The organism is Meridianimaribacter flavus (assembly GCF_004366715.1).
In the GTDB taxonomy this organism is placed as follows: domain Bacteria; phylum Bacteroidota; class Bacteroidia; order Flavobacteriales; family Flavobacteriaceae; genus Gaetbulibacter_B; species Gaetbulibacter_B jejuensis.
In genome coordinates, this window is record NZ_SOQZ01000001.1 from 576,713 (window position 1) to 634,383 (window position 57,671).

General features: G+C 32.9%; 53 protein-coding genes and 1 tRNA gene (2 of these 54 running past the window's edge). 41 read left to right on the forward strand and 13 right to left on the reverse strand.

The annotated features are described in order from the left end of the window. Nucleotides 1–808: the 3' end of a GAF domain-containing protein gene (locus A8975_RS02570; RefSeq protein ID WP_134198574.1), read on the forward strand. Its footprint begins 1,568 nt before the window's first position; only the last 808 of its 2,376 coding nucleotides appear in the window; its start codon lies off the left edge, out of view; the stop codon is at nucleotides 806–808. Here A8975_RS02570 and A8975_RS02575 read toward each other — a convergent pair. Beyond that, complete coding sequence (locus A8975_RS02575; RefSeq protein ID WP_134198575.1) at nucleotides 798–2,081, reverse strand: Pycsar system effector family protein; 1,284 nt, start codon at nucleotides 2,079–2,081, stop codon at nucleotides 798–800. The two genes, A8975_RS02570 and A8975_RS02575, sit on opposite strands and share 11 nt — an antisense overlap. A gap of 153 nt (nucleotides 2,082–2,234) precedes the next feature. Between A8975_RS02575 and msrB the strand changes: the two genes are divergently transcribed. From msrB to A8975_RS02595, 4 genes are read left to right on the forward strand one after another with little or no spacing between them, the layout of a single operon-like run. Next, nucleotides 2,235–2,684 (forward strand): peptide-methionine (R)-S-oxide reductase MsrB, encoded by a 450-nt coding sequence (gene msrB / locus A8975_RS02580; protein WP_134198576.1) that lies wholly within the window; start codon nucleotides 2,235–2,237, stop codon nucleotides 2,682–2,684. 5 nt (nucleotides 2,685–2,689) lie between these two features. Then, nucleotides 2,690–3,226 (forward strand): peptide-methionine (S)-S-oxide reductase MsrA, encoded by a 537-nt coding sequence (gene msrA / locus A8975_RS02585; RefSeq protein WP_134198577.1) that lies wholly within the window; start codon nucleotides 2,690–2,692, stop codon nucleotides 3,224–3,226. Further along, entirely contained in the window at nucleotides 3,226–4,782 is a 1,557-nt protein-coding gene (locus tag A8975_RS02590; RefSeq protein WP_134198861.1) for a protein adenylyltransferase SelO, read from the forward strand. Before msrA ends, A8975_RS02590 begins: the two co-directional genes overlap by 1 nt. Before the next feature lie 28 nt (nucleotides 4,783–4,810). Beyond that, nucleotides 4,811–8,518 carry a metallophosphoesterase gene (locus A8975_RS02595; RefSeq protein WP_166667435.1) on the forward strand — a complete coding sequence of 1,236 codons (3,708 nt, stop codon included), beginning with the start codon at nucleotides 4,811–4,813 and terminating at the stop codon, nucleotides 8,516–8,518. Here the strand turns inward: A8975_RS02595 and A8975_RS02600 are convergent. Further along, entirely contained in the window at nucleotides 8,515–9,333 is an 819-nt protein-coding gene (locus A8975_RS02600; RefSeq protein ID WP_243832936.1) for a hypothetical protein, read from the reverse strand. The two genes, A8975_RS02595 and A8975_RS02600, sit on opposite strands and share 4 nt — an antisense overlap. A 119-nt stretch (nucleotides 9,334–9,452) precedes the next feature. On the opposite strand from A8975_RS02600, the gene A8975_RS02605 reads away from it, so the two are divergent. From A8975_RS02605 to A8975_RS02670, 14 genes are all read left to right on the forward strand, one after another. After that, a complete protein-coding gene (locus A8975_RS02605; RefSeq protein ID WP_134198578.1) occupies nucleotides 9,453–10,319 on the forward strand; it encodes an acyl-CoA thioesterase in 867 nt (288 codons plus the stop codon). Beyond that, nucleotides 10,319–11,548: an NAD(P)/FAD-dependent oxidoreductase gene (locus A8975_RS02610; protein WP_134198579.1), complete on the forward strand. Its 1,230-nt coding sequence runs from the start codon at nucleotides 10,319–10,321 to the stop codon at nucleotides 11,546–11,548. The genes A8975_RS02605 and A8975_RS02610 overlap by 1 nt, the downstream gene beginning before the upstream one ends. Nucleotides 11,549–11,589: 41 nt before the next feature. Beyond that, nucleotides 11,590–11,985 (forward strand): endonuclease domain-containing protein, encoded by a 396-nt coding sequence (locus A8975_RS02615; RefSeq protein WP_129759365.1) that lies wholly within the window; start codon nucleotides 11,590–11,592, stop codon nucleotides 11,983–11,985. Nucleotides 11,986–11,999: 14 nt separating this feature from the next. Beyond that, a complete protein-coding gene (locus tag A8975_RS02620) occupies nucleotides 12,000–12,524 on the forward strand; it encodes a DUF1697 domain-containing protein (RefSeq protein WP_134198580.1) in 525 nt (174 codons plus the stop codon). A 9-nt stretch (nucleotides 12,525–12,533) separates the two neighbouring features. Further along, a complete protein-coding gene (locus A8975_RS02625; RefSeq protein WP_134198581.1) occupies nucleotides 12,534–13,616 on the forward strand; it encodes a diphosphomevalonate/mevalonate 3,5-bisphosphate decarboxylase family protein in 1,083 nt (360 codons plus the stop codon). Between the two features lie 38 nt (nucleotides 13,617–13,654). Further along, nucleotides 13,655–14,584, forward strand: a complete 930-nt coding sequence (locus A8975_RS02630) for a mevalonate kinase (RefSeq protein ID WP_134198582.1) — start codon at nucleotides 13,655–13,657, stop codon at nucleotides 14,582–14,584. Between the two features lie 51 nt (nucleotides 14,585–14,635). Next, the gene (locus A8975_RS02635; RefSeq protein WP_131506072.1) at nucleotides 14,636–15,550 is read left to right on the forward strand and encodes a geranylgeranylglycerol-phosphate geranylgeranyltransferase; all 915 of its coding nucleotides are present in this window, start codon (nucleotides 14,636–14,638) and stop codon (nucleotides 15,548–15,550) included. A 75-nt stretch (nucleotides 15,551–15,625) separates the two neighbouring features. Then, nucleotides 15,626–16,495, forward strand: coding sequence for a pseudouridine synthase (locus tag A8975_RS02640; protein WP_131506071.1), 870 nt, complete (start codon nucleotides 15,626–15,628; stop codon nucleotides 16,493–16,495). A gap of 397 nt (nucleotides 16,496–16,892) precedes the next feature. Then, nucleotides 16,893–18,293: an arginine decarboxylase gene (locus A8975_RS02645; RefSeq protein ID WP_129759359.1), complete on the forward strand. Its 1,401-nt coding sequence runs from the start codon at nucleotides 16,893–16,895 to the stop codon at nucleotides 18,291–18,293. After that, a complete protein-coding gene (speB, locus tag A8975_RS02650; protein ID WP_129759358.1) occupies nucleotides 18,283–19,224 on the forward strand; it encodes an agmatinase in 942 nt (313 codons plus the stop codon). The genes A8975_RS02645 and speB overlap by 11 nt, the downstream gene beginning before the upstream one ends. After that, nucleotides 19,214–20,188: a deoxyhypusine synthase family protein gene (locus tag A8975_RS02655; protein ID WP_129759357.1), complete on the forward strand. Its 975-nt coding sequence runs from the start codon at nucleotides 19,214–19,216 to the stop codon at nucleotides 20,186–20,188. The genes speB and A8975_RS02655 overlap by 11 nt, the downstream gene beginning before the upstream one ends. A gap of 2 nt (nucleotides 20,189–20,190) precedes the next feature. Continuing rightward, on the forward strand, nucleotides 20,191–20,511 hold the full coding sequence (locus A8975_RS02660) for a hypothetical protein (RefSeq protein ID WP_129759356.1): 321 nt from the start codon (nucleotides 20,191–20,193) through the stop codon (nucleotides 20,509–20,511). A 194-nt stretch (nucleotides 20,512–20,705) separates the two neighbouring features. Further along, nucleotides 20,706–21,119 carry a VOC family protein gene (locus A8975_RS02665; RefSeq protein ID WP_131506069.1) on the forward strand — a complete coding sequence of 138 codons (414 nt, stop codon included), beginning with the start codon at nucleotides 20,706–20,708 and terminating at the stop codon, nucleotides 21,117–21,119. Next, on the forward strand, nucleotides 21,119–21,898 hold the full coding sequence (locus tag A8975_RS02670; protein WP_129759354.1) for an RMD1 family protein: 780 nt from the start codon (nucleotides 21,119–21,121) through the stop codon (nucleotides 21,896–21,898). Before A8975_RS02665 ends, A8975_RS02670 begins: the two co-directional genes overlap by 1 nt. Nucleotides 21,899–21,901: 3 nt before the next feature. Here A8975_RS02670 and A8975_RS02675 read toward each other — a convergent pair whose 3' ends face one another. Then, nucleotides 21,902–22,714: a purine-nucleoside phosphorylase gene (locus A8975_RS02675; RefSeq protein WP_134198583.1), complete on the reverse strand. Its 813-nt coding sequence runs from the start codon at nucleotides 22,712–22,714 to the stop codon at nucleotides 21,902–21,904. A gap of 193 nt (nucleotides 22,715–22,907) precedes the next feature. On the opposite strand from A8975_RS02675, the gene A8975_RS02680 reads away from it, so the two are divergent. Next, on the forward strand, nucleotides 22,908–23,510 hold the full coding sequence (locus tag A8975_RS02680) for a peroxiredoxin-like family protein (RefSeq protein ID WP_131506068.1): 603 nt from the start codon (nucleotides 22,908–22,910) through the stop codon (nucleotides 23,508–23,510). Nucleotides 23,511–23,568: 58 nt separating this feature from the next. Here the strand turns inward: A8975_RS02680 and A8975_RS02685 are convergent. Then, nucleotides 23,569–23,644, reverse strand: a tRNA-Phe gene (locus A8975_RS02685). A gap of 101 nt (nucleotides 23,645–23,745) precedes the next feature. Here A8975_RS02685 and A8975_RS02690 point away from each other — a divergent pair. The 7 genes from A8975_RS02690 (at nucleotide 23,746) to A8975_RS02720 (ending at nucleotide 31,488) form a co-directional block, all read left to right on the forward strand. Further along, nucleotides 23,746–24,474 (forward strand): type III pantothenate kinase, encoded by a 729-nt coding sequence (locus A8975_RS02690; protein ID WP_131506037.1) that lies wholly within the window; start codon nucleotides 23,746–23,748, stop codon nucleotides 24,472–24,474. Beyond that, nucleotides 24,474–25,748, forward strand: a complete 1,275-nt coding sequence (locus A8975_RS02695; RefSeq protein WP_134198584.1) for a hypothetical protein — start codon at nucleotides 24,474–24,476, stop codon at nucleotides 25,746–25,748. Before A8975_RS02690 ends, A8975_RS02695 begins: the two co-directional genes overlap by 1 nt. Nucleotides 25,749–25,766: 18 nt before the next feature. Continuing rightward, nucleotides 25,767–27,149, forward strand: a complete 1,383-nt coding sequence (locus A8975_RS02700) for a tetratricopeptide repeat protein (RefSeq protein ID WP_134198585.1) — start codon at nucleotides 25,767–25,769, stop codon at nucleotides 27,147–27,149. Then, on the forward strand, nucleotides 27,149–27,715 hold the full coding sequence (gene lptC, locus A8975_RS02705) for an LPS export ABC transporter periplasmic protein LptC (RefSeq protein ID WP_134198586.1): 567 nt from the start codon (nucleotides 27,149–27,151) through the stop codon (nucleotides 27,713–27,715). Before A8975_RS02700 ends, lptC begins: the two co-directional genes overlap by 1 nt. 35 nt (nucleotides 27,716–27,750) lie before the next feature. Continuing rightward, nucleotides 27,751–27,942 (forward strand): hypothetical protein, encoded by a 192-nt coding sequence (locus A8975_RS02710; protein WP_134198587.1) that lies wholly within the window; start codon nucleotides 27,751–27,753, stop codon nucleotides 27,940–27,942. A 3-nt stretch (nucleotides 27,943–27,945) separates the two neighbouring features. Beyond that, a complete protein-coding gene (locus A8975_RS02715) occupies nucleotides 27,946–29,235 on the forward strand; it encodes a hemolysin family protein (protein ID WP_129759346.1) in 1,290 nt (429 codons plus the stop codon). Nucleotides 29,236–29,331: 96 nt separating this feature from the next. Beyond that, entirely contained in the window at nucleotides 29,332–31,488 is a 2,157-nt protein-coding gene (locus tag A8975_RS02720) for a SurA N-terminal domain-containing protein (RefSeq protein ID WP_134198588.1), read from the forward strand. Nucleotides 31,489–31,547: 59 nt separating this feature from the next. On the opposite strand, the gene A8975_RS02725 is transcribed toward A8975_RS02720, so the two are convergent. Further along, a complete protein-coding gene (locus A8975_RS02725; RefSeq protein WP_134198589.1) occupies nucleotides 31,548–32,453 on the reverse strand; it encodes a GYDIA family GHMP kinase in 906 nt (301 codons plus the stop codon). Then, nucleotides 32,453–33,754, reverse strand: a complete 1,302-nt coding sequence (locus A8975_RS02730) for a hydroxymethylglutaryl-CoA reductase, degradative (RefSeq protein ID WP_131506032.1) — start codon at nucleotides 33,752–33,754, stop codon at nucleotides 32,453–32,455. Before A8975_RS02730 ends, A8975_RS02725 begins: the two co-directional genes overlap by 1 nt. A gap of 218 nt (nucleotides 33,755–33,972) precedes the next feature. Between A8975_RS02730 and A8975_RS02735 the strand changes: the two genes are divergently transcribed. The 3 genes from A8975_RS02735 to A8975_RS02745 all read left to right on the forward strand — a co-directional run bounded on the left by A8975_RS02735 (nucleotide 33,973) and on the right by A8975_RS02745 (nucleotide 38,040). Continuing rightward, nucleotides 33,973–35,541: a peptide MFS transporter gene (locus A8975_RS02735; RefSeq protein WP_131506031.1), complete on the forward strand. Its 1,569-nt coding sequence runs from the start codon at nucleotides 33,973–33,975 to the stop codon at nucleotides 35,539–35,541. A gap of 74 nt (nucleotides 35,542–35,615) precedes the next feature. Beyond that, the gene (locus A8975_RS02740; RefSeq protein ID WP_134198590.1) at nucleotides 35,616–37,403 is read left to right on the forward strand and encodes a peptide MFS transporter; all 1,788 of its coding nucleotides are present in this window, start codon (nucleotides 35,616–35,618) and stop codon (nucleotides 37,401–37,403) included. 88 nt (nucleotides 37,404–37,491) lie between these two features. Next, complete coding sequence (locus tag A8975_RS02745; RefSeq protein ID WP_187347835.1) at nucleotides 37,492–38,040, forward strand: thioredoxin family protein; 549 nt, start codon at nucleotides 37,492–37,494, stop codon at nucleotides 38,038–38,040. A gap of 5 nt (nucleotides 38,041–38,045) precedes the next feature. On the opposite strand, the gene A8975_RS02750 is transcribed toward A8975_RS02745, so the two are convergent. From A8975_RS02750 to surE, 5 genes are all read right to left on the reverse strand, one after another. Continuing rightward, nucleotides 38,046–40,082, reverse strand: coding sequence for a ComEC/Rec2 family competence protein (locus A8975_RS02750; RefSeq protein ID WP_134198591.1), 2,037 nt, complete (start codon nucleotides 40,080–40,082; stop codon nucleotides 38,046–38,048). 26 nt (nucleotides 40,083–40,108) lie between these two features. Next, on the reverse strand, nucleotides 40,109–40,621 hold the full coding sequence (locus A8975_RS02755) for a C40 family peptidase (protein WP_134198592.1): 513 nt from the start codon (nucleotides 40,619–40,621) through the stop codon (nucleotides 40,109–40,111). 109 nt (nucleotides 40,622–40,730) lie between these two features. Beyond that, complete coding sequence (gene lpxB / locus A8975_RS02760) at nucleotides 40,731–41,846, reverse strand: lipid-A-disaccharide synthase (protein ID WP_134198593.1); 1,116 nt, start codon at nucleotides 41,844–41,846, stop codon at nucleotides 40,731–40,733. Further along, nucleotides 41,847–42,131, reverse strand: a complete 285-nt coding sequence (locus tag A8975_RS02765; RefSeq protein WP_131506026.1) for a hypothetical protein — start codon at nucleotides 42,129–42,131, stop codon at nucleotides 41,847–41,849. After that, the gene (gene surE / locus A8975_RS02770) at nucleotides 42,124–42,900 is read right to left on the reverse strand and encodes a 5'/3'-nucleotidase SurE (RefSeq protein ID WP_129759336.1); all 777 of its coding nucleotides are present in this window, start codon (nucleotides 42,898–42,900) and stop codon (nucleotides 42,124–42,126) included. Before surE ends, A8975_RS02765 begins: the two co-directional genes overlap by 8 nt. A gap of 184 nt (nucleotides 42,901–43,084) precedes the next feature. Here surE and A8975_RS02775 point away from each other — a divergent pair, with 184 nt between their 5' ends. Further along, on the forward strand, nucleotides 43,085–45,250 hold the full coding sequence (locus A8975_RS02775; protein WP_134198594.1) for a carboxy terminal-processing peptidase: 2,166 nt from the start codon (nucleotides 43,085–43,087) through the stop codon (nucleotides 45,248–45,250). A 5-nt stretch (nucleotides 45,251–45,255) separates the two neighbouring features. Then, nucleotides 45,256–46,350, forward strand: a complete 1,095-nt coding sequence (locus tag A8975_RS02780; protein WP_134198595.1) for an ABC transporter permease — start codon at nucleotides 45,256–45,258, stop codon at nucleotides 46,348–46,350. Between the two features lie 5 nt (nucleotides 46,351–46,355). On the opposite strand, the gene yihA is transcribed toward A8975_RS02780, so the two are convergent. Both yihA and A8975_RS02790 read right to left on the reverse strand, forming a co-directional pair. Then, nucleotides 46,356–46,967, reverse strand: a complete 612-nt coding sequence (yihA, locus tag A8975_RS02785) for a ribosome biogenesis GTP-binding protein YihA/YsxC (RefSeq protein ID WP_134198596.1) — start codon at nucleotides 46,965–46,967, stop codon at nucleotides 46,356–46,358. Between the two features lie 3 nt (nucleotides 46,968–46,970). After that, nucleotides 46,971–47,735 (reverse strand): alpha/beta fold hydrolase, encoded by a 765-nt coding sequence (locus A8975_RS02790; protein WP_129759332.1) that lies wholly within the window; start codon nucleotides 47,733–47,735, stop codon nucleotides 46,971–46,973. A 286-nt stretch (nucleotides 47,736–48,021) separates the two neighbouring features. On the opposite strand from A8975_RS02790, the gene mraZ reads away from it, so the two are divergent. The 9 genes in view from mraZ to murG are tightly spaced (at most 57 nt apart) and all read left to right on the forward strand, a layout consistent with a single transcriptional unit that may run on beyond the window. After that, entirely contained in the window at nucleotides 48,022–48,492 is a 471-nt protein-coding gene (gene mraZ, locus A8975_RS02795; RefSeq protein WP_131506023.1) for a division/cell wall cluster transcriptional repressor MraZ, read from the forward strand. After that, nucleotides 48,470–49,375: a 16S rRNA (cytosine(1402)-N(4))-methyltransferase RsmH gene (gene rsmH, locus A8975_RS02800; RefSeq protein WP_243832937.1), complete on the forward strand. Its 906-nt coding sequence runs from the start codon at nucleotides 48,470–48,472 to the stop codon at nucleotides 49,373–49,375. Before mraZ ends, rsmH begins: the two co-directional genes overlap by 23 nt. Then, nucleotides 49,372–49,689: an FtsL-like putative cell division protein gene (locus A8975_RS02805; protein WP_129759329.1), complete on the forward strand. Its 318-nt coding sequence runs from the start codon at nucleotides 49,372–49,374 to the stop codon at nucleotides 49,687–49,689. The genes rsmH and A8975_RS02805 overlap by 4 nt, the downstream gene beginning before the upstream one ends. Before the next feature lie 57 nt (nucleotides 49,690–49,746). Further along, a complete protein-coding gene (locus A8975_RS02810; protein WP_134198864.1) occupies nucleotides 49,747–51,705 on the forward strand; it encodes a penicillin-binding protein in 1,959 nt (652 codons plus the stop codon). Then, nucleotides 51,702–53,165, forward strand: a complete 1,464-nt coding sequence (locus A8975_RS02815) for a UDP-N-acetylmuramoyl-L-alanyl-D-glutamate--2,6-diaminopimelate ligase (RefSeq protein WP_134198598.1) — start codon at nucleotides 51,702–51,704, stop codon at nucleotides 53,163–53,165. The genes A8975_RS02810 and A8975_RS02815 overlap by 4 nt, the downstream gene beginning before the upstream one ends. A gap of 1 nt (nucleotide 53,166) precedes the next feature. After that, nucleotides 53,167–54,408, forward strand: a complete 1,242-nt coding sequence (gene mraY, locus A8975_RS02820) for a phospho-N-acetylmuramoyl-pentapeptide-transferase (RefSeq protein WP_134198599.1) — start codon at nucleotides 53,167–53,169, stop codon at nucleotides 54,406–54,408. Then, nucleotides 54,409–55,740 (forward strand): UDP-N-acetylmuramoyl-L-alanine--D-glutamate ligase, encoded by a 1,332-nt coding sequence (murD, locus tag A8975_RS02825; RefSeq protein WP_134198600.1) that lies wholly within the window; start codon nucleotides 54,409–54,411, stop codon nucleotides 55,738–55,740. Nucleotides 55,741–55,752: 12 nt separating this feature from the next. Continuing rightward, nucleotides 55,753–56,946 carry an FtsW/RodA/SpoVE family cell cycle protein gene (locus A8975_RS02830; RefSeq protein ID WP_129759325.1) on the forward strand — a complete coding sequence of 398 codons (1,194 nt, stop codon included), beginning with the start codon at nucleotides 55,753–55,755 and terminating at the stop codon, nucleotides 56,944–56,946. Further along, nucleotides 56,946–57,671, forward strand: the 5' portion of a protein-coding gene (gene murG, locus A8975_RS02835) for an undecaprenyldiphospho-muramoylpentapeptide beta-N-acetylglucosaminyltransferase (protein ID WP_134198601.1). The gene runs 372 nt beyond the window's last position; only the first 726 of its 1,098 coding nucleotides appear in the window; its start codon is at nucleotides 56,946–56,948; the stop codon falls past the right edge of the window. The genes A8975_RS02830 and murG overlap by 1 nt, the downstream gene beginning before the upstream one ends.

Here is a 57,671-nt window from a genome sequence, read left to right on the forward strand (position 1 = left end):
AATAGCTGCGTTTTTCCATAAAGAATTAGACGCTTTATTTAAGTTTTTATTAGCTAAACATTCTGAATTAAAAGAAAGTATAGAAGACTACTTTAGTAAAATTGATTCCAACTTAGGAATGATTTATTACTACAGAAAAAACTATGACGATACCATTGCGCTTATCAATAAAAAAATGTCTAGCATGCTAGACGAAAAACAAGTTGATGCGCAACAAATGTACCCACACTTTTTTGAGCGTTATAAAACCGATGGAGTTGAGCATAACATGTATATAGGAGAGGCTATTACAAAAGAAGATAGCTTTGATAATATATACTTATACAACCTAAGGTTGTGGCAGCTTCAGGTAATGTGCGAAATGGAAAATGAATTTTACAACAATCAGCACGAGTATCCAATGTCTTTAGACGTTACTTCAATGATTTTAGTGTTTAATCAACCATTGTCTATAAGATTTAGAATGGATGAAAAACGTTTTGATGTAGATGGTACTTACAATGCAAGATATGAAGTTGTAAAAAAACGTGTGGACAAAGCTTTTGTTAAAGGAACTACTGATAGAATTACACACAAAGGAAAAATTACTATAGTATATTCTCAAAAAGAAGATGAGCAAGAATACATGCGTTATGTAAAGTTCTTGCAATCTAAGCACGTACTTGGTGATGAGGTCGAAATTTTAGAGCTAGAAGACCTACAAAGTGTTACTGGTTTAAGAGCTATAAGAGCCAGTATCTTATACACTGATAAAGAGGATCAAAAATTCTACACCTATGACGATTTAATGGCAACACTTAAGCAGTAATATAAAAAGAATCACTGCTTTTTGTTGAAGTTTTTGGGTTTAGTTTATACTCGTTTTTAGTAATCACATCTTTAATGTCTTTCTTTGGGTGTTGAGCTTTAAAAGATACCGCAAAAGCAATCACAGATATTACCATTCCAGCCATAAAAATAGTATAGGTTAAACGCAAAATCCTGTATTTTCGGTCTAAAACTTTACCAAGAAAGTACAAGTCTTTGGTTAAAGAACTGTACACGTAATCTTTGTCTTTTAAAAGCTCACTAATTGCCCATTGGTACTCACTTAACTCCATTTTATGAAAGTTTCCAAAAAAGGTTAAATTCACTTTTTTGTTCTTAACATCTTCTTTGGTAAACTCACCACTGGTAATATTTGGTCTTGTAGCAATTATTGATAAAATCATCGAAACCACACTAGAAACAGTAAATATTAATGTAGGTACTATTAAATAGCTATTTGAAGGAGAATCAAGCTTTGACATTAGGTTAGAAAGTACCAAAGAAATAATAATAGCATTAACCGAAAGTAATATGTTGGCTTTAGTATCCGCAATGTCACTAAGTTTTATGTGGTTTCTTAATGCAACTCTATAAAAAGTTTGAATACCACGTTCAGGACTTTCGTTTTTATACTGTGCTTTATACTTTGCCTTTATTTTTTCTTTATTGGCTTTTTCTTTATTCTTCTTTTTCTTTTTTATCAGTTTAGCAAGGTTTTCTTCTTTTTGTCTTTGCCAATTTTTTAAAGCATAATCAGTATAAAACTCATGCTTTTCGGTAAGTACTTTTATGTTTTCTTCAAGCCATTCGCTAGGTGAAAACTTGCAAACACCTTGTATTTCCATTTCCTTTCTTAAAAACTCACTGGCTTCATTAAAATATTTTTTACCAAAATGCGAAGCATCAGCATCCCTTATAATTTTGCCTAGTTTAGTTTTAGGAGTGTCTTTAAACTTTGTAGCCATAATGCACTCACTAACCGAAGCTATCAAGTCATCACTTGCATCATTATCTTTTAGAAATTTTGAAGCTATTTTTACACTCTCTTCTTCATGACCCTCTCTAAGCTTGGTGTAACCTGTATCATGAAATAAAACAGCAAGTTCTAAAATTTCAGAATCTTCTTTGTTAACTTCAGAGTTTTCAAGAATCTCTCTTAAGCTTCTTAGTACACGTTCGGTATGTGTATAATTATGGTAAAGAAACGTTTGGTCAAGGTCATTTTTAAAAAGATCAAAAACAAACTTTTCAGCATTTTCAACTAGTTTAGACATAAATCTTGTTTAAATTTATAGAATACAAAGTACTAAAAAAAAACGAAAAACAGCAGACTGCTTTTACGCTTTGATTGTAAGTAAAATAGAAGCATGTCGACTAATTTTGAACACATTTTTTTCAGTTTTAATTAATAAAAGAAAGGACAACATATGCTTACTTGGAAAAATATTATCGATTTTTCAGTTAATGGTAATCCAACGCCAGATAAAAGAGTTGAAAAAACAGAAGAAGAATGGAAGGCGCTACTCACTACCGATCAATATCGAATTACAAGAAAAAAAGGTACTGAAATGGCAGGAACAGGAGCCTTTTGTTCAACACACGAAGCAGGTAAATACAATTGTGTTTGCTGTAATACACCAATGTTTGATTCTACCATAAAGTTTAACTCAGACACTGGTTGGCCTAGTTTTACACAGCCTATAAAGGAAAACGCTATTAAATATGAAAAGGACTCTTCGTTTGGTATGATTCGCGTGGAAATTATGTGTAACGTTTGTGATGCGCATTTAGGTCATGTTTTTCCCGATGGACCAGAACCAAGTGGATTAAGGTATTGTGTAAATTCGGAGTCATTAACGTTGCAAAAGGAAGGTTAAACATTATGAATGCAACACATGAATTAGCAACAGTAGGTGGTGGATGCTTTTGGTGTACCGAAGCCGTTTTTCAACAGGTTAAAGGCGTTGTTAAGGTAACCTCAGGATATTCTGGAGGAACAGTTCCTGGTAAACCAACCTATCGAGAAATTTGTTCAGGGCTCACAGGTCATGCCGAAGTAGTTCAAATAGAGTTTAATCCTAATATAATTTCATATAAGGATATCATTACAATTTTTATGACAACGCATGATCCAACAACTTTAAATAGGCAAGGAGCTGATGTTGGAACACAGTATCGTTCAGTTATTTTTTATCATAATGACAATCAGAAAAAAGTAGCTGAACAGGTTTTAAATGAGCTTAATGTATATTTTGAAAGCCCTATAGTTACAGAGCTTAGTGAACTAGATGTGTTTTATGATGCCGAAGTTGAACATCAAGATTTTTATAAGAATAATCCTGATTATGGCTATTGTAATTTTGTAATTACTCCAAAATTAGCTAAACTACGTCAACTGCATGCCGATAAATTAATATGATAACATTCAATATCAATAACACATTTTCTGAGAACTTGCCTTCTGATGTAGTTTTAGAAAACACCAGAAGACAAGTTGAACAGGCGTGTTTTTCTTATGTTAATCCTAAGTTGGCTCAAAACCCTGAGTTGATTCATAGTTCAGTGGACTTAGCTAAAAACTTAGGTTTAACAGCGCAAGACCTTAAATCAAATGATTTTTTGCAAATAATGTCTGGTAACAGTGTGTATCCAAACACAAAACCCTATGCTATGAACTATGGTGGACATCAATTTGGTAATTGGGCTGGACAATTAGGTGATGGTCGTGCTATAAACCTTTTTGAAATTCAGCAAAACAACAAGCAATGGACTTTACAGCTTAAAGGTGCAGGAGAAACTCCATACTCAAGACAAGGTGATGGTTTGGCAGTATTGCGCTCATCAATTAGAGAGTATTTATGTAGCGAAGCAATGCATCATTTAGGAGTGCCAACTACTAGAGCTTTGGCATTGTTGTCAACAGGAGAAAAAGTACTTAGAGATGTGATGTACGATGGTAACTCAGCTTATGAAAAAGGAGCAATAGTTTGTAGAGTGTCACCAACTTTTATTCGTTTTGGGAATTTTGAAATTTTCGCAGCACGACAAGATTTAAAAACGCTTACTCAATTAACCGATTATACAATTAATCAGTTTTTTCCTCACCTAGGAAAGCCATCAAAAGAGACTTATATTAAGTTTTTTGATGAAGTTTGTCAACGCACATTAGAGATGATTATCCATTGGCAACGAGTAGGTTTTGTACATGGTGTAATGAATACTGATAATATGTCAATTCTTGGTTTAACCATAGACTATGGACCTTATGGTTGGCTAGAAGGTTTTGATTATGGTTGGACACCAAACACAACAGACGCTCAACATAAGCGATACAGATTTGGAAATCAACCCAATATTGGACTTTGGAATTTATACCAACTGGCAAACGCGTTGTATGCTCTGGTTGAAGATGCCACACCTTTTGAAACAGCATTAGAAACCTACAAGAACAATTTTGATAAACAATCATTAGAAATGATGCGTTCAAAACTTGGTTTAGAATTTAAAGAGGCTTCAGATATACAACTTATTCATGAGTTAGAAGAAACGTTATTATTATCTGAAACAGATATGACACTGTTTTTTAGGTTGCTTTCTAAGTTTTCAGTAGATAATCCAAAAAGAGGTTTAGAACTCATAAAGCCTGCTTTTTATTCTGAAATATCTAATGAAATAAAAGAAAAGTGGCTGCTTTGGTTTGATAAGTATGCGTTAAGATTAAAAAAGGAAACGTTGAGTAGCACTGAACGTTCTAAAAAAATGAATGCTGTAAACCCAAAATATGTATTGCGAAATTACATGGCACAATTAGCAATAGATAAAGCCGAAGAAGGAGATTATAGCTTGGTTGAAGAGTTGTTTGAATTGTTAAAAAAACCCTACGACGAACAACCAGAAAATGAAAAGTGGTTTGCAAAACGACCAGAATGGGCAAGACATAAAATAGGGTGTTCAATGCTGTCATGCAGTTCTTAATTAGTATTTTTATAATAAAATTTTACATATGATATCCGCAAAAAAGCTTTTGTTTTTAAGCGTCATTACTTTTTTAACCATTGGTTGCGCTACTTACAAACCTCAATATAGTAGTGAAGAATGGTCGCAACCTTCATTTCCTGATAAAGAAATTGATAAAACATTTTATCTTATTGGAGATGCAGGGTTATCACCGGAAAATGGAATGTCAAAAGGTTTAACGGCTTTAAATCAACATTTGCAAGGAAAGAAAACAAAAGACGATTATGTTCTTTTTTTAGGAGATAATGTATATCCTTCAGGACTTCATGGTAAAAACCATAAATTGAGAGCAAGTGATGAAAACAATCTTGATGCTCAATTTAAATCGGTTAAAGATTTTAAAGGTGAAATCATTTTTATTCCTGGCAATCATGAGTGGTATGCCAATGGTGTAAAAGGTGTTAAAGCGCAAGAGAAATATGTGGAGGATGCTTTAGGGAAAAACACTTTTTTGCCTGAAAACGGTTGTCCTTTAGAGAGTATAGATGTAAATGAAACAGTTCAATTAATCATTATAGATAGTCAGTGGTATCTCGAAAACTGGAATCATAACCCAACTATAAATGATGAGTGCGAAATAAAAACAAGAGATAGATTTATTCTAGAGCTCGAAGGAGAAATTAAAAAAGCGCAGAACAAGACCATTGTTTTAGCGATGCACCATCCTATGTACACTAATGGTACACATGGAGGACAATATGCAGCAATAAAACATCTATTTCCATTGCAGCAAAAAATTCCAATGCCAATTTTAGGTTCGGTAATTACGCAAATTAGAACTCAAGGAGGAATTTCAATACAAGATAGATACAACGAAAGATACCATAAACTCGTTAACAGAATAGAAACTTTAGCGAAGGAAAGTGGAAACATCGTTTTTGTTTCAGGTCATGAACATACCTTGCAGTACATTGAGCACGAAGGTATAAAACAAATAGTTTCAGGATCAGGAGCTAAAGAGTCTTATGCAGCATTATCACACGACGGATTGTTTTCCTATGGAAAACAAGGGTTTGCTGAACTTACCGTTTTTAAAGACGGAAGTTCTTGGGTGAGATATTATGATGCCGAAGGTAATACACCTAAAGTACTGTTTCAAAAAGAGGTTTATAAACCAAACAAGCATTTTGATACATCATCGCTTCCTGATACGTTTCCTAATGAAGTTGAAGTTTCTGTTTACGATGAAGAAGAAACAGATAAATCTATGTTTTTTAAATCGGTTTGGGGAGATCACTACCGAAAAGTTTATAGTACAAAAATTAAAGCTAAAGTAGCTACGTTAGATACTCTTTATGGAGGTTTAGAAGTAGTTAGAAAAGGTGGAGGACACCAAACAAGATCTCTAAGATTAAAGACAAAAGATGGTCGTGAACTCAACATGAGAGCATTACGAAAAAGTGCAACGCAGTACTTACAAGCTGTTTTGTTTAAAGAAAATTATATTGAAGATCAGTTTGAACAAACCGAAGTTGAAAGTTTAATTCTCGATTTCTATACAGCAGCCCATCCTTATGCGTTTATGGTGGTTCCTGATTTGTCTGATGCTGCAGATGTATATCATACCAACCCAAAGCTGTACTATATTCCAAAGCATAAACACTTAGGTGATTTTAATACTGAATATGGTGATGAGTTATATATGATTGAAGAGCGACCAGAAGATAACTATACTGATGAAAGAACTTTTGGTTATGCTGATGATATTGAAAGCACACACGATATTATTGAAAAAGTACGTAAAGATGAAGAATATAAAATAGACGAAGAAGCATACATTCGTGCACGTTTGTTCGATATGCTAATTGGAGATTGGGACAGACACCAAGATCAATGGCGTTGGGCACAATTTGACCAAGAAAATGGAGATAAACTCTACAAACCAATACCAAGAGATAGAGACCAAGTATTTTCAAATTTTGATGGTGCGTTGTTAGATGTTATGAGAGTAATTTCAGGGTCTACAAATCAGTTGCAAGTATATGATGAAGAACTGAAAGACGTCAAATGGATGAATAGTGCTGGAGTTAAACTAGACCGAGTTTTAATTCAGCAATCCGAACTTGATGTATGGTTAGCACAAGCACAGTTTCTACAAGAAAACGTTACAGATGATGTTATTGAGCATGCTTTTTCAAAAACACCTAAAGAAGTTCAAGACGAAACTTTTGAAGAAATCAAACAAAAGCTAAAAGGACGTAGAGGTAATCTACAAGACATTGCTAAGCGATATTATAATTATTTAAATGAATTAGTAATTCTTTCAGCAACTGATAAAGATGATTATATTGAAGTAAAGCGTATTGGAGACAACAAAACTCAGGTTACAATCTCAAGAATTAAAGATGGAGAAAAAGCCGATGTGTTGGTTGATAGAGTTTTTGATAAAGACATCACAAAAGAGTTATGGATTTATGGTTTAGATGATAAAGATGTTTTTGAAGTTACAGGAAAAGCTAACAACTTAATTTTTACAAGATTAATTGGAGGTCAAGAAAACGACACTTACATTATAAAAAAAGGACGACGCGTTAAAATCTACGACCATAAAAGTAAAAAGAACACAATTCAAGAAAATAAAGGTGCGCAGATAAAATTGACAGATGTTTACAACCTAAACCTTTTTGATTTCAAGAAAAATATTACTAGAAATACTGTAATTACACCAAATTTAGGGTTCAATCCAGATGATGGATTCTTAATTGGAGGTTCAATTCATTACTCAGTAAAAGGATTTCAACGTAATCCGTTTTCGCAAGAACATAGGTTTAAAACAGGATATTATTTTGCAACAAGCGGTTTTGATTTAAGGTACGAAGGTGAATTTGCAAATATTTTTGGTGAATGGAACTTGCATTTAAGCGGAGTACTTACTAGTGAGAATTTTGCAAATAATTACTTTGGATATGGTAATGAAACCGTAAATAATGATGACGATTTGGGTTTAGATTACAATAGGGTAAAAACCAGTGTTTATGGAGCATCTATTGGAATTGTGAAAAAATCTGGATTTGGTAGTGATTATGGGTTTAAACTTGCTTTTGAAGGTGTAGAGTTGCAAGACTCACCAAATAGAATAATTACCGATTTGGTTCCAGTTGGTTCAGATGAAGAGTTTTATGAAAGACGTTATTTTTCATCAGTTGATGCAACTTATGAATATGAAAGTTTTGATAATAAAATCAATCCAAGCAAAGGAATGACATTTATGTTTAATGCAGGAGCAAAAACCGAATTAGAAAAGTTTAAAAACATATTTGCTTTTGTAAACTCAAATTTAGGGTTTTACAATGCTCTTGGTATGCGAGAGCTTGTGCTTAAAACAGATATCAGAACTCAGCTAAGGTTTGGTGATGACTTCTTGTTTTATCAAGGCGCAATTATTGGTGGACATAATGGACTAAGAGGTTTTAGAACAGACCGATTTACAGGAAAAAGTTCCTTGGTTACAAGTGCCGATTTACGCTACAGCTTTCCATCTTTTAAAACAAAAACATTACCATTTCAAATAGGTGTTTTTGGTGGTTTTGATGTAGGTCGAGTTTGGGCAAAATATGAAGATTCCGAAAAGTGGCACAACGACTACGGTTTTGGTACTTGGATAACTGCTGCCGAAAGTCTTTCAGGAACTTTTAACTTTTTTAATAGTGTCGAAGGTTGGCGATTCTCGTTTGGCTTTGGTTTAAACTTTTAATGAAGCTTAAAGCTATAAATGTTACTGCCTAAATCGCCATTGCGCTCTTCAGAAATGTAAACTGTGTTTTGGTCTTTAAAGCAAATGCCTTCTTTTTGAGAATTATGGTCAAAATATTGAGCTTCTACATTGCCTTTAAAAAAGTTATCTGAACTAAAATCTGTGATTTTCCATAGTTTGTCATGGTTTAAAAGCACTACAGTTTTACCATCGTTACTAATATCAGCAGAGGTGATTTTATTGTCTTTTCCGTCAAGATTAAATTCAGTAACAAGTTTTGCGGTTTGCTTTCCTATTTCATTTTTCACCTTAAGCAATACGCATTTTTTGGTTTCTTTGCTAAAAAGATAAAAATGGTCATTAAACAGGAAAAAAGCTTCAAAATCCTTTTTTTTAATACCTTTTGGTAACGAAAACTCAATTTTTTCAGCATTAACGTCGTCATCATTCAAATTTGAATGCGCTACTTTATAAATAAAAAAATCATCGCGTTTACCTGAATTGTTCCCAAAATCTCCAATATAAATATTGCCTTCAGTGTCCGAAGTCAATTCTTCCCAATCAATATTATCTGCATTATCAATGTCTATATCTCTACTTAAAGTTCCATTAACATCAATTGCGTAAAGGTTGTTAGCATTTCCCTTATCTTCAATAACCCAAAACAAGTCATTATTGTCAATAGTTTCAATAGCTGAAACCTCAGTGAGATGTTCAGGTATATTGCAAACTACGTCTAGTTTTCCTGTTTGACAAGCGGTTAAAATAAAGGCGAAAAATAAAATTTGGGCTTTAATCATTATAAAAATCTTCATGCTGACAAGATATTGAGATTGTTTACCAAACTAAAATTATTAACCTTAAAGTATTTATAAAATATAAGCTATTGCTTGTTCATTTTTAATAATTTTGAAACTGAAAAGCCTTTATGATTATGACAAAAGTTGAAGATTTACTCGAACTTCTCAATTTAAAATCCGTTGATGTAAATGTGTTTCAAGGGTATAATAAAACCGTAGGAAGCCCAAATGTGTTTGGTGGTCAGGTTTTGGCGCAGGCCATTAATGCAGCTTCACAAACCATAACTAATAATAGAGTTTTGCACTCTATGCATGCGTATTTTTTAGAAGCAGGAAATTTAGAACTTCCTATAATTTATAATGTGGCTTTGGTGAGAGATGGCGGAAGTTTTTCGGTACGTCGTGTCACTGCAGACCAAAACGGAAAAACCATTTTTATTCTTTCGGCATCGTTTCATAAAAAAGAAGATGGCTATAATCATCAAATTGATATAAATACCAAGGTAAAGCAACCAGAAGAACTAATGAGTTGGACTGATATGCTAGAGCAATTTGGCGATGCGATTCCTAAAAAAACAAAAGGATTTATTGAAATTGAACGCCCAATTGAGTTTAAGCCTGTTGAGGTTGTAAATCCGTTTAATAAAGAAGATTTGCCACCTTTTACAAACGTGTGGTTTAAATTAAAAGGCGACACAAGTAATTTGAATTTAGCATCAAAGCAGCAAATTTTAACATACGTTTCAGACTATAATATTCTGGCTGCTGCAATGAATCGTCATGCTAGTAAAGCACATTGGGGAAATACGCAAACTGCTAGTTTAGATCACTCTATGTGGTATTTTAGAGATTTTGATTTTGACGATTGGTTGCTGTATTCTATTGAATCGCCTAATACATCAAATGCACGCGGATTCGCCAAAGGAAACATTTTTACACGCGACGGAAAACTTGTAGCTTCAGTGGCTCAAGAAGGGTTAATGCGTCCATTAAATAGCTAATGAAACATTACGACGTTATAATAATTGGAGGTGGTGCAGCAGGTTTTTTTGCGGCTATTAATTGTGCAGAACAAAACCCAAAGCTCAATATCTGCATTCTAGAAAAAAATAAAGAAGGCTTACAAAAGGTAAAAATTTCTGGAGGTGGTCGCTGCAATGTGACGCATGCAGAGTTTATTCCGCAGGAATTGGTAAATAATTATCCAAGAGGCGAAAAGGAGCTGTTAGGACCTTTTCATCAGTTTATGACAGGTGATACCATTGAGTGGTTTGATAAGCGCGGTGTGGCATTAAAGATAGAAGAAGATGGTCGTATGTTTCCAGTAACCGATTCGTCGCAAACCATTATAGACTGTTTTTTAAACGAAGCCCAAAAACTTCAAATAGACGTTTTGTACAGTCAAAATGTTCAGGATATTGAAATTTTAGAAGCGCAAGAGGTATTTCAAATTAAAACAAAAGACACCAATTTTCAATGCGAAAAGCTACTAGTAGCCACAGGAAGTAGCGTGAAATTTTGGAAATTAATATCACAATTAGGACATACGATTGTGCAACCTGTTCCGTCACTATTTACATTTAATATTAATGACAAACGTATTAAGAACATTCCAGGAGTTGTTGCTCAAGATGTAGAAGTTAACATATTAAAAATCGATTTATCATCGCAAGGACCTTTGCTTATTACGCATTGGGGAATGAGCGCACCTGCGATTTTAAAATTATCGGCTTTTGGCGCTGTGGAATTAGCAAAAATGGATTACAAATTTCAAATTGAAATTAATTTTATAAAGCAAGATTTTGAGAGTTGTTTAGATTATCTCAAAGCTATCAAACACGATTTTGGTAAAAAACTAGTTTATAAATTACCACAGTTTGAATTGCCTAAACGCTTATGGCAGCAATTGGTTTTAGCGTCTGGTATGACTCAAGATACACGTTGGGCAGATGTAAATAAGCAAGAATTAGACAGTCTTACAGAACAGTTAACACAAGCCGTTTTTGATGTCAATGGAAAAAGCACGTTTAAAGACGAATTTGTTACTGCAGGTGGTATCGATTTAAAAGAAGTCAATTTTAAAACGTTTAAAAGTAAGCGCGTTCCTAATTTGTATTTTGCTGGCGAAGTACTCAATGTAGATGCTATTACAGGTGGCTTTAATTTCCAAAATGCTTGGACAGGAGCTTTTATTGCTGCAAACACGATAGCCAAAAAAAGTCCCCTCTAAAAAGAGGGGATTAGGGGTGTGTTCATATAAATTAGTTTCGAATGAAAATTTATTACAATCCAAAACTTAAAGAATTAGCAAGGCAACTTCGGAATAACGCTACAAAGTCAGAAATTAAACTTTGGACTTATTTACGCAGAAGCCAGATGTATGGATACGATTTTCATAGACAAAAGCCTATTGATGAATACATCGTTGATTTCTTTTGTAATAAATTACAATTAGCTATTGAGTGTGATGGCTATTCTCATGAAATATTAGAGGTTTATGAAAAGGATGTGAAAAAGACAAAACGATTGAATGATTTAGGGGTTTATGTTTTGCGTTTTTCTGATTTTCAAATCATGAATGATATTGATAATGTTATTAGAGCAATTGAAGATTATATTCTTAAATTTGAAGAAAATAATACACCTCCCTTAATCCCTCCTTTCTAGGAGGGAAATAAAATATGAAATATATAGCATTACTTCGTGGTATTAACGTATCGGGACACAAGAAAATCCCGATGGCAGAATTACGAACACTATTAACAGATTCTGGTTTAGAAAATGTGCAAACTTATATTCAGACAGGTAACGTCATTTTTGATGCGGCTGCATCTGCTGAAATACTTAAAAATCAAATAGAAGTTGCTGTAAAAAATCATTTTGGCTTTGATGTGCCTGTTTTGGTAATAACGCCTAAAGTACTGCGACAAATTTTTAATGATTGTCCTTTTTCTGAAGAAAAAAAGCAAAACAGCTATTTCTCATTATTATATGATGCGCCAAAACAAGAATTGATTGATGCTGTTGTAGAAATAAAATACCCAAACGAAGAAGTTTCAATAACCAAAAACTGTATTTATTTTTACTGTTCTACAGGTTATGGGAAAACCAAATACAACAATAATTTCTTCGAAAAGAAATTAAATGTCACAGCAACTGCTAGAAACTATAAAACAATGCTAAAGTTGTTATCTTTGTCGGAATAATTAGAGATAATGACCGAACAAGATTTTATTCCAAAGCCATATACAAACACTTTAAAACAAGGAAAAGTCACTTGGGAATCGCCTAGTAACATAGCCTTGGTGAAATATTGGGGAAAACGCGATCCGCAAATTCCAGAGAATCCATCTATAAGTTTTACGTTAAGTCAATGCAAAACCATAACAACACTATCATACAAGCAAAAGGAGGTAACTAGCGATTTTTCGTTTGATGTGTTTTTAGATGGTGAAAAAAAAGATGCTTTTAAACCAAAAATTGAAACATTTTTTAAGCGTGTTGAGCAATATGTGCCGTTTTTAAAGGATTTTCATTTTACTATTGAAACAAAAAACACGTTTCCGCATAGTTCAGGAATTGCATCATCTGCTTCAGGAATGAGTGCTTTGGCATTGTGTTTAATGAGTGTTGAAAAACTGTTTAATACAGAAATGTCTAATACGTTTTTTAATCAAAAAGCATCGTTTTTGGCGCGTTTAGGTTCTGGTTCGGCATGCAGAAGTGTGGAAGGTGATTTGATTGTTTGGGGACACACAAAACACGTAGCTGAAAGCAGTGATTTGTTTGGAGTGAAATATCCTTATACAGTTCACGATAATTTTAAGAACTATCAAGATACCATCTTGTTGATTGATAAAGGCGAAAAACAAGTAAGTAGTACAGTTGGTCATAATTTAATGCATAATCATCCGTATGCTGCAAGTCGATTTCAGCAAGCTCACGATAATCTTGAAAAGCTAAAACCAATTCTAGAAGCTGGCGATATAAAAGGATTTATCAACCTAATGGAAAGCGAAGCGTTAACATTGCACGGGATGATGATGACTAGCAATCCGTATTACATTTTAATGAAACCAAACACTTTGGAAGTGATTAATCGTATTTGGAAGTTTAGAGAAGATACAGGTTTACATATTGGTTTTACGTTAGATGCAGGTGCCAATGTTCATATATTATATCCAGAATCTGAAAAAGTAGAAATTCTTAACTTTATTGAAAACGAATTAGTTGCATATTGTAAAAATGGCGAATATATTTGCGACCAAATTGGTTTTGGAGCGAACCAAATAGAATAATTAATCGTATATTTACATAGTAGATTGCTGTTGAAACTATGAAAGGACCACTTTTTTACTCAAAAATCCTACTTTTTGGAGAATATGGAATCATTAAAGATTCCAAAGGATTGTCTATTCCGTATAATTTTTATAATGGAGCTTTAAAAGTAGCATCAGAACTTACTAATGAAGCAAAAGCATCTAATGACGCTTTAAAACGATTTGCTGATTATTTAGAGCAAGTAGATGCTGAATTAGTGACTTTTGATATTGAAGCATTAAAGCAAGATATTGCTAACGGAATGTATTTTGACTCGTCAATACCACAAGGTTATGGTGTAGGAAGTAGTGGTGCACTTGTTGCAGCGATTTACGATAAATATGCTCATGATAAAATAACCGTTTTAGAGAATTTAACACGTGAAAAGTTATTGCAGCTTAAAGCTATTTTCTCTGAAATGGAATCCTTTTTCCATGGAAAATCTTCTGGATTAGATCCATTAAACAGTTATTTGAGTTTGCCAATTCTTATCAATTCAAAAGATAATATTGAAGCAACAGGTATACCTTCGCAAAAAGTAGACGGTAAAGGTGCTGTCTTTTTATTAGATAGTGGTGTTGTAGGAGAAACAGCTCCTATGGTAAGTATTTTTATGGAAAACATGAAGCAAGAAGGTTTCCGTAATATGCTTAAAGACCAATTTATAAAACATACCGATGCTTGTGTTGAAGACTTCTTAAAAGGTGATATTAAATCATTGTTTAATAATACGAAGCAATTGTCTAAAGTGGTTTTAAATCATTTTAAACCTATGATTCCAAAGCAATTTCACGAACTATGGAAGAAAGGTTTAGAAACCAATGATTACTACTTAAAGCTTTGCGGTTCTGGTGGTGGAGGCTATATTTTAGGTTTCACTGAAGACATTAATAAAGCCAAAAAAGCGTTAGAAGGTTATAAACTAGAAGTGGTTTATAATTTTTAATACACATTTTTGTCATTCTGAACTTGTTTTAGAATCTCACTTTCAATTTCTATGCTAACCAGAAAACAAAAACATATCCTACTTAAGTTTTTCAGTATGTTTTCTGTGATTAGAGGCTATAATATTTTGGTTGTAGTAATTGCGCAGTATTTAGCATCCATTTACATTTTAGCACATGATAAACCAGTAAAGGAAGTTGTTCTAGACCTTAATTTATTAATGCTTGTACTTGCATCGGCAGCTGCTATTGCTGGAGGTTATATTATTAACAATTTCTACGATTCTGAAAAGGATTTAATCAATAGGCCAAGAAAAACGATGTTAGACAGATTAGTGAGTCAAAACACGAAGCTATCATTCTATTTTGTGCTTAATTTCATTGCTGTTATTTTGGCTAGTTACGTGTCATTTAGAGCGGTAGTATTCTTTTCGGTGTATATTTTTGCAATTTGGTTTTACTCTCATAAATTAAAAAAGTTACCGTTTATTGGTAACTTGGTTTCTGCTATTTTAACCATTACACCTTTCTTTGTCATTTTTGTATACTATAAAAACTTTGAGCACGTAGTTTTTGTGCATGCTATGTTTTTGTTTTTAGTGATTTCTATGCGTGAGCTTACAAAAGATTTAGAAAATCTTCAGGGAGATATGGCTCAAGACTATCATACTATTCCTGTGGTGTATGGCGAAAAAGCTTCAAAATTAATGCTCACTGTTTTAAGTGTTTTGACATTAGTGCCTACGCTGCTGCTTATTTTTCAGTATCAAGTAGGAAAAATGAGTTATTACTTTTATGTAAGTATTGTGTTGCTTTTAGTGTTTGTTGTAATGCTATGGAAATCAAATTCAAAATCACAATACTTAATTCTTCATAATATTTTAAAGCTTATTATAGTTTTAGGAGTCATTAGTATTCCTTTGATTGATATTGGCTTAGTACTTAATAAAATCACTTTTATTCGATAAGCAATAATTTATCGTATATCTTTGCAGCAAAATTTAGTTTAATTAATACAATTTCCGTTTTAGCGGAATAAAGATATGAGCAGAAAGCAAGGTACAGGAGGAAGCAAAAGACCATCAGGTAGAGGACAAAGACACAACCAAGGAACTCGATCTGGAAGAGGAGGAAACAACTCTGGAGGAAAAAGCTATGCAAGAGGAAATGCTCCTATGAAAAAGAAAAACACCACAAAGGCGTCAGCAGATGAAATACGCTTAAATAAATACATTGCCAATTCAGGTATGTGTTCTCGTCGTGAAGCTGATGAGCATATTGCAATTGGTTTGGTAACTGTAAATGGAAAAGTAGTTACCGAAATGGGCTATAAAGTGCAACTTGATGACGATGTACGTTATGATGGAGCACGCATTACACCTGAGAAAAAAACATATGTTTTACTTAATAAACCTAAGGGTTTTGCTACAACCACTAGCGAAGGCAAAGGACGTACAGTAATGGACTTGGTAGCAAATGCAACTAGCGCACGTATTAAACCTATTGGACGTTTAGGTAGAAACTCAACAGGATTATTGTTGTTTACCAATGATGAAACTGTGGTTAAAAAATTCACCAATTCTAAAAATGGTGTAACACGCTTATTTCAAATAGAACTAGATAAAAACTTAAAATTTGAAGACTTAAAAGCTATTCAAGACGGTTTGAAGGTTGACGGAAAAGAAATATATGTTGAAGAAGTTAGCTATATTGAAGGTGAATCAAAAAATCAAATAGGGTTAAAAATTAAAAATACAGGAAACACAGTAATAAGAACCATCTTTGATCATTTAAAATATAATATCATTAAAATTGATTGTGTAGCGATTGCACATCTTACCAAAAAAGACATTCCTCGTGGTCACTGGAAACACCTTACAATTCAGGAAATCAACACCTTAAAGATGTTGTAGTTAAAAAGTTTAAAAAAAATAAAAAAAAACTTTTTTTATAAAAAAAATGTATTTCATTTGCAGTGCATTTAGCTGAACAAATTGAAATCTGTTTTTACGTTCGGGTTTTTGAACATCAGGAAGTCATATTCAAAAACTGCTTATAGGTTAAGTAACCGAATTTTAGAGCTAACTTCCGCTTACTACATCGTTATGAGCCAACATTTGTATGGCTTCATTCCTACAACCCATCCTCAAATACAAGTTTGATATACATTAATTTGTTGTTATCTTAATGTCGAATTCCAGAATAATTCACATTTTTAAATTTTAAAACATAATGTAACCAATTGATTTTGCTATTTTATATGGCATTATTGATTAACTTGTCTCAAAAGAGTAAAAACAAAACAAAAACATGAATACTAAATACATTGATTTAATCAATCAATCTTTTTATTTTCCTCAAGAGGAGTTTAAACTTGAAAATAACCATTTACAATTCCATGATATCGATTTAAAACAATTGATAGAAACTTATGGAGCTCCTTTAAAATTTACCTATTTACCGCAAATATCAAATAACATCAATCGTGCAAAAACATGGTTTGATAATGCGATAAAAAAGCATAATTATCCAGCAACATATAACTATTGTTACTGTACAAAAAGTTCTCACTTTAAGCATGTGCTTAACGAGGCTTTAAAAAATGATATTCATATAGAAACCTCTTCGGCTTTTGATATTGATATCGTTGAAAGCTTAAAGAAAGCTGGAAAAATCACAGATAAAACTTATGTGATTAGTAATGGGTTTAAGCGTTCTCAATACGTCACCAATATTGCTAGACTAATTAACGATGGTCATAAAAACTGTATTCCAATTATTGATAATTATGAAGAGCTAGATTTACTTTCAGAAGAAATTAAAGGCAAGTTTAAAGTAGGAATCCGTATTGCGTCAGAAGAAGAGCCTAAATTTGAGTTTTATACCTCAAGATTAGGAATAGGTTATAAAAACATTGTGCCATTTTATAAAAGTCAAATTCAAGATAATAAGAAAGTAGAATTAAAAATGCTTCACTTTTTTATTAATACAGGAATTCGTGATAATGCGTATTACTGGAACGAGCTTTTAAAATGTTTAAAAGTTTACATTAGCTTAAAAAAGATATGTCCAACCTTGGACAGCTTAAACATTGGAGGCGGATTTCCAATTAAAAATTCATTGGCATTTGAGTTTGATTATGAGTATATGGTAGATGAAATCATCAACCAAATTAAAATTGCTTGTGATGAAGCAGATGTTGAGGTGCCACATATTTTTACCGAATTTGGTAGCTTTACTGTAGGAGAAAGTGGAGGAGCAATCTATGAGGTGTTGTACCAAAAGCAACAAAACGACCGTGAAAAGTGGAATATGATTAACTCATCATTTATCACAACATTGCCTGATACTTGGGCAATAAACAAGCGCTTTATTATGCTTCCAGTAAACCGTTGGAACGATAGTTATGAGCGTGTGTTGTTAGGAGGGTTAACTTGTGATAGTGACGATTATTACAATAGTGAACAGCATATGAATGCTATTTACTTACCAAAATATAACAAAGAAAAACCCTTGTATATTGGCTTCTTTAACACAGGAGCGTATCAAGAAACTATTGGTGGATTTGGAGGTTTGCAACACTGCTTGATTCCGTCGCCAAAACATATTTTAATTGATAAAGACAACGATGGAAACATCACAACAGAATTATTTAGTGAACAACAAAAAAGTGAAGACTTACTTAAAATTTTAGGTTACCATGAGCAATAAAACGTATGCTGGAATTTCAGAAGAATATTCCAAATTAGACAGTTCAAAAATTGTTTTAATTCCTGTGCCTTACGATGGTACAAGTACTTGGCAAAAAGGTGCCGACAAAGGTCCTGATGCCTTTTTAGATGCTTCTGAAAATATGGAGCTTTATGACATTGAAACCGATACTGAGGTTTACAAGCAAGGTGTGTTTTTAGCAGATGCAATTACTGAAAGCGCATCACCAGAAGCTGTAGTTGATGCTGTACATGAAATGACTAAAAAGTATATTAAACGCAATAAGTTTGTAACCCTTTTTGGTGGAGAGCATTCTATTTCAATAGGAAGTATTCGTGCGTTTAATGAATGTTTTGATAACTTAACAGTATTGCAAATTGATGCACATGCTGACTTACGTAAGGAGTATGAAGGTTCAAAATGTAACCACGCATGTGCTGTTTATGAAGCAAGTCAAACGACTAATTTAATTCAAGTAGGTATTCGCTCAATGGATGTTATGGAAAAAACAGTTATGGATGAGGACAAAACCTATTTTGCTCACGAAATGGCTGAAGATGACAACTGGATGGATTCTGCAATAGATCAAATGACTGATAACGTATTTATCACGTTTGATTTAGATGCGTTTGACCCTTCAATTATGCCAAGTACAGGAACACCAGAACCAGGAGGTTTATTCTGGTACGAAACACTAGAGTTCTTAAAGCAAGTATTTGCTGAGAGAAACGTAGTAGGTTTTGATATCGTTGAGTTGTGCCCAAATAAAATTGATAAATCATCAGACTTTTTAGCTGCAAAGCTGTATTATAAAATGTTAACCTATAAATTCTTAAATGAAGATGTAGATGATGATTATGACAATAATTTTAGCGATAACAGCTCAGGAATAAATAAATTTTCTAAATTTAATGACGAGGATGACAACTAAAGGACACATATCACAATTTATTGAAAAGTATTATTTGCACTTTAATGCAGCAGCATTAGTTGATGCGGCAAAGGCTTACGAAGACCAATTAAACTCAGGAGCAAAAATGCTGGTGTCTCTAGCAGGAGCTATGAGTACTGCAGAGCTTGGGAAGATTTTTGCTGAAATGATTCGTCAGGATAAAGTACATATTATTTCTTGTACAGGAGCCAATCTAGAAGAAGACATCATGAACTTGGTTGCGCACTCTCATTACGAGCGTGTACCAAACTATCGCGATTTAACACCACAACAAGAGTGGGATTTGTTAGAGCGAGGTTTAAACCGAGTAACTGATACATGTATTCCTGAAGAGGAAGCTTTTAGAAGATTGCAAGAGCATATTTTTAAAATTTGGAAAGATGCCGAAGAAGCTGGAGAGCGTTATTTTCCGCATGAATTTATGTACAAGATGTTATTGAGTGGTGTACTTGAAGAATACTACGAGATAGACTTAAAAGACTCTTGGATGTATGCAGCAGCAGAAAAGAATTTACCAATAGTTGTTCCTGGTTGGGAAGACAGTACTATGGGTAACATTTTTGCGAGTTATGTATTAAAAGGAGAGCTTAAAGCAAGTACTATGAAATCAGGTATTGAGTACATGACATTTTTAGCTGATTGGTACACTGATAATTCTGAAAAAGGAATTGGTTTCTTCCAAATAGGAGGAGGTATTGCTGGCGATTTCCCTATATGTGTAGTGCCAATGCTATACCAAGATATGGAACGTACTGATACACCTTTCTGGAGTTATTTTTGTCAAATAAGCGATTCAACAACAAGTTATGGGTCGTACTCAGGAGCTGTCCCAAATGAAAAAATCACTTGGGGAAAATTAGATATTAACACACCAAAATTTATTATAGAAAGTGATGCTACTATTGTTGCACCACTTATATTTGCTTACCTACTAGATATGTAATTATGAACAAAAAAGACAATCTTAAGCGTGTAATTGTTGATTTTAAAAAATTAACACCAGAAATTTTAGCATTGTTAGTTGAAAAATATCCTGATGGTTATGATGATGACCACGTTATATCTTTCAAAAATGCTAATAACGAAATTGTTGAAGCTGTAGAAGTAAGTACTGAAGACACTAAGTATTTAGTAAAAGTAAGTACTAAATTAGCTGTAACAATGGAGAATTATGATGAAGATGATTATGAAGATTATGACGATGATGATCCAGAAGCAGTACAAGAACCAGAAATGGACCAAGAGGCTGACTCTGACGAGGATTAGTCACACACTACAGTTTTGATGTTTTAGAACAGATCTAGTCTGAAAAATAGCATATACTTAAAAATGAAGTCGCCATATTTTGGCGACTTCTTAAATTCTTCACCAAAATTATCTTTCAAAAGGCTTAATTCATTTTCTTCAAACTTAGTTGAGCGTATTGAAAAATAAACTAAATTTATGTAAAATATAATGTTATGTCGGCACATTTTCATTTAGCATTACCATGCTTAAGTATCAGTGAGACAAAGGCTTTCTATGTTGATAGTCTTGGTGCTCAGGTAGGACGATCAGCACAAAACTGGGTTGATATTAATTTGTACAATAATCAAATTACATTTACTAAAAGTGGTCCTTTTAATTTTGATTGTCAAAGCTATTCTTTTGGAGGTGAAATTTTACCATCCTTTCATTTCGGAATTATTTTAGAGCAGCAAAAATGGAAAACGCTTTTAAACACCTTAAAGTTTAGAAATGTTCCTGTTCAATCTGAAGTTGATTTTTTAATTGAGAAAGTAGGAGAACATCATTCGTTTTTTCTAAAAGATCCAAACGATTATACTGTAGAGTTTAAATCGTTTACTAACCAAAGCGAGATTTTTAAATATTAATGTATACCGTTTTTGCTTACCAAGTGTCTAGCTTAATACAAGTTAGAGAAGGAAAAAATAACTTTAAATGGGAGTTGCTTTTTTCTGATAGTGATGAGCTTTTTTATAGCTATTCAAAAGAAAAATTCATCTATATTTTTCAATATGGAATGGTGAGTTTTTTTAATATGACTACCAACGAAATTAATGCAGCATTAGATGAAATAAAACCGTTTTGTAAAGACTTCTTTTCCGACAAAATTTCTGAAGATGTGCAAATCTCAATTCAACCCAATACATTAAAAGTGGAGTTTGAAAAAGTCATTTTGCCTGAAATTGATGAGGAAATGGTGCGATTGGTGATGTTAAATGCATCACAGTCTGTAGCATTAGATAACTATTCTGAAATTACTGAAGAACTTTTAATTGAAACCAACCAACATACTCTTTATCTTGAAAATAAAGGGAAGTTGGATATTTCTGGAAACAAGTTAAAGCGCTTTATTGGTAAAGTACTTAACATAAAAAATAAAATTTCAGAAAATCTGTATATTTTCGATTCACCAGAAATTACTTTAGAAAACGAACAATTAAACAAGTTAAATCACGATTTAAAGCAATCTTTTGACTTAAAAGACAGATATAGATTAATCCATGATAGAATAGAGATTATCAAAGAAAATCTAGAGCTTTTTAAAGACATAATGGATCACAAAGAAAGCAGTAAACTAGAATGGATTATTATTATCCTTATTCTTGTTGAGGTGGTTGATATGTTTATTGCAAAACTGTTTTTTTAAAATCTAAAGCGATTGTATTAACCCTTTAAAAAGTGTAATCATATTTGGTTCAGCTATTGCGGCTGTAGCTATAATGTCATCAATGGCTACAGCTTCTAAATTGTCAGGATCACATTCATCAGTCAGTACAGAAATTGCTGCAACTTTAAGGTTGAGGTGATTAGCAACTATTACTTCTGGTACAGTACTCATACCTACTGCATCAGCACCAATAATTTTTAGCATTCTGTATTCAGCTCTTGTTTCTAACTGAGGACCAACAACGCTTGCATAAACACCTTCGTGTAACGTAATGTTGTTGGTTTTAGCTATAGATTTAAAAGTATTGTTTATGGTTGCATCATAAGGTGCACTCATATCAGCAAATCGTTCGCCTAAAAGCGACACGCCTTTAAAGGCTAGAGGAGAGCTACCTTGAAGGTTAATATGATCGTCAATAAGCATTAATTCACCTTTTTTGAAATTGAGATTAATAGCACCAGAAGCATTAGAAACTAGTAAAGTGGTAATGCCTAATTTTTCCATAACACGAACTGGATAAGTTACGTCTTGTAACGTGTAGCCTTCGTACAAGTGAAAACGACCTTGCATAACAATAACTTTTTTACCTTCAAGCTCACCAAAAATTAATTTGCCTTTATGAAACTCAACTGTTGCTGTTGGAAAATTAGGAATGTGATTATAGCTTACTTCTTTAAGAATAGTAATTTCATCTAAAAGCATACCTAAGCCAGTACCTAGAATAATTCCTATTTCAGGATTAATAAATCCTTTATATTTTAAGTAGTCAACGGTCTCGTTTATATAGTTTATCATAATTGGTTTTTAAATCGTTAACACAAAAATAAGTGAAATGTATTTAAAAATTGTAAGGATTATTAATTGCGTTAGACCAAGATGCAAAACTTAATGATAATGAAATATTCATAACGATTAGGTTGCTAATCAACCAAAATGGGATTAGGGTATTTTATTTCACCATTGTAAAACACATAAATAAAAAAAACAAATGAAAAACACACTTTTAGTTTTGTTAACTGTATTAACAACATTTAGCCTTAGTGCACAAGTACCAGAAAAAGCAGAAGACGTAAGTCCTTTATTGGTAGGGGAAACAATCCCAAATGCTAACTTAATTGATAAGAATGGTGAAGAAATTGCTCTGAAAAAAATCATTAAAGAAAAACCAACTGTTTTGGTGTTTTATCGTGGAGGATGGTGCCCTTATTGTAACACACAATTAGCTTCTTTAGCTGAATCTGAATCAGAAATCTTAGAATTGGGTTACCAAATAGTAGCAGTAAGTCCTGATAACTACAAAAATTTAGCACCAACAGGAGAAACTAACAAAGTAGGTTATAGCCTTTATGCAGACCCTGAAGCAAAACTTATTCAAGCAACAGGAATTGGTTTTAAAACTCCAGGAATGGCAGTGTCGTATATTGAAAAGAAAACAAAGATGGAAGCAACTGAGATTTTACCAGTTCCAACGGTTATGATCTTAAATACATCTGGTGATATTTTATTTGAATACATCAACCCTAATTATAAAACAAGATTAAGTAAGGAGTTGCTGGTAGCTTCTCTAAAAGCTTTAAAAGCTGATATGTAATTAGGTTTCATACCCTTTAAAACCGAAAAACCCTGACACTTGTGTCAGGGTTTTTTTGTGGTGGTGCCTCCAGGAATCGAACCAGGGACACAAGGATTTTCAGTCCTTTGCTCTACCAACTGAGCTAAGGCACCAGTTGCTTAATTGCGGATGCAAATATAAATTCATTTTTATTAAACACAAAAAGAAAAGATATAAAAATTGCTTTTGTAAATTTACAGCTTTAATTAATATCATGAATTTAATAGTAGATGTTGGTAATTCTTATGTGAAATTCGCTGTATTTCAGTCATATGAGTTAATAGATAAAGTGTTTTTTAAATTAGAGGACTTTGAAAAAGAGTTTAAAATAATTTTAAAAAATCACGAAAAAATTAATAGATGTATTGTTTCTTCAGTAGGAAAACTCAATACATCTCATCTAAAAGCAATCCAAAAAAAGCTAGATGTTCTTGTTTTGGACTCTAATACTAAACTTCCGTTTAAAAACTTGTATGATACTCCTAAAACACTTGGTGTAGATAGAATTGCTTTAGTAAGTGCTTCTGTAAAACAGTTTCCTGATAATAATGCTTTAATTATTGATGCAGGTACTTGTATAACTTATGATTTTATTAATACTGAAAATGAATATCTTGGAGGTGCTATTTCACCAGGAATTAGAATGCGATATAAAGCATTAAATAATTTAACTGCAAATCTTCCGTTATTAGATACTGAACTTCCAAAAGACTTTATTGGAACTGCGACAGACAGTTCAATACACTCTGGAGTTGTAAATGGAATTTTAAAAGAAATTGATGGTGTTATAGACCAATATGAAGAAAAATACCCACATTTAACAGTTATTTTAACAGGCGGAGACGCTAATTTCTTGTCAAAACAATTAAAAAATAGCATATTTGCCAACTCTAATTTTCTTTTAGAAGGTTTAAACTTTATTTTAGAATTTAATTCAAACTAATGATAAAAAGACTTGTAGTAGTTTTAATAACTTTTTTTGCATTACAGTCACATGCTCAAGAAGGTACAGCTTCGCCATATTCATTTTACGGAATAGGAAGTTTAAAATTTAAAGGTACAGTTGAGAATAGAAGTATGGGTGGATTGAGCATTTATACTGATAGTATCCATATTAATTTAAGAAACCCAGCAGGATACGCTGGTAATAATTTGAAAATTTGGAACGAAGAAAGCAGACCAGTTAAATTTACAGTAGGAGGAAGCTACTCAAGCACTAACTTAAAGAGTGAATCGCAAAGCGATAATACAAGTACTACAACTTTTGATTATTTTGCACTTTCAGTCCCAATGGGGAAATTTGGATTAGGAATGGGGTTATTGCCATACACATCAGTAGGTTATAAACTTGAATCTAATAACGACGACGGAAATATAAACAATAGATATACAGGAGAAGGAGGTCTTAATAAAGCATTTTTGGCAATAGGTTATCAAATTACTGAAGATCTTAGTGTAGGTGTCGATGCTAATTATAATTTTGGGAATATTCAAAACAATGTAGCAGAGTATAGATACGATGACGATGGAGTGTTAATTCAATATGCAACTATTGAAGCCAATAGATCTGATTTAAGTGGGCTAAACTTTAACATTGGTGTATCATACAAAACAATGGTAAGTAACAAGCTTGAGCTTATTTCTGGGTTAACCTATTCGCCTAAAAGTAAAATTGGCTCAAACAACTCAAGAACCTTTACAGCAGGTACAAACACTATTGAATCCGATTTAGCTGCTGAAGGCTTAGATCAAACCGATTTAACTTTGCCTTCAAGCTTTTCTTTTGGAGTAGGTATAGGTCAACCAAGAAAATGGTTTTTAGGAGCTGAATATTCGTCTCAAAACACAAGCGAATTTTCAAACCCAATTTTTTCTATAGATAATACCAATTTTGTAAACGCGTCTTCGTTTTCATTAGGAGGGTTTTATATTCCTAATTACGATTCTTTTTCAGGGTATTGGAAAAGAGCAACTTATAGAGCAGGTATGCGCTTTGAACATACAGGGTTAAAAATAAATAATGAGGATATTAGAGAGTTTGGCATGTCTTTTGGAGTTGGATTACCAGTTGGAGGTATGTTTTCTAATGCAAACCTTGGATTAGAGTTTGGTAAGCGTGGAACAACTAACGCAAATTTAATACAAGAGAATTTCATTAATTTCCAACTAAGTTTATCTTTAAACGATAGATGGTTCCAAAAAATTAAATATAACTAACGGTAAAATAATAAAACGATGAAGACTAAAATTACTTTAATACTAGTTGCCTTGTTTATGAGTGTTAACCTTGGTTTTGCTCAGCAAGATGAAGAGTGCATGACCAACTTAACAATCTTTACAGATTACTACAAGAGTAAAAAGTATGATGAGGCTTATGAGCCATGGATGAAAGTTAGAAATAAATGTCCAAAGTTTAATAGAGCTATCTATGCTTACGGAGAAAAAATATTAAAACACAAAATTGATAACTCTACTGGAGCTGAACAAAAAGCATATATAGAAGATTTAATGCTGTTATGGGATAAAGCCCTAGAATATTTTCCAAGTCACTATGATTTAGGAGAAGTATTATCAGATAAAGGTTTGTTAATGTATGATAATAAGAAAGCTCTTGGTGTTACAGATAAACAATTGTTTGATGCATTTGATAAAGCTTACAAGCAAGATTTAGAAAATTTCACAAGTGCAAAAGGTTTGTATGTATACTTTACTTCTATAGTTGATATGTATAAAGCTGGACAAGCGCCAATTCAAGATGTATTTAATAAGTACGATGACATCTCTGATAAAATCGAAAAAGAAGTAGGAAACTTTACTGAGAAGTTAAATAAGCTAGTTACTAAAGAAGAGTCTGGTCAAAAATTATCTTCAAAAGAAGAAAAGTATAAAAAGTACTATGAAGACTCATTAGAAGCTTACGATAAGATTTCTGGTAGTATTGATACATATTTAGGTCAGTTAGCTAACTGTGAAAACCTAATTCCTTTATACAAGAAAGATTTCGAAACCTATAAAAACGATGCAGTTTGGTTAAAACGTGCTGTAAACAGAATGTATAACAAAGAATGTACTGATGATCCATTGTATATTGAGCTAGTAAAAGCGTATGATGCTACTGATCCATCTGCAGATACTAAATACTTTGTGGCTACAATATTATTTAACCAAGGTAAGGATAACGAAGCTATGGATTATTTAAAACAAGCTTTCGACCTTCAAACGGATACTTACAAAAAAGGTAAACTTGCTGAAAAAATTGGTTCTATCTTAAAGAAAAAAGGAAGATATGGAGAAGCTAGAGGTTACTATAGAGAATCTTTAAAGTTAAACCCATCAAACGGAAGACCACACTTAGCTATTGCTGCTATGTATGCTGCTAGTGCAAACAACTGTGGTGATACAAACTTTAACAAAAGAGCAATGTTCTGGTATGCTGCACAAGAAGCACTTAAAGCTGGTAAAGTTGATGCTAACCTTAAGTCAGCTGCAAACCAAACTTACGAGAGCTATATGGCAAAAGCACCTTCTAGAAGTGAGATTTTCTCTTGTAGTTGTTCAGGAGAAGTTATTAAGTTTAACTGTTGGACAGGAGGTAGTGTAACCGTACCAAGTCTTTAATGAAAGCACATATTTTACATAGTATAAAAAACATAGTCACAGTAATTGCTGTGACTATGTTTTTTTCATGTAAAAACAATTTTAAAGAAGTTCAAAAAGTTGGTATTCTGCAAAACGAGCCTATTGGAGAAGCAGAACATATCGATTTAAAATACACCGAAAAACTTGAAGATTCAGGTAAATTAAAGGCAAACTTAAAAAGTCCTAAAATGTTTGATTACTCCAACAGGAGTTTTGCGTTTTCTGAATTTCCTCAAGGCATACATCTTACCGTTTTTGACGAAGAAAATAACAAAAGCGTTATTGTTTCTGACTATGCTATTTTTTATAGCGAAACCGATCTTATAGATCTTCAAGGTAACGTAGTAATTTCTACTCACAGTAGAGATACGCTATTTGCCGAACAACTTTACTACGACCAAAAAAGAGAATGGTTATTTACAAACAAACCCGTAACCTTGCGTTCTGGCTCTGAGATAAGCCACGGAAAAGGTTTTGACTCTGACTCTAACTTTAAAAATTTTGAAGTTACTGAGATGAGTGGTATTGTTTATTTGGATGAATAATTAGTTATCTTTGCTCCAACTAACTTTTATAAAAAATGAAAATTCTTAGCTTTTTTCAATATGTATATGCATTTGTAGCAATTGTTTTTACTTACGAAGCTATAAACGAATGGAATGTTGATAGGAACCGATCTTATTTTATGCTGTTTTTAGCAGCACTTGCAACATTTATGTTTTTCTTCAGAAAGCGATTCAGAAAAAAATTTGAAGACCGAAATCAAAAATAATATATGGATTTCAGTATCTTGATTATTGTTTTATCACTGCTTTTATCTGCCTTTTTTTCTGGTATGGAAATCGCTTATGTGTCTTCAAACAAGATACACATTGAAATTGAAAAAAAGCAGGACGATTTTCTTGCAAAAATATTAAGACGACTTACCGAAAGACCTTCTAAATATATTGCCACAATGCTTATTGGTAATAATATAGCATTGGTAATTTACGGTTTTGTAATGGGAGACGTTCTTGTTGATTGGTTTCAATCCATGTTGCCTACCGATTCAGGATTTGTACACTATTTGCTTACCGATTTAAGCTTACTTTCCCAAACGATTATCTCAACAATAATCATTTTAATAACTGCCGAATTTTTACCAAAGGTATTTTTTCAAATTTATGCTAATTCTTTTCTTAAGATTTTTGCATTACCAGCGTATATTTTTTACCTATTGTTTTGGTTTATTTCCTCTTTTGTGATTTGGATTTCTGACCTTATTTTGAAATACTTTTTTAAAACCGATGGAGACGATGTACAGTTGGCAATGACCAAAGTTGAACTGGGTAATTACATAAGTGAGCAAATGGAGGCTGTTGAGGAGCATGAAGAAGTGGATAGTGAGATTCAGATTTTTCAAAACGCCTTAGAGTTTTCTGAAGTAAAAACTAGAGAGGTTATGATACCAAGAACCGAAATAGTTGCTGTTGAGGTTAACGATTCTATCAAAAACATCAATAACTTATTTACTACTTCTGGTTTGTCAAAAATCTTGGTATACAAAGACACTATTGATGATGTTTTGGGCTATGTGCATTCTTTTGAGTTGTTTAAAAAACCAAAGTCTATTAAATCCATCACACTTCCTGTAGAGTTTGTTCCAGAAACTATGCTTGCCAAAGATGTGCTTAATATTCTTACTAAAAAGCGAAAAAGTATTGCAGTTGTTATAGATGAGTATGGTGGGACATCTGGTATAATGACGGTTGAAGATATTATAGAAGAATTATTTGGTGAAATTGAAGACGAGCACGATACAGTGGCTTTAATCGAAGAAAAAATTGACGATAAAAACTATAAATTTTCGGCGCGTTTAGAAGTGGATTATCTCAACGAAGCCTATAAACTTAATCTGCCAGAAGGCGAAAACTACGAAACTTTAGGAGGCTTAATAGTGGATGAAACCGAAGAAATACCTCAGGTTGATACCCAAGTTGTTATAGAAAATTTCCTGTTTACAATCTTAGAAGTGTCTTCTACAAAAATTGATGTGGTTTCTCTTAAAATCCTCGAAGAAGAATAAACGTTATATTACCATAAAAATCTGTTCTACTACTTTTATTATTTGATATAAAATGGTATTTTCGCGGACTTATATTTTATAAAAGAATACAACAAAATGGCAGTTTTAAATAAAATTAGACAACGTTCACTGTTTTTAATACTAATAATTGCATTAGCATTATTTTCATTTGTACTTTCAGATTTATTCCGAAATAGCAGCGCGCTTTCAGGAGCTTCACAAGATGTTGTGGCTACTGTAAACGGTACTGATATTTTTAGAGAAGATTTTATGAACCAAGTAGAGAACGCTCAAAGAGCTCAAGGACCTGGTGCATCTTCTACACAAACAATGAACAGAATTTATGAGCAAGAAGTAAGAAAAGCAGTTTTAAGTTCACAGTTTGAAGAATTAGGTTTATCTGTTGAGAAAGACCAAATGAGAGAGTTGTTAAAAACTAGTTTTTCTAGCTATCCTGAGTTTAACAACGAAGCTGGTATTTTTGACGAAAATAAGCTTAACGAGTTTATAGCAAACTTAAAAGCAATTCAAAATAATGAGCAAAACAGAGCTCCATTAGGAAACTTCCAACTTAATTATAACGAGTGGGTAACTAACGAAGCTTCTATAGCTAATAGAGCTAAAGAGCAAACATACTTCAATATGATTAGAGCTGGAGTTGTAACTACTTTAGCTGAAGCTGAGACTGAATACTTAATGGAGAATGAAACAGTAGATTTAAAGTTTGTAAATATTCCTTACACTTCAATTGCCGATTCTTTAGTAGAAGTAACAAAATCTGACATTTCAAAATACATCAACGAGCATAAAAGTGAGTATGAAGTAGAAGCAAGTAGAGATATTGTTTATGTTCAATTTGATGAAGTTGCTACTGTTGAAGATGAAAATGAAATCAAAAACAGTTTAACTAATCTATTAGAAGATAGAGTAGAGTTTAATAAAGTAAGTAAGCTAAACGAAACTATTTTAGGGTTTAAAAACACTAAAGATGTAGCAGAGTTTGTAAACTCAAATTCGGATATAAAATACAACGATAAGTTTTTATTCAAGTCTGCGTTACCTGCATCAATTGCTGATAGTATCTTTAAATTAGAAGTAGGAGAGTTTTATGGTCCTTATAAAGAAAATGGATACTACAGCTTAAGCAAGTTGGTAGCTGAAACTCAAATGGCAGACTCAGTTAAAGTACGTCATATCTTAATTCCTCACATGGGAGCAACAAGAGTTGATCCTACAATCACGACTACAGATGCTCAAGCAAAAGCAAAAGCGGATAGTATTTTATCTGTTATCAAGTCTAAGCAAAGTAAGTTTGTTGACCTGTTAGATTTATCTTCTGATACAGTTAGTAATGAAAAACAAGGAGAAATAGAGTTTGGATACAACGATTCTTTTGCTCCTGAGTTTAAAGCATTCTCTTTTGATAATAAAGTAGGAGATATCGACGTAGTTAAAACATCTTTTGGATACCACGTTATTGAAATTTTAGACCAAAAGAATAAAAGTAAAGCTGTTAAAGTAGCTACAGTTTCAAGAGCTATAGAGCCTTCTGAAAAAACAATTGACGAAGTATTTAACACAGCATCTAAATTTGAAATAGCACTTCAAGATGGAGATTTCCAAGAAGTAGCTAAAGAAAACAACTACCAAGTAAAACCTGTAAGTTTTAAAGTTTTAGATGAAAATATACCAGGATTAGGAAGTCAAAGAGCTATTGTTCGTTGGGCTTTTGAAGGAGAAACTAAAGTAGGTGACTACAAAAGATTTACAGTTCCTGGAGGAGGTTATGCAGTTGTACAAGTGGTTAAGAAAAACGAAGCAGGATTAATGTCCCCTGAAAACGCTTCTGCTACAGCAATTAGCAAAATCAGAAATGAGAAGAAAGCTAAAATGATTAAAGATAAAATTTCTGGTACTACTATAGACGAAATCGCAAAAGCTAATAAAGTAGCAGCTTTAACTGCAACAGCAGTAACAATGAAAAGCCCAACAATTTCAGGTGCTGGACGTGAGCCTAAGGTAGTAGGTGTAGCTTTTGGAATGAAAGAAGGCGAAATTTCAAAGCCAATTGATGGTGTTAAAGGTGTATATGTAGTTGAAGTTACTAAAGCAACTCCTGCATCTAAACTAGATAACTACCAACCAATCGCTAACAGATTAAGTGCTACAAGAGGAAGCAGTGTGTTAACTAAAGCATACAATGCACTTAAAGAAGCTAGTGATATCGAAGATAACAGAGCGAATTTCTACTAATAAGAAAGTCACATAATAAAATAAAAACTCCACTGAAAAGTGGAGTTTTTTTTATGTGTTTAAATAACCATTTCAGAATAAGGAAGTATTACATCAAAACCTTTGTCTTTAAAATAAGGGCTTGGGTTAGTCTCTGATGTTGCTAAAACAAAATCACCTCCCCAAGCACCAAGACTTTTTACACTTCCGTTAAAGTCGCTAAAAAGAGTGTGTTTTACAGGTTCTTGTTTTATGAGTTTGCTTATAATACTTTCGTGAGTTGTAATGAGCTTGTTGAATTCTGTTAACGTTTCGCAAGAAATACAAGCTAAAGTAATAGCATTTATTTCAGAAATAGAAGCACTAATATTTGTTGAGTTAGACTTGTATTGCGCAATACCATCTCTACTATTTTGTTTTTTGTTAAGGTAAACGAAATAGAGTTGCTCTTTAAAGCCTGGGTTAAATTCAACTGTGTTAATTGTTTTGCTCTTGTTAGGTTGAAGTTGATAGGTTAATGGAGAACTATGTTGCGCACAAGCAATATCATAACCACTTCCGCCAAAAGTAAGCTCTAATAGTCTGTAAGCATCTACATTTACCCAATTAGCAATATTGTTAATTAAAGTTGAAGAGGTTCCAAGTCCCCAATGTCTTGGGAAATCCAATAGCGTTGCAATTTCAAAGCCGTTAGAATTTTCAAAAAAGTTTGGGTTAAGTTGTTTTACAGCATTAAATATTTCAATTAGTCGCTTTGAAAATGGGTTGTCGTAATCGCTACTAGAAAGGTTATTTAAAAGAAACACCTCTTCAAACCAAATAGCTCCAGTTTCATCAAAACTTTTCCAAATAATTTTAGACTCATTAATAGGTTCAACAACCATTGATTGACCAAAATCGGTTGGAATAGCTAATGATAAAGCTCCATCCAATACTACATATTCTGCAGTTAATAATAATTTTCCGTTACTAAAAAAAGTTTGCATTAACGTCTTAAGTTTTCAATAGCTTCAATTACTGCACTATGTGTTATGGTATTGGACTTAAAATGCTCAACAAGTTGTTCTTTTTCTTCTAAAGTAGCTTCAAACTGATTTAAAATATTCATCAAGTGCATTTTCATGTGACCTTGTTGAATTCCTGTAGTTACCAGTGAGCGTATTGCGGCAAAGTTTTGCGCTAATCCAGCAACAGCAACTATTTGCATTAGCTCTTTAGCTGATGGTTTGTTTAACATTTCTAAAGAAAGTTTCACTAATGGATGTAAACTTGTAAGTCCTCCAACAGTTCCAAGTGCTAGAGGAATTTCAATCCAAAACTTGAAGATGCCATCTTTTACTTCAGCATGTGTAAGACTACTATATACTCCGTTTCTAGAGGCATACGCATGAACTCCCGCTTCAACAGCTCTAAAATCATTACCAGTAGCCAAAACAACAGCATCAATACCATTCATAATGCCTTTGTTGTGAGTTACAGCTCTGTAAGGTTCAACTTCAGCTATATTTACAGCTTGTAAAAACTTATTAGCAAAGTCCTCGCCTGTAATAGAGTTGTCATCACTTAAGGCATTAACAGGACAACTTACTTCGGCTTTTACCAAGCAATCAGGTACATAATTAGACAAAATGCTCATTACAATTTCTATGGAATTGTCAAGCTTACTTTCAGCTTCAGTTTTTAAAGTTTTAGCAAACTGCTCTAAACAAGAGTTAATAAAGTTTGCTCCCATAGCATCAAGCGTTTCAAAGGTTGCATGCAGTTGATAGTAGCCTTCAATAGCATTGGTTTTGTCACGTAGCTCAATATCTAGAATACCTCCACCACGTGCTTGCATGTTTTTGGTGATTGCATGAGTGTCTTCAATAAGTTTTGACTTTGTAGAATTAAAAAAAGACTTGAGTTTTTCAGTATCGCCATTAAAAATAAAATGAACTTGTCCTATTTTAGTGGTTGAAATAACTTCAGCTTTAAAACCACCACGATCTGACCAAAACTTAGCAGCTTTACTAGCAGCTGCAACTACTGAGCTCTCTTCAATAGCCATTGGAATAGTGTAAGTTTTGTCGTTAATTAAAAAATTGGGAGCAACTCCTAAAGGCAAATAGTAGTTGGTGATTGTGTTTTCAATGAATTCATCATGAAGTTGTTGTAGCTTCTCGTTAGAATTCCAATATTGTTTTAATACAGTTTTGGCAGCTTCTTTATTAGAAAAATAAGTGTCTACAATCCAGTCGATTTTTTTGGATTTAGATAGTTTTGAAAACCCAGAAATAGTTTTGCTCATTAATTTTTATTTATGTCTACAAAGATACTATTCTTGTGTTTAAAATACTTTGCCAAGCGTAATATTGCACATTTAACTGTTAATAGTTACGGTTTTTTGCATAATTTTTAGTAAACTTGACATCATTTTGCTAAAAATTTAAGGCGGTTCCTTAAAAGCAAAAATAAAGGTGTGTTACCTTTTAAAAATCAATAAATTACTAACTAATAATAAATTTCATGTCAGCTACAACACTAAAGCCACACCAAAGAGAACTTTGGGGACATCCAGTAGGATTATACATTTTGTTTTTTACTGAAATGTGGGAACGTTTTTCTTATTACGGAATGCGAGCGTTATTAACACTATACTTGGTAGAAAAAACAACAGCAGATAATCCAGGTCTAGGATGGTTAGATTCTGAATCTATAATGCTTTATGGTTGGTACACCATGTTGGTTTATGTAATGTCCATACCTGGTGGTATGATTGCAGATAAGTTTTTAGGACAAAAGAAGGCGGTTCTTTATGGAGCACTAATTTTAGTAGCTGGTCATGGTATTCTTGCTTTTGAGCCTATGTGGGCTTTTTATACTGGTTTAGGCTTAATTGTCTTAGGAGTCGGACTCTTAAAACCTAATATTTCTACAATGGTAGGAGGCCTGTATAAACAAGGAGACATTAGAAGAGATAAAGGATTTAGTATTTTTTATATTGGTATTAATTTAGGGTCACTTTTAGCAACATTTATAGTTGGATATGTAGGTGAAAAAATAGGATGGCATTACGGTTTTGGATTAGCAGGAATTGCAATGTTGTTTGGGTTAATGGTTTACATGTATGGTCAAAAGTTTTTGATTAACGTTGGGAATAAGCCAACCGAAGAGGATAAGAAAACTGATGTTTCATTAGGTAAGTTATTTGGTGATTTAATGAAGTCTCCATTGAACCTTGTAATTGTTTTGCTTATAATAGGTTATGCGTTTTATGCAGGGTTTAGCTATGATGGTATTGATAGTTGGGGTTATACAGCCTTATACATATTTATTGCTTTAGTAGCAGGTGTAATGATGATGATATATAAAAACTTAGAAACACAAGTATCAAGAGATAGGTATTTGGTTTTATTATTATCATTCCTAATTGTTATTGTGTTTTGGGGAGCGTTTGAGCAAGCAGGTGGATTAATGAGTATTTACACCAAAACCAAAACCGATAGAACTTTATTTGGATGGGATATTCCAGCAACATGGTTCCAAGGTTTAAATGCAGGATTTATTATCATATTTGCAACCATTGTTGCAGGATATTGGGCAAAAAGAAAATTAAAAGGTAAAGAGGCTTCGTCATTATTTAAAATGGCTGTTGGTACAATGATTATGGGATTAGGTTTTGTATTCATGATTTTTGCAGCTTCAGAGTACAATGCTAATGGTAGCTCAGGAATGCAATGGCTTGTTTTGGCTTATTTATTCCATACTATTGGAGAGTTATGTTCTTCGCCTGTAGCCTTATCGTTTATTACAAAATTAGCACCTGTAAAATATGCCTCATTAATGATGGGAGTTTATTTTGCAGCAACAGGATTAGGTAATAAAGTGGCAGGAGTTATTGGAGAATCTGCATCAGAATTTGGTGAATATGCAATCTTCTCAGGAATTACAATTTTTACTGTTCTATTTGGTTTACTTGTAATTTTGTTACTTAAACCTCTAAAACGTCTTACACATGGAGCTGAAGATAACGAGCGTGAAATCTCAAGTGACGAAACTGAAGGTTTTGAATTAGCTGATTCTGAAGCAAACTAACTTAATATTAAATATAAAACCCTTGCTAATTTGTACAAGCAAGGGTTTCTCTTTTTTTAACTAAAACTAACACTATGAATACTGATATTGAAAATCTGTTTAAAGACAAGGTTATTGGTCATCCTGCTGGATTATTTGTTATTTTCTTTACCGAAATGTGGGAACGTTTTTCATTTTATGGAATGAAAATACTTTTAGTGCTGTTTTTAACAGCTCCCTTTTTAAGTGATAATCCTGGATGGGAGTGGTCTCGTGAAAACGCTTTGGCGCTGATAGGTACCTATTCTTCATTACTATACTTAACGCCAATTGTAGGAGGATGGTTAGCCGATAAATACACAGGTTATAAAGGAGCAGTTATCATAGGATGTTTTATTATGATGTTGGGTCATGCAGCAATGGTTTTTGAAACGACTTGGTCTTTATACTTAGGATTAGCATTATTGGTAATTGGTACAGGTTTTTTTAAGCCTAATATGACTTCTATGATTTCTGAAATGTATAGAGGAAAGGAATCCAAAAAAGATGGTGCTTACACTATTTACTATATGGGTGTTAATGCAGGCGCTTTCTTTGGAATGATGCTTTGCGGTTATTTAGCTGAAAACGTTGGTTGGAGTTATGGTTTTGGTCTTGCAGGTATTTTTATGCTTGGTGGATTAATTCAATTTTGGTTAGCTAAAGATTTGTTTGGTGCTATAGGAGCTAAACCTACAAAAGTTCATGAAGTTGAGTTGCCTCAAAACATTAATGAGGAAAGTCCAAAAGAACATAATGTTACAGCACCTGTAAAAGATAAATTAAACCCTTTTAAAAGCTTTGATTTAATACTCATTGCATTATCGTCAATTGGAGGTTTGCTGTACTTATTTAATGATCCTATGTCTAAAATAGGGAATATTAATATGCTTAACTTTAATATTGGTCCATTTGATGGCTCAAGTGTTGTTATTGTTTTAGCATTGATTTTGTTTTTAATTCTAATTATCAGTAGGATTATACGATATACACCAATAGTTAGAGATAAAATTATTGCTGTTTCCATATGTGGTGTATTTACAGTTATTTTCTTTGCAGCGTTTGAACAGTCCTTAGGTTCTATGACTCTTTTTGCTAGAGATTATACTGCTCGTGCTTTAACAGGAAACTCTGCAACTGTGTTTAAAATAATAGACTCAATTCTTACAGTTGTACCGCTTGCAATCATTACTTGGGTGTTATACTTGTTGTTTAAAAAGACATTTTCTAAAATTGCTTTATCTAATATAGTGTTAGCTGCTACTTTTGTGTTTTTATGGTATGTAGTGTTTTATAAAATAAATAATGAATTCAGTAAAGATGCTACTGAAGTTGGTGCATCATGGTTTGGAATTTTAAATTCTTTCTTTATTATTACGTTAGCACCATTATTTTCAAAGTGGTGGGAAAGTAAATACAACCCAAGTGCTGCTATGAAATATGGTATTGGTTTAATGTTATTAGGGTTAGGTTTTGGAGTGTTAGTTTTTGGTACTTTAGGAATTCCTCAAGGTGCTAAAACAGCATCTGTTAGTATGGTGTTTTTAATATTTGCTTACCTATTCCACACTATGGGAGAGTTGTGTATTTCGCCAGTGGGCTTATCTTACTTAAGTAAACTAGTACCAGCTAGAATGATTGGGTTTATGTTTGGTATTTGGTATCTAGCTATTGCTATAGGTCAAAAAGCTGCTGGGACTATGGGAGGAATGATTGATAAAATTACTGAGCAATACAGTTTGTCTACATTCTTTTTAATATTTACTCTTGTTCCTGCAGGATTTGGTTTACTCGCAATGCTATTAAATCCTTTACTTAAAAAGTTAATGCACGAAGTGAGATAATCGAGTAATTCGTTAAAATAAACGTAAAATGCTCCTCTTTTGGAGCATTTTTTGTAAGTTCGGAATAACTTTTGCAACAAATGAGATTATGAAAAAACTTAGATATTTATTAGTATTTGCATTATTAACTACAGTTAGTAGTGTAGCTCAGGAGATTAATTGGGTGACTTTTGAAGAAGCTCTGAAACTTCAAAAAGAAAAACCTAAAAAAATTATGATGGACGTGTATACAAATTGGTGTGGTCCATGTAAAATGTTAGACCGAAACACATTTCAAAATAAAGATGTGGCAGATTATGTAAACGAGCATTACTATGCTGTTAAGTTTAATGCCGAAGGAAATGATAAGGTTACTTATGAAGGCAAAACATTTACTAATAAAAGCTACAAGCCAGAATTGGCAAATCGTAGAAATGGAGTTCATGAGTTAACAAGGCATTTAAAAGTAAGTGCATATCCTACTATCGTGTTTTTTGATGAAGAAGGAAAAGTGCTTACGCCTTTAAGAGGTTATCAAAAGCCTCAACAAATAGAGTTGTACTTAAAACTCTTCAAAAACGATGAACACAAGAACATGACCTCTCAAGAGGATTTCAATGCGTATTACACTGCATTTGAACCAAAGTTTCAAGGTTAAAAATACTATTCAATAATAAACGCTCCCTTTTCACTAGTTTGATGGAAAGGGAGTTTTTGTTTTAAGCACGTTGCTTTCCATCGTTTAATGTAAGATTTGTAATTGCTACCATCAGCAATAATGACCTCTGGTTGAATAGAGTCTATCAAACGTTGCAAATTAATCTTAGGAGAGTTACGAAGTAATACATAATTAGGCTTAAACACTGTAACATTGTAAACACCCAAACTATCTACTACTAATACCATTTTGTTTTGAACTTTATAGATAGATTTCAGTGAGTCTGTTTTAAAACTTTCAATAAAATTGCCAACTCTGTAGTTTTTAATGACTTTATCATTTTTAAAACTTGTACTGTCTAGGTTATGATAAACTATCATATTTCTATTAGATTTTTCAGTAATCAAACTGTATCTGCTTTTATGAAATACGATAAATTGTTTATTAGATGTCTCATATTTTGTATAAATCAAAACACCTTGAAATACCATAATAGTGATAAGCATGAAAGTTAAACTCTTAAAGTTCCTTTTCTTATTAAGTACAAAAATTGAAACAACAATTAAGTAACTGCTTAAAACATGAGCTAAACTAAAAGGGATATCTCTAAATAAAAATGTTTCTTGTTTGGATACCCAAGCAACAATTAAATTCATTGCATTAATTGTACTTCCAAAAAAATTAGCAAGAAATTCAGGAAGGCTATTTAAAACTGCTAAAACAATGACTAGAATACCTAGACCTAAAATCAATCCTAAAAAAGGAATTATAGCAAGGTTTGAAATAAAAAATAAACTAGGAAACTGATGAAAGTAATAAAGACTCACAGGTATGATTCCAAATTGCGCACTTACTGTAACTGTGAAAATTTGCCAAAAATAGTCCAGCGGCTTTATTTTAGTTGACCATAGTTTGTAAAGTATAGGCTGAAACGTAACAATAGCAATAACTGCTAGATAACTAAGTTGAAACCCAACATCAAATAAAAACATAGGTTTGATGAGTAGCAATATAAAAATAGATATGGCTAGTGTGTTGTAAATGTTTGTTGGTCGCTTCCAGTTTATAGCAATGGCAACAATGCTAAACATGGTTACAGCTCTAGTAACTGATGCTGATAATCCTGCTATAATGGCAAAGCTCCAAAGCAGAAGGAGTATGCACAGTATTTTGATTGGTTTACCATGTTTAAGACGTTCTAAAGGTTTTAATAAAACATTTAGTAAGAGTAATATAATGCCAACATGAAGTCCAGAAACAGCAAGAATGTGTATTGCTCCAGCATTGGTGTAGTTGTTGTAAACGTCTTCGCTTATATCTTGTCGTTGTCCTAAAAGTAAAGCATTTATAATTGCGAGTTCATCAGGAGCGAAGTTGTATGTTTTCAATTTTGCATTTATAGTATTTCTAAGTGCTGCTGCATAACCAAAAATAGTATTGCTCTTGGACTTTGTTTTATAAATGGACTGTTGATTGGTGAAAATTTGATGATAGATATATTGCTTCTCTAAATAGTTTTTATAATTGAATTGATTTGGATTTAGAGGGTTAATCAAATCTTTTATAGGAGAGTATGTGATATAAATATCATCGGTTTTTAAGCGTTTTAAAGTAGAATCTTTTTCAATGTTTAATAAAGATTTTCCATTAACAATAGTTGAGTCAACCTTTAAAATGTCAATGATGTATTTATTGTAGTAGTTCCCTGGTTTTAGTTGTTTTCGTATTTTAAATGTAATTTCTTTTGAAGCCGATTCATCTATATTCACTACTTTGGTGTAGTGATTAAAAAAATGTTTTTCATCATGAAGGTTATGAGTTAACACACCTATACTTATCGTAGTAATAAAAGTAATTAGTCCAAACCAAATGGAGTTTTTAAACTTGTTTTTAAGATAGAGAAAGCATAAAAATAAAAGACAGATTAAACTAAGACTAGTATATAATGATAGTTGTAATGGAATTGTAATATAATAACCTATATAAATCCCGATAACTAAACAAAGCGTTAATTTTATAAGAGTAAAATTTAGTAACTTCATAGTCTAAGTTACTAAAAAATAATGGTTTACAATACTCTTCGCGCTTGTACGAATGCAAAATACCAATACCGTTCAGCTAACGACGATATAATCACTCCTGCACTTGTCGAAGCATGAATAAACTCTACATTGCCTTCGCTAGCAAAAGTAACTATGCCAACATGATTAACTTTTCGGCTATTTTTTCTTGTTGCGAAAAACATTAAATCTCCTTTTTGAACTTCTTTAAGGTCTATCCAATCTCCTGTAACCGAAAGGTCTGAGGTTGTCCTAGGTAGCATAATATTTTCACTCTTAAAAGCTGTCATTACCAGTCCAGAGCAATCCATTCCCTTTTTGGTAGTTCCACCATATTTGTAGCGAACACCATCAAATTGTTTAGCATAGTCTACGATACTTTCAGCAAGTGCATTTGATGTTGTGTTAGTTGCCCTTTTTTCGGTTTTGGCAGTGGTTTTATGTGAGCTTTTGGCTTTTTTTGAGGATTTACAACTATTCAAACAGATAAGCGCTAGTAGCAGTATAGTAAAGTTTTTCATGTATTGAATTTGTGACTAAAATTAAGAATTGAAACAAAATAAAAACAATAAATTATTAGTTTGGGAAGGCTTTTGAATAGTTATGAAAACTCTTATCAACAAACCTGTTTTAATTTAAGCTTTTAAAAATCAATTCAGCAGTTTTATTACTTGCGCCTTTGCCTCCTAATTTTTTTTCTAAATCATAGTAGTTCAAGAAAAATTTCACACGTTGATAATCGTCTAGAATAATTTTTAATTCTTGCTTTAAACGTTTGGTGTTAAAATCATCCTGAATCAATTCGGTAACTACTTCTTTGTCCATAATAAGGTTTACCAATGAGATGTATTTAATATGTTTTACCAATCGTTTTCCTATTTGGTAAGATAACCAACTTCCTTTGTAGCATACTACTTCAGGAACTTTAAATAATGCAGTTTCTAAAGTTGCAGTGCCAGAAGTTACTAATGCAGCGTAGGATACACTGAGTAAATCATAAGTTCGGTTGCTAATAAAACTTACGTTGTTATTTGTGATAAAAGGCTCATAAAAACTATAATCTTGACTTGGTGCTCCGGCAATTACAAACTGATAACCAGGAAAATCGTCAACAACACTAAGCATAACCGATAACATCTTTTTAATTTCCTGCTTTCGGCTTCCTGGTAGTAAAGCAATAATAGGTTTTTTGTTGAGCTCATGTTCTGCTCTAAAACTATATTCATCAACTTGTTGTCGTGCTCCAATAGCGTCAATTAATGGATGACCAACAAAGTTCACAGGATAATTATGCTTGTCTTCATAAAATTCTTTTTCAAAAGGAAGAATAACATGCATGTGGTCGACATCTCGTTTTATATCCTTAATACGATTTTCTTTCCAAGCCCAAATTTGTGGGGAAATATAGTAATGTGTTTTGTAGCTTTTTTGTTTTGCCCATTTAGCAATGCGTAAATTAAAACCAGGATAATCAATAAAAATGATAGTATCAGGATTGTATTGTTCAATATCCTTTTTGCAAAATGCTAAGTTTTTGGTTATGGTTCTTAAATTCATAACCACTTCAATAAAACCCATAAAGGCTAAATCCTTGTAGTGTTTTACCAGAGAGTTGTTTACAGCTTGCATGAGGTCGCCTCCCCAAAACCTAAATTCAGCATTTACATCAATTTTTTGTAATGCTTTCATAAGGTTTGAGCCATGTAAATCACCTGACGCTTCTCCTGCAATTATGTAATACTTCATCTATAAATACTTTACCAAAAATGTAAATACAGCTATTAAAACCGTAGCTAAAAGCACACCTCTAGCTCTATAATCTTGTTTCTTTTTTATGAAAATAAAAAACGCACCTAAATTTAAAATAGCTCCTATACTTACTAATTTACTAAAAAAACCTTCCGCTAAGGATTGCCTAATAGTAGTTTCAATATCATCGCCATTTCCAAAAAGATAGACTGCTAATATTAAACCCATAAAATTAGCAATTAATCCAACAATAAATCCAATAAAAACTTCCTTTTTAACCATTCAATTTCCATGTGTTTAAGTTTTGTATGCAATGATGGGCTGTCAAATCAAATTGTATTGGTACTACTGAAACATAACCGTTTTTTAAAGCCCATTCATCAGTATCTTCACCTTTGTCTAAGTTAACAAATTTACCTGTTAACCAGTAATATTCTCGACCTTGTGGGTTTTTACGTTTGTCAAATTCTTCTTCCCAATTCGCTTTAGCTTGTCGGCATACTTTTATGCCTTTTATATCTTTTTTGGGAAGATTAGGAAGATTTACATTTAAAACCACTCCTTTTGGCAAACCTTCTTTTAAAACATTTTCAGCAATAGTTTTTACAAAGGATTTTGTGGCTTTAAAATTAGCGTTCCAATTGTAATCTAAAAGTGAAAACCCTATAGCAGGAATGCCTTCAATACCAGCTTCAATAGCTGCACTCATTGTTCCTGAATAGATAACATTTATAGATGAGTTTGAACCATGGTTTATACCTGAAACACAAAGGTCTGGTTTGCGGTCAAAAATTTCATTTATAGCAAGTTTTACACAGTCGGCAGGTGTACCAGAACAACTGTATTCTCTTTGTTTACCTTCGTCAATTTTTATCTCTTCTACAAACAGTGTTGAATTAATAGTAATTGCGTGTCCCATTCCGCTTTGAGGACTATCAGGAGCTACAACAATAACGTCTCCAATGCTATTCATAACTTCAATTAAAGTTCTAATTCCTGGAGCAGTTATGCCATCGTCGTTTGTAACTAAAATAAGAGGTCTTTTTGCCATAAAATATATTGTTGTTTGTTAGCTGCTAAAATAAATAAAACCCTTCAATTACCTGTTATGTTAGGTTTAACAAAAAATTAGTAGGGCTATATTTTATTGGCACGGTTTTTTCTTTTATTTTAGTGAAAAATATAACTTAATTTTTGTAGTTATATACAGTTAAAGTATAAATATGAAAGATATTATGAAAAGGAACTATAAAATTTTGCTTTTGGTTTTACTACTTGCATTTGCTTCTTGTAGTTTTACCTCAAAAACCTTTGAAGACCCTAACAAAGATAAATTACTTATTCAACTTATTAGTTATGTTTTAAATGAAGGTCATTTCAGTCCAGTTGACGTAGATGATGATTTTTCAGGATTAGTGTTTGATGATTATATAAAGCAATTAGATCCATTAAAGCGTTATTTTTATGAGTCGGATATTGAGGAATTCAGTGCTTATAGAAATAGTATTGATGATCAGATTAAAGAATACGATTTAACGTTCTTTAATTTAACTCATGAAAGACTATTAAAGCGTATGGAAGAGTCTAAAGAAATCTACAAAGAAGTGCTGTCAAAACCTTTTGACTTCAATGTGGACGAAGATTTTTCTACCGATTATGATTCAATGCCTTATGTGACATCTAAAAAAGAAATGAAAGAGCGTTGGAGACAACAGCTTAAGTTTTCAACTATAGCTAATTATGATGATTTATTAGTGCAGCAAGAACGTGGGTCTAAAAATAAAGATCCAGAAATGGCATTTGATGAAAATAGTGATGCTGCAAATACAGTAAAAACTGAAAAACAACTAGAAGAAGAAGCTAGAGAAGCAACGTTAAACTCTTTAAATGAACTGTACGCCTTTATAGGTGAAAGGCAACGTAAAGATTGGTTTTCAGTGTATATCAATGCAATTGTTGAGGAGTATGATCCACATACGTTTTATTTTGCACCAGAAGATAAAGATCGTTTTGATGTAGATATGTCTGGTAATTTTGAAGGTATTGGAGCAAGACTTCAAAAGAAAATGGATGCTATTTTGGTTAACGAAATTATCAGTGGTGGTCCAGCTTGGAGACAAAACGAACTTCAGGTAGGAGACCAAATAATGAAAGTAAAGCAAGAAGATGAAGAAGAGGCTGTAAGTGTTGTTGGTATGCGTTTAGACGATGCTATCAAATTCATAAAAGGACCAAAAGGTACTGATGTAACCTTAACTTTGAAAAAAGTTGATGGTACAATAGAAGACATTACAATTACTAGAGATATTGTTGAACTGGAAGAAACTTATGCAAAATCTTCAACAGTAATTAAAGACAACAAAACATTTGGAGTTATCAATTTACCTAAGTTTTATGTTGATTTTGACGATTACAATAAAAGAAATGCGGCTTCAGATGTAAAACAAGAAATCATAAGATTAAAGCAACAAGGTATGGAAGGTCTTGTGTTAGATCTTAGAGATAATGGAGGAGGATCGCTTCAAACGGTTGTAGATATGGCAGGATTGTTTATTAAAGATGGTCCAATAGTTCAAGTTAAAACTACAGGTGAGCCAAAAGAAGTTTTAAAGGATAGAGATATGTCTATTGTTTGGGATGGACCGTTAGTAATATTGGTTAACGAACTTTCTGCTTCAGCATCTGAAATTTTAGCTGCTGCAATGCAAGATTATAAAAGAGCAATAGTTATTGGAAGTAAACAAACCTATGGTAAAGGAACAGTGCAAAATGTACTAGACCTTAATAGAATGGTGAGAAATAATTCCAATGGAGATATGGGAGCGTTAAAGTTCACGACTCAAAAATTCTACAGAATTAATGGTGGTTCAACGCAGTTGGAAGGAGTAAAGAGTGATATTGTAGTTCCAGACCGTTATAAGTATATTGGTATTGGTGAAAGAACGTATGACAGTCCTTTAGAATGGGATAAAATTGATGCTGCTGATTATGACCTTTGGGAGAACTATTACGATTATGAAACTACAATTTCAAAAAGTAGAGAGCGTATGGCTAATAGTGATCAGTTAAAGTTAATTGATGAAAATGCTAAATGGATTAATACTATTAGAGAAACAGAAAACTTTTCTCTTAACTATAAAAAATACAAAGAGCGTTTAAATACTAATGAAGAAGAGGCGAAACGTTTTGAAAAAATAGCAGATTACAAAACTAATCTTACATTTAATTCATTGCCTTATGAAATTAAATTAATGGAGCAAGACTCTGTTTTAAAACAAAAGCGTGAGCGTTGGCACCAAAATTTAAGTAAGGATGTGTATATTGAAGAGGCTTTAAATGTTTTAAACGATCTTAAAATGACCTATGGTGTTAAAACAAAAGTAGCTGCAGTAAAAGATTAAAATAAATGAGTAAAAACAGTAACTCATTAACACAATTAGCGCTCCAAAAGTTTAAAAAGAACTTTTGGGGCGTTTTAAGTTTTTGGCTCATTGTTGCCATTGGGTTAGTGTCTGTTTTTGCCTATGTTTTAGCACCAGATAATTCTCAAAATGCAAATCAAATGCATTTAACAATTCACTCTAAAAAACCTGGTTTTAAAGTGAATATTCTCACCATTCCGTCAGAAATTAATAATGATCAATCTTTCCTGTCAAAAATATTTTATGGTGAAAAAAATACAGATACCGAAATCCCAATTTCAGAATTTAAAGCTGATAATGATAAATTAGTATATGCCGAATATGCCTCTGATGGATTAATAGGTGTAGAAAAAGAAATTGCCCTAAGTACTTTTCCAAACCAAGATTTTAAACCCTTTATAAAAGAACGTACATTTTTGTTTGGTACTGATAAATACGGAAGGGATTTATTAAGTAGAGTATTAATAGGTTCTCGAATTTCGTTTTTTATTGGTTTTATAGCTGTATTTATTTCTTTAGTAGTTGGAATCTTTATGGGAAGTTTAGCTGGATACTTTGGTGGAGTAGTTGATACAATAGTTATGTTTATTATTAATGTAACCTGGTCTATTCCAACATTACTTTTGGTTATTGCTATTATATTGGCTTTAGATAAAGGGTTTTGGCAAGTGTTTATAGCAGTAGGACTTACTATGTGGGTTGAAGTTGCTAGAGTAGTGAGAGGACAAGTTATAAGTGTAAAGGAAATGCAGTATGTTACTGCTGCTAAAGCTTTAGGTTATACCGATTTTAGAATTGTTACCAGACACATATTACCCAATATTATGGCTCCAATTATTGTTATATCAGCAGCAAATTTTGCAGCTGCAATTTTAATTGAAAGTGGATTGAGCTTTTTAGGTATTGGAGCGCAACCACCAATGGCAAGTTGGGGAGCAATGATAAAAGATCATTATAACTATATTATACTAGGAAAACCTTATTTAGCAATAATTCCTGGTTTGTGTATTATGATTTTGGTAATGGCTTTTATGCTTATAGGTAATTCACTTAGAGATGCATTGGATGTAAAAAATTAAAACTATTAGTTTCTTAAAGCGTTAATTTCTTTATTCGTGTCGTCAATAAACTGTAAAACGTCCTCTCTACCTATGGCTTTACTTGAAGAGGTTACAAAGTAATTAGGCATTTCTTCCCAAGTTTTAAGCATTTCCATTTCGTATTCTGAAATATTTCGTTCAATAGCTTTAGGTTTCAGTTTGTCAGCTTTTGTGAAAATAATAGAAAAGGGGATTCCGTGTTCTCCCAACCACTCCATAAATTCTAAATCTATGTTTTGAGGATTATGTCTAATATCAACAAGAACAAATGCAGATACGAGTTGTTGACGTTGTTCAAAATAATTGGTAATGAATTTTTGAAATTTCTTTTTAGCAGTCTTAGAGACTCTTGCATAACCATAACCTGGTAAATCCACCAAAAACCAGTTTTTATTAATCAAAAAATGATTAATTAGTTGAGTTTTTCCTGGTTTTCCAGAGGTTTTTGCTAAATTCTTATGGTTGGTGAGCATGTTAATTAGCGAGGATTTTCCAACGTTACTTCTACCAATAAAAGCATATTCAGGCAATATGTCTTTTGGGCATTTTGTAACTTCAGAATTGCTTATTACAAACTCTGCTGTTTTAATTAACATGTTTTAAAAGTTTCTGGCAGAAAGCCATTTTTCTAAAATCAAATTGAACTCTTCAGGGTGTTCCATCATAGCTGCGTGTCCACATTTATCAATCCAAAATAAATCAGAATCAGGTAATAAACTATGGAATTCATCAGCAACTTCAGGTGGAGTAACAGTATCGTTTTTTCCCCAAATAATACAAGTTGGTGTTTGCATTTTAGGAAGGTCTTTTGCCATATTGTGTCGTATTGCACTTTTAGCAATTGCCAATGTTTTTATAAGCTTGTTTCTGTCGTTTACAGTTTCGTAAACTTCATCAACTATTTCTTTGGTAGCAACTGCTGGGTCGTAAAATACATCTTGGGCTTTTTTCTTGATAACTTCATAGTCACTTCGCTTGGTGTAACCACTTCCCATTGCACTTTCATATAGTCCAGAACTTCCTGTAATTACTAATGCTTTAACCTTTTCAGGATACATTTTAGTATGGTATAAACCAATATGACCACCAAGAGAATTTCCTAACAAGATAACGTTATCTAGCTCTTTAAACTCAATAAAATCATGTAGGTAGTTTGCAAAACTTTTTACATTGGTTTTTAGTAATGACATGGTGTAGATTGGTAACTCAGGAATAATGACTTTGTAACCTTTTGTACTGTAGTAATTTGTAACAGCGTCAAAATTACTCAACCCTCCCATTAAACCATGTAAAACAATTATTGGCGTGCCTTCTCCTACTTCAATATAACTGTAATTTTTTTCTGTTTTTAAAAGGTGTTTCATGTATTAGTTAGTGATGTCATTTTAAACAAATATAGTTATTTCATTGATAAATACTCCCTTTTTTACCCCTTAGTAAAAAATTGTTTTTCATAGAGTTTTTCACAATTTAATCAATGTGTCTTTATAAAAAAATAAACCTCTGATTTTTAAATAACTACAATCTGTTTTGGCGCTTAATTGTTGTTAAAATAAAAAAATTATTAACAAAAGTGGTATAAAGTGGTAAAATGTGGTAATATTTTCAATATATTTGAATTGAATTCGTTAGAAGTATAAAATAATCATTTTGAACACTTTAATAGGATCATACGAGTGCAAAGTAGACGCCAAAGGAAGGCTAATGCTTCCTGCTGCCCTAAAAAAGCAGTTGTCTCCTGTGTTACAAAATGGTTTCGTGTTAAAGCGAGCGGTTTTTCAGCCTTGTTTGGAGTTGTATCCAATGAGTGAGTGGGAGTTGTTGATGCAAAAAGTGAATAAACTCAATAGGTTTAAGAAAAAGAATAATGATTTTATACGACGCTTTACGGCAGGAGTTAAAATGGTTGAGGTAGATGCTACTGGTCGACTTTTAATTCCGAAAGATTTGATTGCTTTCTCTGGAATTAGCAAGGAGATTGTGGTGTCTTCGGCAATACATATCATTGAGATTTGGGATAAAGACAAGTATGAGCAAGCTATTGATGATGCTGCTTTAGATTTTGCTGACTTAGCTGAAGAAGTAATGGGACAAGACGATGATGACAATGGAATATCATAATCCGGTTTTACTTAATGAGACAGTTGAAGGTTTAGATATTAAACCTGATGGTGTTTATGTGGATGTCACTTTTGGTGGTGGTGGTCACAGTAAGGCAATTTTAAAGCAATTGGGTCCTGATGGAAAATTGTTTGCTTTTGATCAAGATCAGGATGCATTGTCTAATGCTTTAGAGGATGAGCGTTTTACACTAATAAATGAAAATTTCAGATTCATAAAACGTTTTTTGAGATTTTATGGTGTAAAGCAAGTAGATGGGATTTTGGCAGATTTTGGTGTGTCTTCACATCAATTTGATGTTGCTGAAAGAGGTTTTTCAACTCGTTTTGAGTCGGAATTAGATATGCGAATGAATCAAAATAGTCATTTGTCGGCTTACAATGTGATAAATGATTATGAAGAGGAGCAATTGCGTCAAGTTTTTTATCAGTATGGAGAATTGCGTCAAGCTCCAGCAATGGCAAGAGTAATTGTTGAAGAGCGTTCAAAAGCTGAGATAAAAACTAGTGAACAATTAAAGTTAGTGTTAAAACGATTTTTGCAACCTAAAAGAGAAAATAAAATACTAGCTCAAATTTATCAGGCAATTCGAATTGAGGTGAATCAAGAAATTGAGGTGTTAAAGGAATTGTTGTTGCAAACACCTGAGCTCCTAAAAAAAGGAGGTCGTTTAAGTTTTATTTCTTATCACTCGTTAGAAGATAGGTTGGTAAAACGATTTATAAGAAATGGCTTGTTTGAAGGTGAGCCAGAACGAGATGTATTTGGGAATTTTGAAGTGCCTCTAAAAAAAGTAGGAAATCTTATTGTGCCAACACAAGAAGAAATAAAAATTAATAACAGAGCAAGAAGCGCAAAATTAAGAATTGCAGAAAAACTATGAAGAAAGGTATTTATGGTATTCTGAAAGGTAAATTTTTAATAAGTGATGACTCTTTTAAAAACTGGAGAGTTATCATTTTTATTTCTGCCTTGGCTATAATAATGATAGCGAGTTCACATAGTGCAGATAAAAAAGTACATGAAATAGCTAAACTTAATAATGAAGTAAAAGAATTGCGTTCAGCATTTGTTGATGGACGCTCAAGGTTGATGAGGCTTAAAATGGAATCGTCAATTGTAACAAAAATGGCAGAAAAAGGTATTGTGCCTTCATTAATTCCGCCAAAAAAAATAAAAGTAAAAGCTCAGGAATAACTAGTGGCAGTAACTGAAAAAGACATATTAAACAAGTTGTACTTTGTTGCAGGATGCATGTTTGTGTTCATCTTTCTTGTGGTTTACAAGTTAGTGGATATTCAGTTTATTCAAGGTGATAAATACAGAGATCTTGGAGTAAAACGTGCTGTTGAAAATGTTGAGATTCCTGCTAACAGAGGTAATGTGTATTCGGCTGACGGAAGTCTTTTGGCGACATCTATTCCTAAGTATGATATTCGTTTAGATGCTGTACAGCCTCAAAACAAAACCTTTCAAGAATATATAAAACCGCTTTGCGATTCGCTGGCAAAATTCACAGGAAAACCAGCATCATATCATCAACAAAGAATTAGAAAAGCAAGAGCGAATAAAAACAGATATTATTTGATAGCGAGAGATATTGGATATTCTGATTATTTAAGAGTTAGAAATTTTCCTTTGTTAGAACTTGGTGCTATAAAAGGTGGTTTAATAGTTGAGCAGAATACGAAGCGAGAGCACCCAATGGGTGGAATTGCGCATCGTTCTATTGGTTATGAGCGCGTAGATGAAGATGGAAATGTTACAAGAGCAGGAATTGATGGTGCTTATGGTGAGGAGTACTTAAAAGGTACTAATGGTCATAGGTTAAAGCAAAAGATAGGTAATGGTCAATGGAAACCAATAACTGATTACAACCAAACAGAGCCTAAAGATGGGTATGATGTGTATACAACTATTGATGTTAATATTCAAGATATTGCACATCATGCGTTGTTGGAACAACTGGAGAAATATAAAGCCGACCATGGTTGTGTTGTGGTGATGGAAACCCAAACAGGAGAGGTAAAAGCAATTGCTAATTTAGGAAGAAACTCTGAAGGGAATTATTACGAAAGAAGAAATTACGCAGTTTGGGAGTCGCATGAGCCAGGTTCAACATTCAAGCTAATGGCGCTTACTGCTGCTTTAGAAGATAAGGTAATAGACACAAGTGATGTTGTGGATACTAAAAACGGAATCTTAAGTTTTTATGGTAAAAAAGTTCGTGATTCTAAACGTGGAGGTTATGGTAAAATCTCTATAGGAAAAGCTTTTGAAGTGTCTTCAAACACAGGAATAGTTTCTGCAATCGATCAGCATTATAGAAGCAACCCAAAAAAGTTTGTTGAGCGTTTGTATCAAATGAATTTAAATCAAAAGTTGGATTTGCCAATTTTAGGTGAAGGAGAGCCAATTATTCCACATCCTGATAATAAGAAAAGATGGAGTGGTATTGCATTACAGTGGATGGCTTATGGTTATGGAGTATCATTTACGCCTCTTCAAACGCTAACATTTTATAATGCTATAGCCAATAATGGTGAAATGGTGAAGCCTCAGTTTTTAAAAGAGGTAAAAGAGTTTGATGAAACTATTGTTCCATTTAAAAAAGAAATCATAAACCCAAGAATTTGTTCTCAGGAAACGGTTTCTAAAGTAAAGCAATTGCTTAAAAATGTAGTCGATAAAGAACACGGTACAGGTCATAAGTTGTACTCGCCTAATTTCTCAATGGCTGGTAAAACTGGTACGTGTCAAAAAGACTATGCAAATAAAGATAAACTCAATTATATATCTTCTTTTGCAGGTTTTTTTCCTGCTGAAAATCCAAAGTATTCGTGTATAGTTGTTATTCATGAGCCTGATAAAAGTGTTGGATATTATGGAGCAGATGTGTCAGGTCCAGTGTTTAAAAAAATAGCTCAAAAAATATATACAGATACGCCTTTAGTTGATGAAGTGGAAACTTTAGAATTAGTGGATGCTAAAACTAAAAGTGATTTTGATACTTACTTTGAGCTAGCTCAAAAATACAAAACCATTATGCCTGATGTTGTTGGGATGTCTGCTATGGATGCATTGGCATTATTAGAGAATATGGATGTAGAAGTGAAAGTGAAACTTAATGGAAGTGGAATTATAAAAAAACAGTCAGTAGACAAGAGTATAAAACTTAAAAAGAACCAAGTAATTGTTTTAGAAGCATCGTGATAGCGTTAAAAGACATATTGTATAAAGTAACCATCAATGCAGTTGTAGGTAGTACAGGTGTGCAGGTGAATGCTATTGAGTTTGATTCACGCCAAATCAAAACCAACGACGTGTTTGTGGCAATTAGAGGTTCGGTTGTTGATGGTCATAATTTTATTGAAAAAGCAATAGAGCTAGGAGCTACAGCTATAGTGTGTGAAGCACTTCCGGAGCAATTACAAAACGGAATCACTTACATAGAAGTTGATAGTGCTAGTAAAGCATTGGCGTTTATGGCTGCTAACTATTACGGTAACCCATCAGGGAATTTAAAGCTTGTTGGAGTGACAGGAACTAATGGAAAAACAACGGTTTCTACATTGCTGTATCAGTTGTTTAAAAAGGCTGGTTTTAAAGTTGGTTTATTGTCAACAGTAAAGATAATGGTTGGTGATAAAGAATTTAAAGCTACACATACAACACCAGATTCTCTTACAATAAACAAGTATTTAAGTGAAATGAATGATGAAGGTGTGGAGTTTTGCTTTATGGAAGTGAGTTCGCATGGTATTCATCAAAATAGAACAGAAGGATTGGTTTTTGAAGGTGGTATTTTCACAAATCTTTCTCACGATCATCTAGATTATCATAACACATTTGCTGAATATAGAGATGTGAAAAAACGGTTTTTTGATCAGTTGCCAGCTAAGTCTTTTGCGTTGGTAAATGTCGATGATAAAAATGGCTTGGTAATGCTTCAAAATACAAAAGCAAGAAAAATCACCTATGCATTAAAGTCGTATGCTGATTATAAAGCTCAAATTTTAGAAAATCAATTTAGCGGATTGCTTTTAAAACTTAATGATAATGAGGTTTGGACACGATTGATTGGAAGTTTTAATGCTTATAACATTTTAGCAATTTATGCTACAGCTGAATTATTAGGACTTGAAAAAGTTGAGAATTTAAAACTCATTAGCGAATTAGAAAGTGTGAGTGGTCGTTTTCAGTATTTGGTGTCTGATGAAAAAATCACAGCCATTGTAGATTATGCTCATACGCCTGATGCATTAAAAAACGTGTTGGAAACCATTAATAATATCAGAACAAAAAATGAAGAACTCATAACGGTTGTTGGTTGTGGTGGTGACAGAGATAAGACTAAGCGACCAAAAATGGGACACATAGCGTCCGCATTAAGCACTAAAGTAATTTTTACTAGTGATAATCCACGAAGTGAAGTTCCTGACGCGATTATTGAAGATATAGAAAAAGGGGTTGAGCCTCAAAATTATAAAAAAACACTATCTATAGTTGATAGAAAACAAGCCATAAAAACAGCGTGTCAAATGGCGCAACCAAATGACATTATTCTTATAGCAGGAAAAGGTCATGAAACCTATCAAGAAATTAAAGGCGAACGCTTTGATTTTGACGATTATAAAATAGTACAGGAATTTTTAAAGCAATTACAAAAATAAGATGTTGTATTACCTATTTGAATATTTAGAAAAACAGTTCCAGTTTCCTGGTGCATCGCTTTTTGGGTACTTAACCTTTAGAGCTGCCATTGCTATTATTCTGTCGCTGTTAATTTCTACTATTTATGGTAAACGTATTATAAGATTCCTTCAAAAAAAGCAAGTTGGAGAAACTATTAGAGATTTAGGTTTAGAAGGTCAAGTAGAAAAAGCTGGTACACCAACAATGGGTGGAGTCATTATTATTCTAGCAACATTAATTCCTGTGTTGTTATTGGCAAAATTGGAAAACATTTACATCATTTTACTTGTTATTACCACACTTTGGATGGGAACTATTGGTTTTATTGATGATTATATCAAAAAATTCAAAAATGATAAAGAAGGATTAAAAGGAAAGTTTAAAGTTTTAGGTCAAGTAGGCTTAGGAATTATAGTTGGTGCAACACTTTTCTTTAGTGATGATGTAACTATAAAAGAAAAATTACCAGAAGAACAGCAAAAAGTAATGCTTGCTGAAAACCCAAATTTACCTCCAGCAAAGTTATTTGATGTTGAAGAAAAATCTACAAAAACCACTATTCCTTTTGTGAAAGGAAATGAGTTTGATTATTCCGATTTGATTACATGGATTAATCCAAACCTAAATAAGTATGCTTGGGTCATTTTCATATTGGTGAGCATTTTTATTATTACAGCAGTTTCCAATGGAGCAAACCTAACTGATGGTATTGATGGTTTAGCAGCTGGGACATCTGCAATAATTGTGCTTACTCTGGGAATTTTTGCTTGGGTTTCGGGTAATATCATCTTTTCCGATTACCTCAATATTATGTATATCCCAAGAGTTGAAGAAATCACCATTTACATCGCTGCTTTTGTAGGAGCATTAATTGGTTTCTTATGGTATAATACCTATCCAGCACAAGTATTTATGGGAGATACTGGAAGTTTAACTATTGGTGGAATTATAGCTGTAATTGCTATTGCTGTTAGAAAAGAATGGTTGATTCCTGTGTTGTGCGGAATCTTTTTAGCTGAAAACCTTTCGGTAGTTATGCAAGTCAGCTATTTCAAGTATACAAAGAAAAAATATGGTGAAGGACGACGCATTTTTAAGATGTCGCCATTACATCATCATTATCAAAAATCAGGATATCACGAAAGTAAAATAGTTACAAGATTTTGGATTGTTGGCATTTTGCTAGCAATCATATCAATAGTGACATTGAAGATAAGATAAATGAAACGGTTAGTGATTCTTGGAGGAGGAGAAAGTGGAGTTGGAACTGCACTTTTAGGGAAAGAAAAAGGATATGAAGTTTTTGTTTCCGATAAGGGAAAAATAAAAGAAAAATATAAAGAGGTTCTTATACATAATGAGATTGAATGGGAAGATGAAAAGCACACAGAAAGTAAAATTCTGAATGCTGATGTAGTAATGAAAAGTCCTGGGATTCCTGAAAAAGTAGCTTTAGTAAAGCAAATTAGAGCTCAAGGAATTCAGGTGGTTTCTGAAATTGAATTTGCTTCAAAATTCACCAATGCAACTATTGTAGGAATAACTGGTAGCAACGGTAAAACTACAACAGCTAGTTTAACGCATCATATTTTAAAACAAGAATTAGATGTTGGATTAGCTGGAAATATAGGAGACAGTTTTGCAAAGCAAATATTAGAAAAGGACTATAAAAACTATGTGTTAGAGATAAGCAGCTTTCAGTTGGATGATATTGTGAGTTTTAAACCAAACATTGCAGTTATCACTAACATCACTCCAGATCATTTAGATAGATATGAGTATCAGTTTGAAAATTATATCGCTTCAAAATTTCGCATTGCAATGAATCAAACTAAAGACGATTATTTGATTTATGATGCGGATGATGAAGTCGTCACAAACTGGCTAGCAAAGCATCCTGTTCAATCCAAAATGTTACCATTTTCTTTAACTAAACCTATTGAAAATGGAGCCTATTTAGAAAACGAGACAATAAAAATAACAATTGATAACGACCAAATAATTATGCCGACAGCAAATTTAGCATTAGAAGGAAAACATAACGTAAAAAATGCAATGGCTGCTTCAACAGTAGCACATTTGCTAAAAATTAGAAAACAAACAATAAGAGAGAGTTTAGAGAACTTTCAAGGTGTAGAGCATCGATTGGAAAGTGTGCTTAAAATTAATAAAGTACAGTACATCAACGATTCCAAAGCAACAAATGTAAATGCTACTTATTTTGCTTTAGAAAGTATGGATGCACCAACCATTTGGATAGTTGGAGGAGAAGATAAAGGCAATAACTATGAGGAGTTATATCCATTTGTAAACGAAAAAGTAAAAGCAATCATTTGTCTTGGTGTTGATAATGAAAAGCTACTTAAAAACTTTAGTTCAATGGTTGATGTTATCGTAGAAACTCAATACATGAGCGAAGCTGTAAAAATTGCTTACAAGATAGCTAAAGCAGGAGATAATGTGTTGTTGTCACCAGCTTGTGCAAGCTTTGATTTGTTTGAAAACTATGAAGACAGAGGTCGTCAATTTAAAGAAGCTGTAAGAAGTTTGTAAAACTTAATACTTGTGCAAAAACTGTTTGATAACATAAAAGGAGACCGTTTAATTTGGGCAATAGCTGCATTGTTGGCTATATTCTCATTTCTGCCTGTGTATAGTGCTGCGAGTAATTTGGCATACATAGGAGGTAATGGTAACACCTTTACATTTTTTGTTAAGCATTTTATGCACTTGTTTTTAGGGTTTTCAATTATGTATGCTGTGCATAGAGTGCCCTATAGGTATTTTAGAGGTATATCAATGATTATGTTGCCAATTGTATTGGTATTGCTTGTGGTAACGATGCTTCAAGGTACAACTATTGAGGGAGCAAATGCTAGTAGATGGATTCAAATACCAATTGTTGGGATGTCGTTTCAAACGTCCACTTTAGCTTCTGTGGTGCTTATGGTTTATGTGGCGAGATATCTTTCAAAAATTAAAGATAAAACAATAACATTTAAAGAGTCCATTCTGCCATTATGGGTTCCTGTTTTCTTAGTATTAATGCTCATACTTCCTGCTAATTTTTCAACTACAGCTATCATATTTAGTATGGTAATGATGTTGGCGTTTATTGGTGGTTATCCAGTAAAATATTTAGCGCTAATTATAGGTGCAGGAATTATAGGTTTAACCATGTTTATATTGGTTGCAAAGGCATTTCCAGGTGCAATGCCAAATAGGGTTGATACTTGGATGAGCAGGATTGAAAATTTTTCTAATGGAGTTGATACTGAAGAAGACTATCAAATAGAGCAGGCTAAAATAGCTATCGCGTCAGGTGGAATAAAAGGAGTTGGTCCAGGAAAAAGTGTGCAGAAAAACTTTTTGCCGCAATCGTCATCAGATTTCATTTTCGCGATAATAATTGAAGAGTATGGATTGATTGGTGGTATGGTTGTCTTGGTGGCTTACATGTGGCTGCTTTTTAGAATTGTAATTGCAGCACAAAAAGCCGATACGGTTTTTGGTAAACTCTTGGTTTTAGGAGTAGGATTGCCTATTGTTTTTCAAGCATTAATAAATATGGCAGTTGCTGTAGAGTTGTTTCCGGTTACAGGTCAAACATTGCCATTAATAAGTAGTGGAGGAACATCAATTTGGATGACTTGTTTAGCTATAGGAATTATACTTAGCGTAAGTGCAAAGAGAGAAGAAATTAAAGAACAAGAAAATATAGAAGATAATCCGCTCGAAATTTTGAGTGAAGCGATATAATGAGTAACTATAAAATCATATTGTCAGGTGGTGGAACAGGAGGTCATATCTATCCTGCTATTGCTATTGCAAACGAGCTAAAATCTCGTTTTCCTGATGCTGAATTTTTGTTTGTAGGTGCTATGGATAGAATGGAGATGGAAAAAGTACCACAAGCAGGTTATGAAATAGAAGGACTTTGGATTTCTGGTATTCAGCGTAAGCTTACACTTAAAAATTTAACGTTTCCATTTAAGCTGATTACAAGCTTGTTGAGGTCTAGAAAAATAGTTAAAACCTTTAAACCAGATGTTGTAATTGGTACAGGAGGTTTTGCAAGTGGACCATTACTTAAAGTGGCGACTTTAAAACGAATTCCTAGTTTAATTCAGGAGCAAAACTCTTATCCAGGAATTACTAATAAGCTGCTGGCTAAAAGTGTTGATAAAATTTGTGTAGCGTATGATGGTTTGGAGCGATTTTTTCCAAAATCAAAACTCATAAAAACAGGAAATCCAATACGTCAGGATCTTTTAAGTATTGATGGAAAAACTATTGAAGCTAAAGATACTTTTAAGCTGCGTCATGGAAAACATACCTTATTGGTTTTAGGAGGAAGTTTAGGTTCAAAACGCATTAATGAACTTATTGAAAAAGAATTGGAGTTTATACAAACTCAAAACGTTCAAGTGATATGGCAATGTGGTAAACTGTACTACGATGCTTATAAAAGATATAACAACATG

Excerpts from the sequence above, each read along its gene's own strand:
- A8975_RS02575 (WP_134198575.1), bottom strand. The coding sequence starts at position 2,081 with ATGTCTAAACTAGTTGAAAATGCTGAAAAGTTTGTTTTTGATCTTTTT.
- msrB (WP_134198576.1), top strand. The coding sequence starts at position 2,235 with ATGCTTACTTGGAAAAATATTATCGATTTTTCAGTTAATGGTAATCCA.
- msrA (WP_134198577.1), top strand. The coding sequence starts at position 2,690 with ATGAATGCAACACATGAATTAGCAACAGTAGGTGGTGGATGCTTTTGG.
- A8975_RS02595 (WP_166667435.1), top strand. The coding sequence starts at position 4,811 with ATGATATCCGCAAAAAAGCTTTTGTTTTTAAGCGTCATTACTTTTTTA.
- A8975_RS02600 (WP_243832936.1), bottom strand. The coding sequence starts at position 9,333 with ATGAAGATTTTTATAATGATTAAAGCCCAAATTTTATTTTTCGCCTTT.
- A8975_RS02605 (WP_134198578.1), top strand. The coding sequence starts at position 9,453 with ATGACAAAAGTTGAAGATTTACTCGAACTTCTCAATTTAAAATCCGTT.
- A8975_RS02610 (WP_134198579.1), top strand. The coding sequence starts at position 10,319 with ATGAAACATTACGACGTTATAATAATTGGAGGTGGTGCAGCAGGTTTT.
- A8975_RS02615 (WP_129759365.1), top strand. The coding sequence starts at position 11,590 with ATGAAAATTTATTACAATCCAAAACTTAAAGAATTAGCAAGGCAACTT.
- A8975_RS02620 (WP_134198580.1), top strand. The coding sequence starts at position 12,000 with ATGAAATATATAGCATTACTTCGTGGTATTAACGTATCGGGACACAAG.
- A8975_RS02625 (WP_134198581.1), top strand. The coding sequence starts at position 12,534 with ATGACCGAACAAGATTTTATTCCAAAGCCATATACAAACACTTTAAAA.
- A8975_RS02630 (WP_134198582.1), top strand. The coding sequence starts at position 13,655 with ATGAAAGGACCACTTTTTTACTCAAAAATCCTACTTTTTGGAGAATAT.
- A8975_RS02635 (WP_131506072.1), top strand. The coding sequence starts at position 14,636 with ATGCTAACCAGAAAACAAAAACATATCCTACTTAAGTTTTTCAGTATG.
- A8975_RS02640 (WP_131506071.1), top strand. The coding sequence starts at position 15,626 with ATGAGCAGAAAGCAAGGTACAGGAGGAAGCAAAAGACCATCAGGTAGA.
- A8975_RS02645 (WP_129759359.1), top strand. The coding sequence starts at position 16,893 with ATGAATACTAAATACATTGATTTAATCAATCAATCTTTTTATTTTCCT.
- speB (WP_129759358.1), top strand. The coding sequence starts at position 18,283 with ATGAGCAATAAAACGTATGCTGGAATTTCAGAAGAATATTCCAAATTA.
- A8975_RS02655 (WP_129759357.1), top strand. The coding sequence starts at position 19,214 with ATGACAACTAAAGGACACATATCACAATTTATTGAAAAGTATTATTTG.
- A8975_RS02660 (WP_129759356.1), top strand. The coding sequence starts at position 20,191 with ATGAACAAAAAAGACAATCTTAAGCGTGTAATTGTTGATTTTAAAAAA.
- A8975_RS02665 (WP_131506069.1), top strand. The coding sequence starts at position 20,706 with ATGTCGGCACATTTTCATTTAGCATTACCATGCTTAAGTATCAGTGAG.
- A8975_RS02670 (WP_129759354.1), top strand. The coding sequence starts at position 21,119 with ATGTATACCGTTTTTGCTTACCAAGTGTCTAGCTTAATACAAGTTAGA.
- A8975_RS02675 (WP_134198583.1), bottom strand. The coding sequence starts at position 22,714 with ATGATAAACTATATAAACGAGACCGTTGACTACTTAAAATATAAAGGA.
- A8975_RS02680 (WP_131506068.1), top strand. The coding sequence starts at position 22,908 with ATGAAAAACACACTTTTAGTTTTGTTAACTGTATTAACAACATTTAGC.
- A8975_RS02690 (WP_131506037.1), top strand. The coding sequence starts at position 23,746 with ATGAATTTAATAGTAGATGTTGGTAATTCTTATGTGAAATTCGCTGTA.
- A8975_RS02695 (WP_134198584.1), top strand. The coding sequence starts at position 24,474 with ATGATAAAAAGACTTGTAGTAGTTTTAATAACTTTTTTTGCATTACAG.
- A8975_RS02700 (WP_134198585.1), top strand. The coding sequence starts at position 25,767 with ATGAAGACTAAAATTACTTTAATACTAGTTGCCTTGTTTATGAGTGTT.
- lptC (WP_134198586.1), top strand. The coding sequence starts at position 27,149 with ATGAAAGCACATATTTTACATAGTATAAAAAACATAGTCACAGTAATT.
- A8975_RS02710 (WP_134198587.1), top strand. The coding sequence starts at position 27,751 with ATGAAAATTCTTAGCTTTTTTCAATATGTATATGCATTTGTAGCAATT.
- A8975_RS02715 (WP_129759346.1), top strand. The coding sequence starts at position 27,946 with ATGGATTTCAGTATCTTGATTATTGTTTTATCACTGCTTTTATCTGCC.
- A8975_RS02720 (WP_134198588.1), top strand. The coding sequence starts at position 29,332 with ATGGCAGTTTTAAATAAAATTAGACAACGTTCACTGTTTTTAATACTA.
- A8975_RS02725 (WP_134198589.1), bottom strand. The coding sequence starts at position 32,453 with ATGCAAACTTTTTTTAGTAACGGAAAATTATTATTAACTGCAGAATAT.
- A8975_RS02730 (WP_131506032.1), bottom strand. The coding sequence starts at position 33,754 with ATGAGCAAAACTATTTCTGGGTTTTCAAAACTATCTAAATCCAAAAAA.
- A8975_RS02735 (WP_131506031.1), top strand. The coding sequence starts at position 33,973 with ATGTCAGCTACAACACTAAAGCCACACCAAAGAGAACTTTGGGGACAT.
- A8975_RS02740 (WP_134198590.1), top strand. The coding sequence starts at position 35,616 with ATGAATACTGATATTGAAAATCTGTTTAAAGACAAGGTTATTGGTCAT.
- A8975_RS02745 (WP_187347835.1), top strand. The coding sequence starts at position 37,492 with ATGAAAAAACTTAGATATTTATTAGTATTTGCATTATTAACTACAGTT.
- A8975_RS02750 (WP_134198591.1), bottom strand. The coding sequence starts at position 40,082 with ATGAAGTTACTAAATTTTACTCTTATAAAATTAACGCTTTGTTTAGTT.
- A8975_RS02755 (WP_134198592.1), bottom strand. The coding sequence starts at position 40,621 with ATGAAAAACTTTACTATACTGCTACTAGCGCTTATCTGTTTGAATAGT.
- lpxB (WP_134198593.1), bottom strand. The coding sequence starts at position 41,846 with ATGAAGTATTACATAATTGCAGGAGAAGCGTCAGGTGATTTACATGGC.
- A8975_RS02765 (WP_131506026.1), bottom strand. The coding sequence starts at position 42,131 with ATGGTTAAAAAGGAAGTTTTTATTGGATTTATTGTTGGATTAATTGCT.
- surE (WP_129759336.1), bottom strand. The coding sequence starts at position 42,900 with ATGGCAAAAAGACCTCTTATTTTAGTTACAAACGACGATGGCATAACT.
- A8975_RS02775 (WP_134198594.1), top strand. The coding sequence starts at position 43,085 with ATGAAAAGGAACTATAAAATTTTGCTTTTGGTTTTACTACTTGCATTT.
- A8975_RS02780 (WP_134198595.1), top strand. The coding sequence starts at position 45,256 with ATGAGTAAAAACAGTAACTCATTAACACAATTAGCGCTCCAAAAGTTT.
- yihA (WP_134198596.1), bottom strand. The coding sequence starts at position 46,967 with ATGTTAATTAAAACAGCAGAGTTTGTAATAAGCAATTCTGAAGTTACA.
- A8975_RS02790 (WP_129759332.1), bottom strand. The coding sequence starts at position 47,735 with ATGAAACACCTTTTAAAAACAGAAAAAAATTACAGTTATATTGAAGTA.
- rsmH (WP_243832937.1), top strand. The coding sequence starts at position 48,470 with ATGATGACAATGGAATATCATAATCCGGTTTTACTTAATGAGACAGTT.
- A8975_RS02805 (WP_129759329.1), top strand. The coding sequence starts at position 49,372 with ATGAAGAAAGGTATTTATGGTATTCTGAAAGGTAAATTTTTAATAAGT.
- A8975_RS02810 (WP_134198864.1), top strand. The coding sequence starts at position 49,747 with ATGTTTGTGTTCATCTTTCTTGTGGTTTACAAGTTAGTGGATATTCAG.
- mraY (WP_134198599.1), top strand. The coding sequence starts at position 53,167 with ATGTTGTATTACCTATTTGAATATTTAGAAAAACAGTTCCAGTTTCCT.
- murD (WP_134198600.1), top strand. The coding sequence starts at position 54,409 with ATGAAACGGTTAGTGATTCTTGGAGGAGGAGAAAGTGGAGTTGGAACT.